The following is a 55398-nucleotide window of genomic DNA, read 5'->3' on the forward strand; positions in this document are numbered from 1 at the left end:
ATCCTGTCGCTGGCGCTGCTGAAATCCCCGGGCGAGATGGGGGCCGACATCGCCGTGGGCTCGACCCAGCGCTTCGGCGTGCCGATGGGCTATGGCGGCCCGCACGCCGCCTACATGGCCACCACCGACAAGCTGAAACGGGCGATGCCGGGCCGGATCATCGGCGTCAGCATCGACAGCCGCGGCAACAAGGCCTATCGCCTGGCGCTGCAGACCCGCGAGCAACACATCCGCCGCGAGAAGGCCAATTCGAACGTCTGCACCGCGCAGGCGCTGCTGGCGGTGATCGCCTCGATGTATGCCGTGTACCATGGCCCAGACGGGATCAAGGCCATCGCGCAGTCGGTGCACCGCAAGACCTCGCGCCTGGCGGCCGGGCTGGAAGAGCACGGCTTCAAGGTCGAGCCCGAGGTGTTCTTCGACACGATCACGGTCGAGGTCGGCCCGCTGCAGAAGACCGTCATGGAGGCGGCGGTGGCGCGCGGCGTCAACCTGCGCAAGGTGGGCGAGACCCGCGTCGGCATCAGCCTGGATGAACAGACCCGCGCCGAGACGATCGAGGCGGTCTGGGGCGCCTTTGGCATCGACAAGAAGGACGACAGCTCGAACAAGCAGTACCGCCTGCCGGACTATGCGCTGCGCGAGACGCCCTATCTGACCCATCCGATCTTCCACAAGAACCGGGCCGAGGCCGAGATGACCCGCTATATGCGCCGTCTGGCCGACCGCGACCTGGCGCTGGACCGGGCGATGATCCCGCTGGGCTCCTGCACCATGAAGCTGAACGCCACGATCGAGATGATCCCGGTCACCTGGCCCGAGTTCGGCAATCTGCACCCGTTCTGCCCCGAAGATCAGGCGCAGGGCTATCACGAGATGATTGCCGATCTGAACGACAAGCTGTGCCAGATCACCGGCTATGACGCGATCTCCCAGCAGCCCAACTCGGGCGCGCAGGGCGAATATGCAGGCCTGCTGACCATCCGTAACTATCACTTCGCCCGCAGCGAAGGGCACCGCAATGTCTGCCTGATCCCGACCTCGGCGCATGGCACCAACCCGGCCTCGGCGCAGATGGTCGGCTGGCAGGTGGTACCGGTGAAGGCGGACGCGAAGGGCAACATCGATCTGACCGACTTCCGCGAGAAGGCCGAGAAACACTCGGATAACCTGGCCGGCTGCATGATCACCTACCCCTCGACCCACGGCGTTTTCGAGGAAACCGTGCAGGAGGTCTGCCAGATCACCCATGACCACGGCGGGCAGGTCTATATCGACGGGGCCAACATGAACGCCATGGTGGGTCTGTCGCGCCCCGGCGACATCGGCGGCGATGTCAGCCACCTGAACCTGCACAAAACCTTCTGCATTCCGCATGGCGGCGGCGGCCCCGGCATGGGCCCGATCGGCGTCAAGGCGCATCTGGCCGAGCACCTGCCGGGCCACCCGGAATACGGCACCGCCGTGGGTCCGGTTTCGGCGGCGCCCTTCGGGTCTCCGTCGATCCTGCCGGTCAGCTGGGCCTATGTGCTGCTGATGGGCGGTGCGGGTCTGACCCAGGCGACCAAGGTGGCGATCCTGAACGCCAACTACATCGCCGCGCGTCTGCAGGAGGCCTATCCGATCCTCTACACATCCGAGTCGGGTCGTGTGGCGCATGAATGCATCCTCGACACCCGCCCGCTGGCCGAGGCAGGCAACATCACCGTCGACGACGTGGCCAAGCGGCTGATCGACAGCGGCTTCCACGCGCCGACCATGTCTTGGCCGGTGGCCGGCACGCTGATGGTCGAGCCGACGGAATCCGAGCCCAAGGACGAGCTGGACCGCTTCTGCGACGCCATGCTGTCGATCCGTGCCGAGGCGCAGGATGTCATCGATGGCAGGATCGACCCCGAGAACAACCCGCTGAAGAACGCCCCCCACACGGTGCGCGACCTGGTGGGCGAGTGGGACCGACCCTACACCCGCGAACAGGCCTGCTTCCCGCCGGGTTCCATGGGCGTCGACAAATACTGGTCGCCCGTCAACCGCGTCGACAACGCCTACGGAGATCGGAACCTCGTCTGCACATGCCCGCCCATGGACGCATACGAAGAAGCCGCAGAATAAAAACACCGAAACCCCCGCCCGATCCGGCGGGGGTTTTCTCAGGGCTTGAAGTCCGCGGGCACGCCAAAGGGCGGCGTCTCCACGCTCGTCCCGGTTAGGGCGTGCAGGAACGCCACCAACTGCGCGATTTCACCGTCGCTCAGGTCAACTGGCGTGATGTCGACCTTGGCGCGTTGGCGTGCCATCTCGAACTGGTCCTGCCAGACGATGAAATCGGCCTGTTCCAGCCACGGCACCCGGGGCAGCGCGGCCTGATCGGTTGTCCAGCGTGACAGGCTGGTTGCCGGGTTCAGGTGGTGACGGATGATCCCTTCGAGGTCGAGAAAGGCGCCGTTGTGGCCATAGGGTGCGGTCAGCGCCACGTTGCGCAGCATCGGCGTGCGGAACCGGTAGGCGTCCTCCAGCCGGTCACTTTCGCCCATGCGACCCACGTCGCGGGCATAGGCGTCCCATTGCCGGGTGCGGCCGGGGCCGAAAGGCGGCAGGGCCAGTGCGTGGAATTTCTGATCCGACAGCAGCGGCCCCGAATGGCAGGTGGCGCACCGCGCCTTGCTGTAGAACAGCCGCATCCCGGCCTTCTGATCGGGGGTCAGGGCGGTCTCGTCCCCAGCCAGGTACTGGTCGAACGGGCTGTCGGTGCTGCGCCATTCGATGGCCATGAAAGCGGCCAGGGCGTTGGCGACATGGGTGATGGTGATGTCCTCGGTGCTGTCCACGTCGTCAAAGGCGGCCACCATCGCGGGGCCGTATTTCGGGTCGGTCCGCACCCGCTTGGCCAGGATCGGCCAGCCCTTGTCGATCCGGTCATGCACGGCGCCGGTGACCTCGTTCTCGGCCACGTTCCCGGCCATTTCGAACTGAGCGGTCAGCGGAAACAGCGCCTGTGCGGCCAGCAGCGAGTTCAGCCCTTCGGGCAGCCATTCCTGCGCGGGCGAGTTGAACCCGTTGCCATAGACGTCCGACAGGCTGAGCCGCCCGTCATGGAACATCGTGTGGATGTCGCGCGCGCCCAGGTTCCACAGGCCCGGCGCGTTGCGCGGGATGCGCTTGCGGATGCGGTCCGCCCCGGTGCCGGGCGTGCGGTCGGGGCCTAGACCCTGGCCGCCCTCGCCGATGCCCAGCGACAGGCCGTCGGAGGTGCCGAAATCGGGGTGGTGGCAATGAGCGCAGCTGATGTTGCGGTTGCCCGACAGGATCGCGTCATAAAATAGCTGGTGACCGATCGCGGCCTGATCCCTATCAAAGAACAGAAAGGCGTCATCGGTCAGCGGCGCGGGCAGCTCCTGCGCCCAGGCCGCCCCGCAAAACAGGAGACCCGCCGCCCCATGCGCCAGCTTGTGCTTGCCCTTTGTCTTGCCGCCACGCCCGTCTGGGCCGAACTGGAACAGGCCCGCGATCTGATGGAGGCGGGCGAGTTTGCCGCCGCGCGCGAACAGCTTCTGCCCGCGGCCCGGTCGGGCAACGCCGAGGCCGAGGAGCTGATCGGCGTGATGTACGGCCTTGGCCTTGGGGTCGAGCAGGACTATGAGCGCGCGTTCGAATGGTATCTGCGCGCCTCGATGAAGGGGCATCCGGGCGCGCAATCGGGTGTCGGGTGGTATTACGAGCTGGGCCTGGGACTGCCCGCGCCCGACCTGGTTCGGGCCTACATGTGGTACACGCTCAGCGCCATCGGCGGCGACCCCGATGCGGCGATCAGCCTGGAAGAGGTGGTCAAGAAGATGACGCCCGAACAGATCGAAAAGGCCCATGTGTTGGTCAATGACTACAAGGGGTGGATGTACCCCTTTCGGTAAAGGCGGGCCGGGATGACGCGACACCCCGGCCCGAACCGTATCAGTTCAGGTCGGCGGCGCGTTCCGCGTTGATCTCGGCTTCGGCCTCGGCCACGGCCGCGGTCAGAGCGCCATAGATCTCGTCCCCGCGCGCGACGTTCTGCTGGAACCAGTCATAGACCGGGGTCGCGGCCTGCTTGAACGCTTCTTTTTCCTCGGGGGTCGGCACGTACAGGTCGCCGCCACCGGCCACGAAATCCTCGTAGGCCTGGATCGACTTGCGCTTGGGCGAGGCAAAGGTGGCCTGCTGCAGCGCATAGAACCCATCGACGACGACACGGCGCAGGTCTTCGGGCATTTCCTGGAACTTGGCGTTGTTCATCCACCAAAGCGCGCCCATATAGGCGTGCCCGTCCAGCGTTACATATTGCAGGCCGGCATCGGGGAATTTCATGCCCATGATGTCGGTGATGCCGTTTTTCGAGCCGTCAACCACGCCGGTCTGGAAACTGGTGAAGAGTTCCGGCCACGGGATCGGAGTGGGCGAGGCGCCCAGGGCCTTGACCAGTTCCTGCGGCAGGTCTGCGACCACGGTGCGGATCTTCAGCCCGTCCATGTCGGACGGCTGGGTCACGCGGCGCTTGGTGTTGGCGAAATTGCGCCAGCCGCCGGTGTTGCCAATGGTCATCAGGCGGATCGCGCCGCCCGAATCCTCCAGCGCCATTTCGCGCATCTTGCGGGTGAAATCACCCGACAGGACCCGCTCGGCGATGCGGTCGTCGGCCATCAGATAGGGCAGGTCCAGAACCTGCACATACGGAAAGATGCCCGAGGCCCCGCCCGAGGTCGAGATGTAGATGTCGATGGTGCCGTCGGCCACGCCCTGCAGGCATTCGGCCCCGTTCGAGCACAGCTGCGTGCCGATGAACAGCTCGACCTCGATCGCGCCATTCGAGGCGTTCTCGACGAAGTTCTTGAACACGACCAGGCCGTCATAGTCCTCGTCGTTTTCGTTCGAGTTGGCGGTGGCGCGCAGCGTATAGTCGGCCGCCGAGGCCGCCAGCGCCGAGGCCGCCACCAGCGACGTGGCCAGTGCTGCGGTTTTGAAGAATGTTCTGAGCATGCGTTTCCTCCCTGTGGTACTCAGTCTAGTTTGCAAACCCCGTCAGTCTCGGGATCGTCATGGATATTGCGGGGACATAGGTGATCAGGAAGATCACTGCGATTTCGACGGCCAGGAACGGCAGGATCGCCTTGGCGATGGTTTCCACCCGTTCGCGTGACACGGCGGCGGCCACGAACAGCACCAGCCCCATGGGCGGCGTGGCCAGGCCAACGGTCAGGTTGACGCTCATGATGATGGCGAAATGGATCGGGTCTACGCCCAGGCTGGTGAAGATCGGGCCCAGGATCGGCCCCAGGATGATGATCGCTGGGCCTGCATCCAGGAACATGCCCACGACGAACAGCAGCAGGTTGATCAGGAACAGCAGGATTAGAGGGTTTTCGGACAGTCCGAGAATCAGCGCGGCCAGTTGCTCGGGCGCATGGCTGAGGCTGACCACGGTCTTGAACGCCATCGCGGCCCCCACCAGCAGCAGCACCACGGCCGAGGTCATGCCCGCATTGCTGAGGACTTCGGGCACCTCTTTCAAGGTCAGCGTGCGCAGCACGAAAAACCCGATGATGAAGGCATAACCCACCGCAACGGCTGCGGCCTCGGTCGGGGTAAAGATGCCGCCCAGAATGCCGCCCAGGATGATTACCGGCGTCATCAGCGGGAAAAAGGCCTTGAGGCTGGCCTGACCGCGCTCGGGCCAGGTGTATTTGCGGCTGGCCACCGGGAAATCATACCGATTGGCCATGACCTTGATCATCAGCATCAGACCGATGCCCACCATGACACCCGGCACGATGCCCGCCAGGAACAGGGCCGCGACGCTTTCGCCCATGACATAGGCATAGATGATCATGATCCCCGAGGGCGGGATGATCGGCCCGATGACCGAGCTGGCGGCGGTGATCGCGGCGGCGAACTTGCGGGTATAGCCCTGCTTTTCCATCGCCGGGATCAGCATCGATCCCAGCGCCGAGGTATCGGCCACCGCCGAGCCCGACAGCCCCGCGAACAGGATCGAGCTAAGCACGTTCACATGCGCCAGCCCGCCGCGCAGGTGCCCCATCAGCGCCTGGCTGAACTCGACCAGACGGATGGTGATGCCGCCGCGGTTCATCAGCTCTCCGGCCAGCATGAAGAAGGGGATGGCCATCAGCGGAAAGCTGTCCATCCCGTTGTAGACATTGCGGTACAGCAGGGTGATGTCGTTGGTCTGGCCGTTCAGCCACAGCAGCAGGCCGGGTGCGGCCAGCAGCGCGAAAAAGACCGGCAGGCCGATCAGCAGAAACACCAGAAAGACGGGCAGGAACCAGACCAGCATCTATTCGGCCCCCACGGCGGCTTCGGGGATTTCGGGCAGCAGGTCACCGCCGCCCAGCATGGTGATGATCGACCGCAGGATCAGTTCGATGTTGACCGACAGCAGCAGGATCACGCCCACCAGCAGGGAGGCCATCATCCAGCTGCGCGGGATCCGGTACCATTCATCAAAGCCCAGCGAGGTGGGCAAATACAGCGCGGCGGTGGCGAAACGCCCGCCAAAACCGGTGACCTCGGACCAGCCGATGCGCACGGCGACCACCAGAACCGTCAGGCTGAGCAGCAGCAGAAACAGGTTCAGCAACTGGCCGGGTACGCGCGGCAGAAAGCGGACCAGCATGTCGATGGCCACGAACCCGCCGCGCCGGAATGCGGTGGGTGCCATCAGGCCCGTCATCCACAACATGCAGAACCGCGCGGCCTCGTCAGGCCAGGGCAGGGCGTTGCCCAGAACGTATCGGAAGAACACCTGAATCAGGATCGCGATCACCATGAAGGCGATCGCAACGACACCAACCGCGCGGCCCAGACGCAGCGCGGTTTCGTTCACGAATGCAATCGGCGCAAGCACCGACGTCAATCCGCCCATGCGGATCCTCCCTGTTCAGGCCGCGGGTTTGGCCCGCGACCGTGTCCCGCGCTTATTGGTGCGCGAATTGGCCGAGCTTGCCGGCGTAAAAGGTCAGCGCGTCTCCGTCCGCCATGCTGGCCCGCAAGACCTTGCCCACCACGATAACGTGATCGCCCGCATCGTGATACGCATGTTGTTCACATTCGAACCGCGCCAGGCATCCGCGCAGCAGCGGCGTTCCGTTTTCGCATCGGTCGTGGTCGATTTCGCGTAGGGCAAAGGCGTCTTTCGAGCAGCCAAAGCACAGCTCGGCTTGGTCGGCCGACAGAACATGAACACTGAAATGACGCGCCTTGTAAAAATAGGGGAACCGGCGCGAGTTCCGGTCGCCGGCCCACATCACCAAGGGCGGGTCCAGCGACAGCGAGGAAAAGCTGTTGGCCGTGATGCAGACCGGCCCGTCGGGGCTGTCGCACGTCACCACGGTAACGCCGGTGGCGAACCGGCCGAAAGCGTCCCGCAGGGTGCGGGTGTCGTCCTTGTGCGGAATGAAGGTGCGTGCCATGTCGTTCGAAAATGCGTTCATCATGGTACCTCATGCCCCAGCGCCGCCTCGTAGAGGCGGAACCAGACTTCACGATCCAGATTGACTTTGAGGGCGTCCGAAATGCGCTTGATGCGGTCCAGGCTATTGGTGCCCAGAACCGGCAGGATGCCGGCCGGATGGGCCAGCAGGAAGGCCACGGCCACCGCGGCCCGGTCGACGCCGAACTGCGCGCCGATCTCATCCGCGACCACGCCCACCGGAGGATTACCCGCCATCAGCGCTCCGCCGCCCAGCGGCGACCACGCCATCACCGGGTGGCCGTGCTGCTGGTGAAAGGCCAGATCGCCATTGGTGAACGGAGCGATCGCGCCCAGAGAAATCTCGATCTGGTTGGTCACCAGCGGGGTCTTCATGGCCGATTGCAGCAGTTGCCAGTCCCAGGGGCGGAAATTCGACACACCCACCGCGCGGACCTTGCCGCTGGCCACGACCTGGTCCAGCGCGGCGCCGGTTTCATGGTGGTCCATGAACGGGTCGGGGCGGTGGATCAGCAGCAGGTCGATATGGTCGATCGCCATTTCCCGCAGCGAGGTGTCGACCGATTTCAGGATGTGCGCGCGCGAGGTGTCATAGTATTTCACCTTGGCATCCGCATAGCGCCCGCAGGGGGCGACGATGTCGCATTTGGTGACGATCTCCATCCGGTCGCGCAGGCCGGGATTGGCGCGCAGGGCGTTGCCCAGAATCGCCTCGGCGCCATAGTCGCCATAGATGTCGGCCTGATCGAAGCTGGTGATGCCCTGATCCAGACAGGCGTGGATTTTGGCCGCCACATGCGCGGCCGAGGTGTCGCTGTCATCGCCCAGCCGCCACATGCCATAGACAAGGCGGCTCAGTTCCAGGGTGTCGGAAAGCTTGATACGTTGCATCAACGACGAACTCCGTTGCCCAGCGGCGTCGCCGGGGTGTCAGCAGGAACCCTTCCATAGGCTTCGGGAAGGGAACAGGTTTTCAGATGCGGCATCACGCGGGTGCCGAAATGGCGGGCCTCGTCCATATGCGGATAGCCCGAGAAGATGAAGGCGCGGATGCCCATCTTCTGATACTCTTCGATCTTCGACAGCACCTGGTCGGTCGACCCCACCAGCGCCGCGCCGCAGCCTGACCGTGCCCGGCCGACGCCCGTCCACAGGCCCGGCTCGACATAGCCGTATTTGTCGGCCAGCTCGCGGTTCCTGGCCTGATGCGAAACACCGAGCGAGGTGGCGTCCAGCGCCCGTTCGCGGATTGCGCGGCCGTATTCGTCATCCAGTTTCGACACGATATAGTCGGCATATTCCTTGGCCTCGGCCTCGGTGTCGCGCACGATCATGTGCACCCGCAGGCCATAGTCCAGCGTGCGTCCGTATTCGTCGGCCACCGCGTGTACGGCCTTCATCCGCTCGGCCAGCTGGTCTTTGGTTTCGGGCCACATCAGATAGACGTCGCAATGTTGCCCGCACAGCTTCAGTGCATCGGGCGAATAGCCCCCGAAATACAGCAGCGGCCCGCCGGTCTGATAGGGTTTGGCCGGATCGGTCGTCAGGCCCGAGAAATTGTAGACCTGACCCTGGTAATTGATCTCATCCTGCGTCCAGGCCTGTTTCAGAATCTCGACCACCTCGCGCGAGCGCTGGTAGCGATAGCTGCTTTCGGCCTTTTCCCCAGGAAAATCCGACGAGATGATGTTGACCGTCAGCCGCCCCTTCAGCATGTGATCCAGCGTCGCGATGGTGCGTGCCAGCATGATCGGCTGCATCTCGCCGCAGCGCACGGCGGCCAGCAGGTTGATCTTTTCTGTGATCGGCGCGCAGCCGGCCACGAAACTCAGCGTGTCCTGCCCCACCTGATACGAGGACGGGCACAGGATGTTGCGAAAGCCCTGCGCCTCGGCCTCTTTCACGATGCCCGAGCAATGTTCCCAGCTGGAGCGCAGATCGCTGTCGGGCACGCCGAGAAACTGATAATCGTCCGAGCACAGCGCCGCGAACCACGAAACCTCGGCCGCATCCAGATCGGGGGATGTGATGGGGACGATCGTCATCTGATTCTCTCTCTTGCCGGGCTCAACTTTTCTCTTGCGTAGCAATCACATTGATGTAGATCAATAGTGTATCAATTTTTTCTGCGACCAAGTGAAGCGCCCGCGTGCCCCCATCCACCAGAAACCCCAACGCCCTGCCGATCTATGTGCAGATCGCCGAGCTGCTGATCCGCGACATCGCCGCCGGCCGGCTGATCGACGGCGAGCGTCTGCCGCCCGAGCGGGACATGGCGGCGCAGTTGAACGTCTCGGTCGGGACACTGCGGAAATCGCTCGCCGAGCTGGAAAAAAAGGGGATGCTCGAGCGGATCCAGGGCTCGGGCAACTATGTGCGCGAGACCGGGACCCAGAACAGCGTCTATGCCATGTTCCGGCTGGAACTGCCCGAGGGCGGCGGCCTGCCGCGCGCCGACATCCTGTCGGTCGATCACCTGGACAAACCCGCCGACCTGCCCGATTTCGGCACCTCGCGGCGCGGGTCGCGCGTGCGGCGGATGCGCTATCTGAATGACACAATCATCGCGGTCGAGGAGATCTGGCTGGACGATTCAGCCGGTCTGATCGACCGGCGGCTGCTGTCGGACTCGCTCTATCGCTATTACCAGCAGCAGCTTGGGTTCTGGATCACCCGCGCCGTGGATCGGGTTTCGGTCGGCCGGCTGCCCGACTGGACCCCCGCGCACTTCACCCGGCCGGCGGGCGAGACCGTCGGTTACATCGAGCGGTTCAGCTGGTCGGAACGGCCTGAACCCGTAGAGTTTTCGAAAACCTGGTTCGACCCGGACCGGGCAACTTACGTCCAACGACTGAAATGACGAGGAAACGCGCATGACCCGGACCATCAATTACGGGCTGATCGGATGTGGCATGATGGGGCAGGAACACCAGCACAACATCGCCCTGCTGGAGGGCACGCAAGTGGCCGCCATTTTCGAGCCCGACCCCGAGATGGCGCGCGCCGCGCAGGCGATTGCGCCGGGGGCCAGAATGGTGGCTTCGGTGCAGGATCTGCTGGCGGTCGAGGAGTTGGACTGCCTGGTCATCGCCAGCCCCAACCATCTGCATGTGGATCAGATCGCCCAGATCGCCGAAACGCGTCCCTTGCCGCTGTTGGTGGAAAAGCCGCTGTTCACCAACCCCGGCGATGCGGCCCGTCTGGCCGAGATCGAGCGCAGCTATCCCTGTCCGATCTGGGTGGCGATGGAATATCGCTACATGCCGCCCATCGCCGCCCTGATCACCGAGGCGCAGGACACCAGCGGCGGGGTCAAGATGCTGAGCATCCGCGAACACCGCTTTCCGTTCCTGGAAAAGGTCGGCAACTGGAACCGGTTCAACCGCAACACGGGCGGCACCTTCGTCGAGAAATGCTGTCATTTCTTCGACCTGATGCGCCTGATCCTGCAATCCGATCCTGTACGCGTCAGCGCCAGCGGCGGGCAGGCCGTGAACCATCTGGACGAAACCTATGACGGCGAGACGCCCGACATCCTCGACCACGGCTATGTCATCGTCGATTTCGCCTCGGGCGCGCGGGCGATGCTGGAGCTGTGCATGTTCGCCGAAGGTGCGCAGTATCAGGAGGAAATCTCGGTCGTCGGCCCCAAGGCCAAGATCGAGGCGCTGGTCCCCGGGCCGGGCCGGTTCTGGCCCGAACATCTGGGCGCGCCGCCGGTGCCGCAGCTGATCGTCAGCCCGCGCGACCCCAAGGGCCCTGTCGCCCGCGACATTCCCGTCGACCCGCGCCTGCTGGCGGCGGGCGACCACAACGGCTCGACCTTCTATCAGCACCAGGGCTTTCTGGCGCTGGTGCGCGGTGAGCGCGACGCCCCGGATGTCAGCCTGACCGACGGCATGTGGGCAGTACGCATGGGTCTGGCGGCGCAGCAATCGCTGGCCACGGGCGAAACCGTCCGGCTGGATCGCTGAGGTCTTTCTGCGGGTGCAAAATGCGCCGATCGGAAACCTGTGTTCCGATTTGGCGTCACCGCCCGTGTCGTTTTTGATATTCAAAGCGTCTTTTCCGCTTGCCCGCCCAACCGCGGCCCCCTAGGTCTGGCCGCGGGACACCCCTCCCCAACGAGGGGCGTATATCTGGAAGGGTAACACCAATGACCATCGAACGACCGGCAGCGCGGCCGGCCAATCCGCGTTTTTCCTCGGGCCCCTGCGCCAAACCCCCTACATTCGAGCTGAACAAGCTGGCTGGTGCCGCGCTGGGCCGATCGCACCGCGCCGCCGTCGGCAAGGACAAGCTGAAGGCCGCCATCGAAGGCACGCGCGAGCTGCTGGGCATTCCGGCCGACTATCGCATCGGGATCGTTCCGGCCTCGGATACCGGCGCGGTGGAAATGGCGCTGTGGTCGCTTCTGGGCGAACGCAAGGTCGAGATGCTGGCCTGGGAAAGCTTTGGCGCGGGTTGGGTTACCGACGTGGTCAAACAGCTGAAGATCGACGCCGAGGTGAAAACCGCCGATTACGGGCAGATCGTCGATCTGGCGTCCATCGATTTCAACAATGACGTGGTCTTTACCTGGAACGGGACCACCTCGGGCGTGCGGGTTCCGAATGGCGACTGGATCGCCGATGACCGCGCCGGCCTGACCATCTGCGACGCCACCAGCGCCGCTTTCGCCATGGACCTGCCTTGGGACAAGCTGGATGTCACCACCTTCAGCTGGCAGAAGGTTCTGGGTGGCGAGGCGGCGCATGGCATGCTGATCCTCAGCCCCCGCGCGGTCGAGCGGTTGGAAAGCTATACCCCCGCGTGGCCGCTGCCGAAGATCTTCCGTCTGACCAAAGGCGGCAAGCTGATCGAGGGCATCTTCCAAGGTGCCACCATCAACACGCCGTCGATGCTGGCGGTCGAGGATTACCTGTTCGCGCTGGACTGGGCGCGCTCGGTCGGCGGGCTGCAGGGCCTGATCGCCCGCGCCGATGCCAATGCGCAGGCGATCTTTGACTTCTGCGACCAGAACGACTGGATCGACAACCTGGCCGAGGACCCGGCCACCCGGTCGAACACCAGCGTCTGCCTGAAATTCACCGATCCGCGCATTCGCGACGGCGCCAGCTTTGCCAAGGCGGTCGCCAAGCGGCTGGAGGCCGAGAACGTGGCACTGGACATCGGCGCGTATCGCGACGCGCCGGCCGGGCTGCGCATCTGGTGCGGCGGCACGGTCGAGACGTCCGACATCCAGGCGATGCTGCCCTGGCTGAAATGGGCGTTCGAGGCCGAGATCGCAGCTCAGGCCGAAGCCGCCTGACCCTTTTCCCCCGACAAGATCCGGGCCGCGACCGGCCCGGAATTATCATCCCATTCAAGGACCACGCACATGGCCCCCAAAGTACTCGTATCCGACAAGCTCAGCGAAACCGCGGTTCAGATCTTCCGCGACCGCGGCATCGACGTGGATTTCATGCCCGATGTGGGCAAGGACAAGGAAAAGCTGGCCGAGATCATCGGCAACTATGACGGCCTGGCCATCCGCTCGGCCACCAAGGTCACCGAGAAGATCCTGGAAAAGGCCGACAGGCTGAAGGTGATCGGCCGCGCCGGGATCGGCACTGACAACATCGACAAGGAAGCCGCCTCGAAAAAGGGCGTGATCGTGATGAACACGCCCTTCGGCAACATGATCACCACTGCCGAGCATGCCATCGCGATGATGTTCGCTGTGGCGCGCCAGATCCCCGAGGCCAACGCCAGCACCCATGCCGGCAAGTGGGAAAAGTCCAAGTTCATGGGGGTCGAGCTGACCAACAAGACGTTGGGCGTGATCGGTGCCGGCAATATCGGCGGCATCGTCTGCGACCGGGCGCACGGGTTGAAGATGAAGGTCATCGCCTATGACCCCTATCTGGGCCAGGAGAAGGCCGACAAGATGGGCGTGGAAAAGGTCGAGCTGGACGAGCTGCTGGCACGGGCCGATTTCATCACCCTGCACGTGCCGCTGACCGACCAGACCCGCAACATCCTCAGCCGCGAGAATCTGGCCAAGACCAAGAAGGGCGTGCGCATCATCAACTGCGCCCGCGGCGGTCTGGTCGACGAAGAGGCGCTGGCCGAACTGATCAAATCCGGCCATGTCGCCGGCGCGGGGTTCGACGTGTTCAGCGAAGAACCGGCCAAGGAGAACCCGCTGTTCGGCCTGCCCAACGTGGTCTGCACCCCGCATCTGGGCGCCGCGACCACAGAAGCGCAGGAAAACGTGGCGCTGCAGGTGGCCGAGCAGATCTCGAACTATCTGCTGACCGGGGCGGTCGAGAATGCACTGAACATGCCCAGCGTCACCGCCGAAGAGGCCAAGGTCATGGGACCGTGGATCAAGCTGGCCGGCCATCTGGGCAGCTTCATCGGCCAGATGACCGACGAGCCGATCAAGGCGATCAACATCCTGTATGACGGCGTGGCGGCGCAGATGAACCTGGCCGCGCTGAACTGCGCGGTGGTGGCGGGGATCATGAAACGCTCGAACCCTGAGGTGAATATGGTCTCGGCTCCGGTCGTGGCCAAAGAGCGCGGCGTCAAGATCTCGACCACCAACCAGGACAAGTCGGGCGCCTTCGAGGGCTATATCAAGGTGACCGTGGTGACCGACAAGCGCGAACGCTCGATCGGGGGCACCGTGTTCAGCGACGGCAAGCCGCGCTTCATCCAGATCAAGGGCATCAACATCGATGCCGAAGTCGGTGCGCACATGCTGTACACCACCAACGAGGACGTGCCGGGCATCATCGGCACCCTGGGCAAGACCATGGGCGAGCATGGCGTGAACATCGCCAACTTTACCCTGGGCCGCGCCCAGGCGGGGGGCGAGGCGATCGCGCTGCTGTATGTTGACGAGCCGGTTCCGGCAGAAGCCCGCGCCAAGCTGGCCGAAACCGGGCTGTTCACCCAGATCAAGCCGCTGGAGTTCGACGTGGTTTGATCCGGCAAGACCCGGATGAAAGCGATTGACGCCTGCACCCGCCCGGTGCAGGCGTTGTCGTTGCAAAGGCCCGCAAATCCAACCCCGCCTGGAACGGAGACATGGACATGACCGCGCCCACCTACGCCATCGGTGATCTGCACGGCCAGACGGCCGAGTTCGACCGCGCCCTGTCCCTGATCGAACAGGATGGCGGGCGCGATGCGCGGATCGTGTTTCTGGGCGACTACGTCGATCGCGGCCCCGACAGCAAGGGCCTGCTGGACCGGCTGATTGCCGGGCGCGACGCCGGGCGGAACTGGGTCACGCTGCTGGGCAACCATGACCGGATGTTCGCGTGGTTCCTGCAGGATGAGCCGCGCCATGATCCGCATCTTCTGGTCGGCTACCACTGGCTGCACGAGCGGCTGGGCGGCACCGAAACCCTGCGCAGCTATGGCGTCGAGTTCGAAGACCGCACCCGGCTGCAGGATGTGCATCGCGCGGCCGTTGCGGCAGTGCCGGTCGCGCACAGGGCTTTTCTGCGCGACCTGGTGCGGATGCATCAGACCCCCGAGATTGCCTTTGTCCACGCCGGCATCCGGCCGGGCGTGCCGCTGGGCGTGCAGGCCGAGGACGATCTGGTCTGGATCCGTCAGAGTTTTCACGCCTGCGAAACCCCGCACCCCAAGCTGATCGTGCATGGCCACACGGTGGTGGACCGCCCCACCCATTACGGGAACCGCATCAACCTGGACAGCGGCGCGGGCTATGGCCGCCAAACCGGGGTTGCCGTGTTCGAGGGGCGCGACTGCTGGCTGCTGACCGAAGCCGGACGCGTGCCGCTGCGCCCCTGATCAGCCGCCCGCGAACATGTTCTTGTAGGCCTCGCGGAGGGCGTTTTTCTGCACCTTGCCCATCGTATTGCGCGGCAGTTCGTCCAGCAGGATCAGCCTGCGGGGATGTTTGAAACGGGCAAGGCTTTGGCTCACCGCCTCCATGATCGCATCCAGATCCGGTGCCGCGCCGGCCTCGGGCACAAGGATGCCCAGCACGGTCTCCCCGAAATCCGGGTGCGGTACGCCGATCACCGCGCTTTCCAGCACGCCGGGCTGGTCATCCAGAACCAGCTCGACTTCCTTGGGATAGATGTTGTAGCCGCCCGAGATGATCAGGTCTTTGCCGCGCCCAACGATATGCACATAGCCGTCCGCGTCGATGCGGCCCAGATCACCGGTGATGAAGAACCCGTCCTCGCGCAGTTCGGCGGCGGTTTTCTCGGGCATCTGCCAATAACCCTTGAACACGTTCGGGCCGCGCACCTCGATCATGCCGATCTCGCCCTGCGGCAGCGGATCGCCCGTTTCGGGGTCGGTGATCTTCAACTCGACCCCCGGCAACGGAAAGCCCACGGTTCCGGCCCGACGCTCGCCGTCATAGGGGTTCGAGGTGTTCATGTTGGTCTCGGTCATGCCATAGCGTTCAAGGATGCGGTGACTGGTGCGTTGCTCGAACCGCGTGTGGGTTTCGGCCAGCAGCGGCGCCGAGCCGGAAATGAACAGCCGCATGTGCCGGGTCAGATCTCCGGTGAACCGGTCGTCGTCCAGAAGCCGGGTGTAGAAGGTCGGCACCCCCATCATCGAGGTGGCCTTGGGCATCAGGCGCAGGATGTCGTCCAGATCGAAGCCCGGTAGAAAGATCATCGATCCACCGGCCGACAGCATGACATTGGTGGCCACAAACAGGCCATGGGTGTGAAAGATCGGCAGCGCGTGCAGCAACACGTCATCCGCGGTGAAGCACCACTCCTGCACCAAAGTTTCGGCGTTCGACAGCAGGTTCGCCTGCGTCAGCATGGCCCCTTTCGACCGCCCGGTGGTGCCCGAAGTGTAAAGGAAAGCTGCGAGGTCATCCTCGGTCCTGTGCGCGGGTTCGAAGGCTGGCAACATCCCAAGCGCGCGCCGCATCAGGCTGCCGGAACCGTCCGCGTTCAGAGTTTCGAGCATCGCATTCTGCGCTTGGGCAATCGGCTCGATATCGGCCTGTGATTTGGCATCCGCGACAACCATCCGAGCACCGCTGTTTTCGATGAAGTACCGCAGCTCGTCTGTCGTATAGGCGGTATTCAGCGGCAGAAAGATCAGCCCGGCCTGAACGCAGGCTGCATAAAGCGCCAGCGCCTCGGGCGATTTCGCGACCTGCACCGCAACGCGGTCATCCGGTTCCAGTCCGCAGGCCGTCAAAGCGTTGGCGATCCGGGCCGCCATGTCCAGGAAATCGGCATGTGAGAGAACGCGTCCGTCCGGCAGATGCAGGAACGGCGTTGTCTTACCCGCGTGAATGCCAAAAAGTCGATCGTATAGCGGGTTGCTCATCCCGTTCTCCGTGTTGCCGTTGCTCGGTCAAGGCGAACCTGTACCGGAATCGGGCCGCGGTAAAGGCCCGGACAGCCTCAGAACCGGGTGGTCATCCGGTAACCGGCCGCGAAATACATCTTGGCGAAGGTAACTGGGCTGCCTTGCAACCAGGTGATACGTTCCGCGGTAAAGACCGGCTCGCCAACCGTTACGTCCAGAAATCCGGCCAGTTCGGCATCGGCGCGGCTTGCCAGAAAAGACAGCTCGACATTGGTGAAGGGGACCGTCTGAATCAGCCATTCATTTGGTCCCAGCGTCGAGAAATCAGCCTGTTCGACAGCCGGGACGCTGGCCGTAACGATCCAGCGATCTTCGAACTGAAACGGGGTGTTGTCCGAAAAATGCATGCAGCGCACATGCATCACCCGCCGATCCGAACCCAGCGCCAGCCGCGCGGCCAGCCATTCGGGCGCCTGTTCGGCTTGGGCCGAGACAAGTGCATAGCGGTAGGTGCCGCCCAGAGCCTCGACCTCTTCCCGGACCAGCGGGATGGTGAACCGGGCCTGTCTCTGCGGCGCGCTCAGCACCCGGGTACCGGCCTTGCGGCGACGTTCCAGGAAACCTTCCTCGGCCAGTTCGCGCAGTGCCCGATTGACCGTTGTACGCGTGCAGGAAAACTCAACCGCAAGGTCCTGCTCGTTGGGCAGCAACATGTCCGGCAGCCACTGGCCCGAGCGGATGCGGTCAAGCACAGTCTGCTTGATTTCCTTGTAGCCGGTCGTGTCAGCGGTCTGGGTCATCTTGATCTCAACTCAGTTCTTTGTCGGGTCAGACGTCGGTCAACAGGTCTGCAATCGCGGCTTTGTAGTCTCTGATTATCGTGTCGCGCGCAATATGCCTGCCATCCCGCACCATATGACGGCCTGCCGACCACAGATCCGTTACCAGACCATCGGGTGCGGCAAAGCACAAGCCGTCCAGAAGTTGATGATCCGCCAACGCGCAAAGCGTCGGGTGCGACCGGTCAACTGCCACCAGGTCGGCCAGTTTGCCGACCGCGATCTCTCCGGCATTGCGGCCCAGAGCCTGCGCCCCGCCTTGTGCCGCGCCGGTGTACAACGCATGTCCCACGGAACCGTTGGCTGCCGCCAGAACCGCGCGGGATCGGTCGCGAAGGCGCTGGGAATATTCCAGGCTGCGCAACTCTTCTGGCAGAGAAATCCGCACGTTGGAGTCTGATCCGACACCGTACCGTCCTCCAGCGTCATGGTAGGGCACTCCGTTGAAGATCCCGTCGCCCAGATTGGCTTCTGTGATTGGACACAGGCCGGCCACGGCCCCCGAACGCGCCAGAGCGCGTGTTTCGGCGTCGTTCATCTGGGTGGCATGGATCAGACACCAGCGTGAGTCGACCTGGGCATTGTCCAGAAGCCAGGCGACCGGGCGTTGGCCCAAAGCGGATTGCACGTCCTCGACCTCTTTCACCTGTTCGGCGATATGGATGTGAACCGGACCCTCCGGAACCTGCGCCAGCAGCAGGGCCAAGTCTGTGGGAGAGGTGGCGCGCAACGAGTGCGGCGCGATGCCGACCACCGTGTCCGCGGCAAGATCTGCGGCAGCCGATCGGCACTCGTGATACAAGTCCATGAACCGGTCCACGTCATTGCCGAACCGCAGCTGGCCGCCAGACAGGGGCTCTTGCCGGACGCCGCCGTAGGAATAGAGAACCGGCAAATGGGTCAGACCGATTCCCGTCCGCAAAGCTGCTGAGAAGATCCGCTGGCTCAGCTCGGAAAGCTGGTCGTAGGGCGCGCCGCCGGGCTGGTGATGCACATAGTGGAATTCCCCGACTGCGGCATATCCGGCCTCCTGCATCTCAAGGAACACCAGCGCGGCGATGGCCTCCATCTGCTCGGGCGTCAACCTGTCCAGAAAGCGGTACATCAGATTTCGCCAGGACCAGAAGCTTTCCCGCCCGGCTGCGCGAAACTCGGTCATACCTGCCATAGCGCGCTGAAACGCGTGGCTGTGCAGGTTCGACAAGGCTGGCAGCAGGACATCAACGCAGGTGTCGGCCGACTGCGGACGCGCACCGGTCTCCAATCCGGTGATGACGCCATTCGCAGTTTCGACCCGCAGGTCTGAAACCCAGTCAGAGCCTAACAAGGCGGTTTTGGCGTGGATCTGCATCGGCGTCTCTTTTTGTGTAGACTTTAATTTTTTACACGTATACGAAAAATTGAAACCCGAGGGGAGTCCAAAAGAATCGCGATGACCAGAAATTCGGTGATTTGTTGTCGGCGGATCGCAACCATGGCGGATGGGGTTGCGTCCTATGGCTTGGTCGAAGACGCGGCGATTGCTGTTTCGTCGGGCCGGATCCAATGGATCGGACCGCACCGAGATCTGCCGCCGGATCACACCGACTGGCCGATCGTCGATTTTGCGGATCGGTTGATCACTCCGGGCCTGATCGATCCGCACACGCATGCGATTTTCGGGGGTAACCGGGCGGTTGAGTTCGAAATGCGGCTGAACGGGGCAACCTACGCGGAGATCGCGCGCGCCGGAGGGGGCATTCTGTCGACAGTCACCGCCACACGCGCCGCCAGTATGCAGGACCTGATCCAAGAGGCACTGCCTCGCATAGATGCGTTGTTGGCCGAGGGTGTGACCTGCATTGAAATCAAGTCCGGCTATGGACTGGATCAGGACACCGAGCTGCGCATGTTGCGCGCGGCCCGGGAAATTGCAAAGCAGCGCCCGCTGCGGGTTCGGACCAGCTTTCTGGGCGCTCATGCAGTGCCGCCCGAATTTACGGGGCGCGCAGACGCCTATATCGACACGGTCTGCATCCCGACCCTGCGTGCGGCCAATGCCGAGGGGCTGGTCGACGCGGTCGACGGGTTCTGCGAGGGCATCGCCTTTGACACCGTGCAGATCGCCCGGGTGTTCGACGCCGCGCGTGATTTGGGGCTGCCGGTCAAGCTGCATGCCGAGCAATTGTCGAACCTCCGCGGGACCCGGCTAGCGGCCTCCTACGGCGCCCTGTCAGCCGATCACGTCGAATATGTGGACGCCGCCGGAGTGGCGGCGATGGCCGAGGCCGGAACGACTGCCGTTCTGCTGCCCGGGGCATTCTACACGTTGCGGGAAACGCAGGCCCCGCCGATCGACCTGTTCCGCAAGGCCGGGGTGCCGATGGCCCTGGCCACCGATTGCAACCCGGGGTCCTCGCCGCTGACGTCGCTGATGCTGACGATGAACATGGGTTGCACCCTGTTTCGAATGACCCCGGCCGAGGCACTAGCCGGGGTCACCCGCAATGCCGCCCGCGCGCTTGGGCTGAGTGATGCCGGCACGATAGCGCCGGGGCAGCGGGCGGATCTGGCCGTGTGGGACGTCTCTCACCCGGCCGAGCTGGCCTATCGGATCGGGTTCAACCCGCTGCACGCGCGCATTTTCGGAGGGGAGGCATGAGCGCTTTGACCTTGGTTCCGGGGCTGGTCTCGCTGGCCCAACTGGCGGAGATCTACTGGAACGAAACGCCGGTGGTTCTGGATCAGGGCTGTCGCTCGGCTTTCGAGGCCGCCGCCGCCCGCATCGCCGAGGCCGCCGCCGGTGACCAGCCCGTCTATGGCGTGAATACCGGTTTCGGCAAGCTGGCCAGCCTAAAGATCGCGGCCAAGGACACCTCGGCGCTGCAGCGCAACCTGATCCTCAGCCATTGCTGCGGGGTCGGCCCGGCGGTGCCGCGGCGGTTGGCGCGCCTGATGATGGCGCTCAAGCTGTTGTCCTTCGGGCGCGGCGCATCTGGGGTGCGGTGGGTGCTGGTGGACCTGCTGCAGCAGATGCTGGCCCGTGGCGTGACACCGGTGATCCCGGCGCAGGGCTCGGTGGGGGCCTCGGGTGATCTGGCGCCGCTGGCCCACATGACGGCGGTGATCATCGGCGAAGGCGAAGCCGAGCTGAACGGTACGGTCATGCCAGGCGCACAAGCCTTGAAGAAGGCCGGATTAGAGCCTGTTCAGCTGGGGCCGAAAGAGGGGCTGGCCTTCATCAACGGCACCCAGTTTTCGACGGCCTACGCCTTGGCGGGCCTGTTCGAGGGCTGGCGCGCGGCGCAGAATGCGCTCGTCGTTTCGGCCGTATCGACCGATGCCATCATGGGCTCCACCGCGCCGCTGCAACCCGAGATCCATGCCCTGCGCGGTCATCGCGGCCAGATCGAGGCCGCCAGCGCCATGCGGGCCGTGTTGCAGGGGTCGGAAATACGCGAAAGCCATCGCGAGGGCGACAGCCGCGTGCAGGATCCGTATTGCATTCGCTGCCAGCCGCAGGTCACCGGTGCCGCGATGGACGTGATCCGGCAGGCTGCCGCCACCCTGCAGACCGAGGCCAACGCGGCCACCGACAACCCGCTGGTGCTGTCCGATCCCGACATGATCGTTTCGGGCGGCAATTTTCACGCCGAACCGGTGGGATTTGCCGCCGACATGATCGCGCTGGCCCTGTCCGAGATCGGGGCCATCGCGCAACGCCGGATCGCGCTGATGGTGGATCCGACGCTCAGCTTCGATCTGCCGCCATTCCTGACCCCCGACCCGGGCTTGAATTCCGGCTTCATGATCGCCGAGGTCACGACCGCCGCGCTGATGAGCGAGAACAAGCATCTGGCCAACCCCTGCGTCACCGACAGCACGCCCACCTCGGCCAACCAGGAAGATCACGTCTCGATGGCCGCCCATGGGGCGCGGCGTTTGACGCGCATGGTAGAAAACCTGAACCACATTCTTGGGATCGAACTGCTCTGCGCCGCCCAGGGCGTCGAGTTCCGCGCCCCGCTGGTGACCAGCGCGCCCTTGCAGCGGGTGATTGCGCGGCTGCGCGCCGACATCCCGCCCTTGGCCGAGGACCGGTACCTGGCCCCGGAACTGGAGCAGGCCAAGGATCTTGTGGCCAGCGGCGCGATCCTCGAGGCGCTGGGCGTACCGCTGCCGGAGGTTACGGCATGAGTGTGGTCGAGGTGCAGCGGGGGCAGGGCCCGATCGTGCTGGGCCAACCGCATGGCGGAACCTTCGTGCCCGAGGAGATCCATGCGCGCCTGAACCAGACCGGCCGGGCGTTGGCCGACACGGATTGGCACATAAACAGGCTCTATGAAGGGATTTTGGGCGATGCGACGGTGGTTCAGTCCCGCGTGCACCGCTATGTGATCGACGCCAATCGTGACCCCGCAGGTCAGTCGCTCTATCCGGGGCAGAACACGACGACCCTGGTGCCGCTGACCGATTTCGACGGGCAACCCATCTGGCTGGAAGGGCAGGAGCCGTCGAAGGATGAAATCGAGGAGAGGCGCAAAAAGTTCCACGCCCCCTATCACGCCGCGTTGCAGGAAGAATTGGAGCGGGTGCGGGCCAGGTATGGCGTGGCGATCCTGTTCGACTGCCACTCGATCCGATCGCGGATCCCCTTCCTGTTCGACGGAGAGTTGCCGGTGTTCAACACGGGCACCAATAACGGCACCACCTGCGCACCCGAGGTCGCGCAGGCGGTGGATGCCGTGGCCCGGGCGTCGGGCTGTACCGCTGTGCTGAACGGCCGGTTCAAGGGCGGCTGGACCACCCGGCACTATGGCCGCCCAGCCAAGGGCATACATGCGATCCAGATGGAGATCGCGCAACGCGCCTATATGGACGAGATCCCGCCCTGGACCTGGCGCGCCGACCGGGCCGAACGTCTGCGCCCGTACTTGCAAGAGATGCTTGACCGCCTGCGTGCCCTGGCCCTGTCGGGCGCGCTGGCCGAAGAAGGAGCCCAGAAATGAGTGACCCGCGCAAGAACACCCGTGACGTCTTTCCGCCGACCGGTCCCGAGTTGAATGCCAAAAGCTGGCTGACCGAGGCCCCGTTGCGGATGCTGATGAACAACCTGCACCCCGACGTGGCCGAAAACCCGCACGAATTGGTGGTCTATGGCGGCATCGGTCGCGCGGCGCGAACGTGGAAGGACTTCGACACTATTGTGGCCAGTTTGAAGGATCTCGAGTCCGACGAGACCCTGATCGTGCAGTCCGGCAAGCCGGTGGCGATCATCCGCACGCACAAGGACGCGCCGCGGGTGCTGATCGCCAATTCCAACCTCGTGCCGCATTGGGCGACCTGGGACCATTTCAACGAATTGGATAAGAAGGGCCTGATGATGTACGGCCAGATGACGGCCGGGTCGTGGATCTATATCGGCACGCAGGGCATCGTTCAGGGCACCTATGAAACCTTTGCCGAGGCCGGGCGCCAGCACTATGGCGGCGACCTGACCGGGCGATGGATCCTGACCGGTGGGCTGGGCGGCATGGGCGGAGCACAGCCCCTGGCGGCAGTCTTCGCCGGGGCCTGCTGTCTGGCGGTGGAATGCAATCCTGACAGCATCGATTTTCGCCTGCGCACCAAATACCTGGATGAAAAGGCCGAAACGCTGGACGAGGCGCTCGCCATGATCGACCGCTGGACCAAGGCGGGCGAGGCGAAGTCCGTGGGTCTGCTGGGCAATGCGGCCGAGATCTTTCCCGAGATCTACCGCCGCATGGCCGCCGGTGGGATGCGCCCCGACATCGTAACCGACCAGACCAGCGCCCATGATCCGATCAACGGGTATCTGCCCTTGGGCTGGACCTTGGCGCAATGGCGCGAAAAGCGGGAAACAGACCCTAAAGCAGTGGAAAAGGCCGCACGCGCCTCGATGAAGCAGCATGTCGCGGCGATGGTCGATTTCTGGAACGTGGGCGTGCCGACGCTGGACTATGGCAACAACATACGGCAGGTGGCGCAGGACGAGGGGCTTGAGAACGCCTTTGCCTTTCCCGGCTTCGTCCCGGCCTATATCCGCCCGCTGTTCTGCCGAGGCATCGGCCCGTTCCGCTGGTGCGCGCTGTCGGGCGACCCCGAAGATATCTACAAGACCGACGCCAAGATGAAGGAGTTGTTCCCCGAGAACGAGCATCTTCATCGCTGGCTGGACATGGCCCGTGACCGGATCGCGTTTCAGGGCCTGCCCGCGCGGATCTGCTGGATCGGGCTGGGCGACCGGCACCGCGCGGGTCTGGCCTTCAACGAGATGGTCGCGAACGGAGAACTGAGCGCACCGGTCGTCATCGGACGGGATCATCTGGACAGCGGCTCGGTCGCCAGCCCCAACCGCGAGACCGAGGCGATGCTGGACGGGTCCGACGCCGTGTCGGACTGGCCGCTGCTGAACGCGTTGATCAATACCGCCAGCGGCGCGACCTGGGTGTCGCTGCATCACGGCGGCGGGGTCGGCATGGGCTTCAGCCAGCACGCGGGCGTGGTGATCTGCGCCGACGGCACCGAGGACGCCGCGCGGCGGCTGGAGCGGGTGTTATGGAACGACCCGGCCTCGGGCGTGTGGCGTCATGCGGATGCGGGGTATGACATCGCCAAGGACTGCGCCCGCGAACACGGGCTGCGCCTGCCGGGCATTCTGGGCTAGCGGCGCGGAATTGGCCTCTGGCGGAAATGCTGCACCTGCGATATGCGCAGGGCAGGCTGCCGGAGGATCAAGATGTACGTTGCCACCCTGTTGACCAACCCCAAGACGCCATCGCTGGACGGGGCGCTGATCGACTCGCTGCGCAATGCCTGGGGCGGGGGCGACATCCAGTGGCTGAGCCCCGACGAGGCGGCCGAATTTGCCCTGCCGGCGGTTCCGGCCAACCGTTGGGATGTCTGGGCCGACCTGCAGAAATTGGGCGTCGATCTGGTGGTGCAGCCGGCCGAGGGCCGCCGCAAGAAGATGCTGCTGGCCGATATGGACAGCACGATGATCCAGCAGGAATGCATCGACGAACTGGCCGACGAGGCCGGGGTAGGCGAGCGGGTCAAGGACATCACCGCCCGCGCCATGAATGGCGAGCTGGATTTCGAAGGCGCGCTGACCGAGCGGGTGGGCCTGCTGAAGGGGCTGGACGTGTCGGTGATCGACCGGGTGCTGAACCAGCGCATCACCCTGATGCCGGGCGGCCGCGAACTGGTGGCGACGATGCGGGCCAATGGTGGCTATGCCGCGCTGGTCTCGGGCGGGTTCACGGCGTTCACGGCCCGCGTGGCCGAGCTGCTGGGTTTTGACGAGAACCGTGCCAACACGCTACTGGCGGAGGATGGCAAGCTGACCGGTGACGTGCAGCGCCCGATCCTGGGCCGTCAGGCCAAGGTCGAGGCGCTGGAACAGATCTCGGCCCGGCTGGGTATTTCCGAGGCCGAAGTGATCGCCGTGGGCGACGGGGCGAATGACCTGGGCATGCTGGAGCGCGCCGGAACAGGCGTGGCCCTGCACGCCAAGCCCTCGGTCGCCGCGCAATGCGACGTGCGCATCAACCATGGCGACCTGACCGCGCTGCTGTACCTGCAGGGATATGCCCGATCGGACTTTGCGCGGGGCTGATCCGACGGTTTCGGGTTCCCATTGTTTAACATTCGTGTTAATCAATAGCTATGAACACGCTGCTCGATGCCTTTTCGGCCCTGTCCGACCCGACCCGATTCACGATCGTTGAACAACTGATGGATCACGGCGAACTGCCTGCCGGAGACCTAGCCCAGGGCAAGGGCATGTCCGGCGCGGCCATTTCCCGGCACCTGAAGGTTCTGCGGCAGGCCGGGCTGGTGAATCAGCGCGTCAACGGCACCCAGCGCATCTATTCGATCCGCCCCGAGGGGCTGCGCGCGATTGCCGAATGGACCATCTCGAAACGACAGTTCTGGGAGGCCAGCCTGGACCGCCTGGGCGACATTCTGCAGGAGGACTCCTCATGGCCGACCTGAAGCTGGTGCGCGACTTTCCGGTCAGCGCCGAAACCCTGTTCGCCTGGATCAGCGACGGAACCAGATTGTTGCAGTGGTGGGGGCCCGAAGGGGTCGAGGTGCCGGAGCACGATCTGGATTTCTCGCGCCTTGGGCCGTGGTATTCGGTTATGGTTAATGGTGACGGGCAGCGGTTCAAGGTGTCCGGGCATGTGACCCATGTGGACCCGCCGAACTCGGTCGGGTTCACCTGGGGCTGGCATGACGACCAGGACCAGCGCGGCGCCGAGAGCCATGTGAAGCTGGCGGTCGAGCCGACCGACACCGGAGCGCGCCTGATCCTGGATCACCGCGATCTGGGCGATGACGACGTCTCGGCCAATCATGAAAGCGGCTGGACCTCGTCGCTGCGCAAGCTGGAAGCCCGGCTTGCCAACCCCGTCTGACCAAAAGGGAGACCAGAAAATGCCTCAGTACCTGTTTGTCTATCACGGCGGCACCACGCCGACCGACCCGGCCGAGATCGAAGCCACCATGGCCGCCTGGGGCGCGTGGTTCCAGAACATGGGGCCGGCGCTGGAAATCCCCGGCAACCCGGTGGGCCAGTCCCATACCGTCAGCGCCGATGGCGTGGCCGGCAATGGCGGGCCGAACCCGGCCTCGGGCTTTACCGTCGTCAAGGCCGACAGCATCGAAGCCGCCACCGACATGGCCAAGGGCTGCCCCATGGTGGTCAACGGCTCGGGCTCGGTCGAGGTGGCCGAGATCCACGAGATCGAGATGTGACCCTCAGCCGGGGAAACCCGGCGCGGGGCGGATCACGCCGCATTCCAGCCCGCGGCGGCTGTATTGCGTGGCGTTCATGAATTTGCGCGTGGCCGGGTGATCGGCCTCGAGCACGCCGAGGCTGACGAGAATGGCGGCGATGGCACACTCGCTGGCGCGGGTGGCGCCATCGGTGATCTTCAGCGCCACACCCATCTTCTTTTCCGGGATGATCGCGACGAACACGGCCTCGGCCCCGGTCTTGATCGCGGCACGGCCGTTCATCGCCCGCATCAGTTCGGTGCAGGCGCGGGTTTCGCCCGCCACCAGCTCGGGGTGGGAGACCATCGCCCGGGTCAATTGCAGGGCCGCGTCGCTGGCCCGGTCCGACCGGTCGCCGGCCGAGGCAAACCACGCCATCGACCGCGCCAGCCCCACCAGCGAAGTGGCGAAATTGGGCGCCGAGCAACCGTCGATTCCGTAACAGGGGCTGTCCTCGCCCGTGGTCTCTTCGAAGGCCGACAGGCAGGCCTGCTGCACGAGGTGGTCGATTTCGATATATTCGGGGCCTGCGCCCATGTGCCGGGCCAGGGTCAGGAACCCGCAATGTTTGCCCGAACAGTTGTTGTGGATCTGGCAGGGGGTGTCGTCGGCCAGGATCAGGCCGTCGCGCGCGGCCATGTCGGCCGGCTCCTGCGGGCCGCAGCGCAAATCGGGTTCGGACAGGCCCAGATGATCCAGCCAGGCGGTCACGCGCTCGGTATGGATCGCCGCGCCGTTGTGCGAGGCGCAGGCCAGCGCCAGATGCTCGGAGCCCAGCCCGTATTTGGCCGCCGCGCCCGAGGTGATCAGCGGCAGCGCCTGGATCATCTTGGCTGACGACCGCGGATAGATCTCCGCGTTCGGATCGCCCCAGCTGCGCACGATCTGGCCGCTGTCGTCGCAGATCACCGCATGGCCCAGATGAAGGCTCTCCAACAGCGGTCCGCGCCACAGTTCGGTCATCGGTACTGGCTGCGTCATGTCGTCCCTCCGGAATGTGCGCAAAATTCTGCCAATCGCCCTTTCGCCTGTGGCGAAACCTGCGTTAGTGTGTGTATGTCGGCAATCATCCGGATGCGCAACTGCAACAGACGGACCGTCAGGGTTCGCGGCCTTCCGGGATGGAGTTGAGGTGTGGGTCGAGCCAGGAGGCTGAACGAATGAAAACAATGCTCGCCCGCGTATGCGCGGGCCTTTGTGTGGCAGGGATGGCCACGACAGCGATCGCCCAGCAGGCGACCAGTACGAACCGTGTGTCCGCTCAGACTGATTGGAGCGTGTTCGTCGAAGACGATCCGACCGAGTGCTGGAGCGTATCCGCCCCCAAGGAGACCGTGAATACCCGCGGTGGCCGTGTGGTATCGGTGCGTCGCAGCGACATTTTGCTGTTCGTGTTCTATCGCCCCAACGCCGAGGTCAAAGGTCAGGTGACATTCACCGGAGGCTACCCATTCGCCCCCGGGTCCACGGTGAATCTGGAAATCGACGGGTCCGAGTTCGAACTGTTCACCGAGGGCGAGTGGGCGTGGCCCGCCAGCGCCGCGGATGATGCCAAGATCGTCACGGCGATGAAGCGCGGGACCGAGGCCGTGTTGACCGCACGGTCCGAACGCGGGACCCAGACCAAGGACACGTTCTCGTTGCTGGGCTTTACCGCAGCCATCGAAGACGCCGAGAAGCGCTGCACCAAGTAACTGCCCAACCAGTCCAGATCTCAAGCCCCGCCAAAATGGCGGGGTTTTGCGTTTTTGTGCCATCCGTTTACGCAACGTCGGCACCAAAACTTGATCCGCATCAAGGCTGACGGACTCAATTTCTGAACCAATCTGTTCAGACAACGAAGAAGGAGTCCAGACATGTCGACCAAACCCCTTATTGCGGTTCTGATTGTTGCAGCGGCAACTCTGAGCGCGTGCGAGAAATCCACCGAAACCTATCCGGTCACGGGCGAGCAATGCGGCCCGAATGATCCGGTCAAGACACTGGATGCCGAGGACTGCTACATCCCGCCAGCCGGGGTGTGATCGCCCGCTGCACCTAAATCGTGCCCAAGCCTGACCGCTGTGCTAAGCTCTGTCTGAAACCGTGGGTAGACAGGCGAGGAGACGGACATGCGTTGGGTTTGGGCAGCAATTCTTCTTCCGGTATCGGCATTTGCAGACCCGGCGCTTGAATGTGCCGATGCCGGATCTCAGGTCGAGATCGGGACATGCGTCGGTCGGGCCGAAACCAATGTCGAGGCCGCTTTGGTCGAGGCCTTTGGGTTCGCGGTCGATGCGGCGAAGGAACTGGACGAAGTGACGGGTCGGGCTGTTGCTTTGCCGGCGCTTGAAACTTCTCAAGAGGCCTGGAAGACCTACCGCGATGCGCAGTGCGAAGCAGTTGGCGCGTCTTTTGGTGGTGGATCCGGAACGGGCATTGCGATCACCTCGTGCCGGGTCGAGTTGGGGCGGGCCCGTGTCACCGAGCTGTTGCGGCTCCTCGACTGACATTCGGACAGGTTCGCACGAATCCTTTTGATCTTTGGCAGCGTTCCTATATAGAGGCGCATCCCAAGCCAGAACGCCCGAGAACCGCCATGTCCGCCAAAGCGCCGATCACCCAGGATGTCATGACCATTCCCCGCAAATTGCCCGAGGGAAAGATCAACCTTGTGGGCCTCACCCGCGACCGGCTGCGCGAGGTTTTGATCGAACATGGCACGCCTGAAAAGCAGGCCAAGATGCGGGTGAACCAGATCTGGCAGTGGATCTATCAATGGGGCGTGCGCGACTTCGACCAGATGACCAATCTGGCCAAGGCCTATCGCGCGCAGCTGGCCGAGAATTTCGTGATCGAAATCCCCGAGGTCGTCACCCGACAGATCTCGTCCGACGGCACCCGCAAATACCTGGTGCGCATCGCCGGCGGGCACGAGGTCGAGGTCGTCTACATCCCCGAAGAGGATCGCGGCACGCTGTGCATCTCGTCGCAGGTGGGCTGCACGCTGACCTGTTCGTTCTGCCACACCGGAACGCAGAAGCTGGTGCGCAACCTGACCGCGGCCGAGATCATCGGTCAGGTGATGATGGCGCGCGACGATCTGGACGAATGGCCCACTCCGGGCGCGCCCAAGAACGAGACGCGCCTGCTGTCCAACATCGTGCTGATGGGCATGGGCGAGCCGCTCTATAATTTCGAGAACGTCCGCGATGCGATGAAGATCGCGATGGATCCCGAGGGCATTTCCCTGTCGCGTCGGCGCATCACCCTGTCGACCTCGGGTGTGGTGCCCGAAATCGCCCGCACGGCGGAAGAGATCGGCTGCCTGCTGGCGATCTCGTTCCACGCCACCACGGACGAGGTGCGCGATGTTCTGGTCCCGATCAACAAGCGCTGGAACATCGAGGAACTGCTGCAGGCGCTGGCCAGCTATCCCAACGCGTCGAATTCCGAGCGGATCACCTTTGAATACGTGATGCTGGACGGCGTGAACGACAGCGACGAGGACGCCCATCGCCTGATCGACCACATCAAGCGCCATAACATTCCGGCCAAGATCAACCTGATCCCGTTCAACGAGTGGCCCGGCGCGCCCTACAAGCGCAGCTCGAACAACCGGATCCGGGCCTTCGCAAACATCATCTATCAGGCCGGCTATGCCTCGCCCATCCGCAAGACGCGGGGCGAGGACATCATGGCCGCCTGCGGTCAGTTGAAATCGGCCACCGAGCGCGCGCGCAAGTCGCGCCGCCAGATCGAGGCCGAGGCCGGGCTGAAAGGTTGATCCGATGCCCGCGGGTTCGCGGGCAAATGGTCTGTAATTCTACGGCTGAATTTGGTAGTCTTGAGCCATGAGAGGTGCGCGGTTGCGCGCACGTAAAATCTGCGCACAAGACGGTGAGTTGGACAGTCCGGTTCTGGTGCGTTTCGTCCAGTCCGCTCATATTTGTCGGGGAAATCTGCGGAATTCAGGCAAGCCTTGAACAGGGTGGGCCAATACATGAACGCACTGACGAACCTGTCCACGATCTGCATGACCGCCGTATTGGTGGCATCGGGCGCCGCCATTGCATGGGCGCAATCCAACGAGACCGAGGCGCATCTGGCGATCGAGAACCCGGCGGACCTGAGCAAAGAGGACGCGCAGCAGCACTATCGCGCCCTCAGGAAACAGATGGATCGCGGCTATGCCACCGCGCATCTGGATCAACTGATGAACTATCAGAACTGGCCGTTGTTCAACGACGCGCCGTACCTGTCGGCCACGCATGGGCAGCGCTACGTCAACAGCTATGCCAACCGGATGGCCCACAATTACGGCACCTTGCAACCGGGGGAAAAGCTGCCCGTGGGCTCGGTTCTGGCCAAGGACAGCATGACCGTCACGGATGAGGGCCGGGTGCATCCCGGCGCCCTGTTCGTGATGGAGAAACTGCCCGAAGGCACCAGCCCCGACACCGCCGACTGGCGCTATGTCATGGTGATGCCCGACGGGTCTCTGTTCGGTGACACGATGGGGGATCGCGCGGGGGCGGTTGCCTATTGCCATGACTGCCACGAAGCGGTGGCTGACCGCGACTATACGTTCTTCGTGCCCGAGGATTACCGCGTCGGCAACTGATCGCGGGCCGCGTCGCCGGGCAGTTTCAGGGCGGCGGCCTCGCGCCGGCTGAGCTGCTCTCCCTGCTTGCGTTTTGACAGAACCTCGCGCGCCAGGGCGTATTTGTCATCCTGCCAGAAGATCAGGCAGCCGTTGCACCCCTTGCCGCAACAGCCCTCGGTGCCCACGCGGTTGGTCTTGAACCGGCGCTCGGTGCCGTCCTGACCGATCTTCTCCACCAGCTCGTCCCGGCGGCGGGCATAGGCGGCTGGATTGTCGCGCCCCGAGGTTTCCAAGCCCTGCACCAGCTTGTCAAAACGGATGCGGCTCCAATGTTCGTCGGTCAGGGCGCGCTCCTTGCGCAGGACCGAATATACCGGGAAACGGGCGCGCAGGTCGTCGGGGTCTTCGTGATCGAACAGGGCAAACGGCAGGCGGATCACGGTTTTCGTGCTGCCATGCACCACGTCCAGCCTGGCGCCGTCACTGGCGCGCTCGAATTCGTAGACGCGCAGCAGGACCGTCTCGCGCGAGATGGGCGAGACGAAATCCAGCACGTCGCCGGGTTCAAGCTTGTTCTTCACTTCGACCAGGAAGGCATCCTCGGTCACGTCGGTCACCAGCCCGGCATATTCCCATTGGGCGATGGTCGCGGTGTGTTCGTAATCATGGGCGTAATTGGTCAGCCGCCCTTCGTGAAAGGCCAGCGTGTAGCCGCGGTTTCCCACGGTCTCCAACTCGCGCATGTAAGGCTTCGGGTCCCAGTTCTCGGGGTCGGCATAGTAATCGTCGATGGCCATGCGATAGGCGCGCGCGACGATGGCGGCATAATATTCCGACTTGCCGCGCCCCTCGACCTTGAGGCTGTCGACGCCGATCTTCAGGTATTCGTCCAGCTTGGGCATGATGCACAGATCGCGCGAATTGAGGATGTACGAGCCGCGATCATCCTCTTCGATCGGCATCAGTTCACCCGGGCGGCAGCCTTCTTCCAGCAGGAATTCGAACAGGTCGGCGTTTTCCTCGGTGATCCGCAGTTCCTGATGGGTGCCGTTCTTCAGCCGCAGCTTCAGCGCATAGTTCCAGCGGCAGGAATTGGCGCAGTTGCCCTGGTTGGCGCCACGTTCCGCCATGAAATTCGACAGCAGGCAGCGGCCCGAATAGGTCATGCACATGGCGCCGTGCACGAAAGCCTCGAGCCGGATGTCGGGGCATTTCTCGCGGATTTCCACCAGTTCGGGGTAGGAAACCTCGCGCGCCAGAACCACCAGTTCCGCGCCCTGATCCTGCCAGAACTTCACCGACAGCCACGAACAGATATTGGCCTGGGTCGAGATATGCAGCGCCAGTTCGGGCGCGCGGTCGCGCACATACTGGAACACGCCGGGGTCGGCGATGATCAACCCGTCCGGCCGTACCTTGCGCACGGTGTCGATGTATTCGTCCAGCTTGGGGATGTCCTTGTTGTGCGAAAACAAGTTCAGCGTCAGATAGGCGCGGCGGCCATGCGCGTGGCAGAACTCGACCCCTTCAATCACCTCGTCCAGCGAAAACTCGGACTTGGTGCGCAGAGACATGTCGGGCGTGCCCAGATACACCGCATCCGCCCCGTACAGGATGGCCAGTTTCAGCTTGCGCAGATTGCCTGCAGGCATCAGCAATTCCGACTTGGTCCGTGTCATCGCATCACCCGGTTCCGACTCGATGGCGCCTTCTAAGGCAAAACCACCGAGTCCAGAAGGGCAAACCTGCCTTGCAGACAGGTCCTAGCCGCGGCGGAACCGCGCTGTTCCGATCCGTTCGACCAGCTGGCTGCGGACCGGGTCGGGTTGGGCGTCGATGGCGCGCAGCACCTCGCGCAGTTCTGCCCGCAGGCCGTGCATCTGGTCGATCAGCGACAGCACCATCGACAGGGCGTCGGGCTCCATCTCGTACTGGTCATCCAACTCGCAAGCCAGTTGCAGGCGCGCCATGTCCAGCCGCTCGTAGACCAGCCCCTGGTCGGACTGGCGTGGGATCACGATCCGGGCGGACAGGAACCGGGACAACCGCTCTGATGTCAGGTTCTGGACGGCTTCGATCAGTTCGGCTTCGGTCAGAGAACGGGTCATGCCGGCATTCCTTTCCGCGGGTCATAGCTGTGCGACTTGCGCCAGTTCTGCATGAACTGCTTCAGTTCGTCGTCGATCTTGTCGGGCAGCACTACGCTCAGCTCGATCAGCTGGTCGCCGCGTTTGTCCGAGCCGCGTTTCCTGACGCCTTTGCCGCGCAGGCGCAGGGTCTTGCCGCTGCTTGTGCCCTCGGGCACGGTCACGTTCACGCGGCCGTCGATCGTGGGCGCGGGGACCTTGCCGCCCAGAACGGCCTCGTCGATGGTGATCGGCAGGGTGATGCGGATGTCGTCGCCCTCGCGCTTGAACACCGGGTGTTCGGCCACGCGGATCGTGACCAGCGCGTCGCCCGGCGGCCCCTCGCCATAGCCCGGCGCGCCCTTGCCACGCAGGCGGATGGTCTGGCCGTCGGTGATGCCGGCGGGGATCTTCACCTCGATCCGGTCGCCACTGGGCAGGGTCAGCTTTTGCGTGGCGCCAAAGACGGCATCCAGGAAGCTGATCTGCAGGCTGTAGTTCACGTTGTGACCGGGCGCATGAAACTCGCGCGCACGCCCCCCGTTGAAGCCTCCGTTGCCACGGTTGCCGAAGAACTGGGCAAAGATGTCGGACATGTCGTCGTCCTCGACCCCGCCGCCCGCGCGATAAGGGTTGCCCGCGGTTTCCGCATATTCACGGTAATATTGCTGCTGCGGGCGCTCCTGGCCCGAGGCGTCGATCTCGCCCCGGTCGAATTTTGCCCGGGTTTCGGGATCCTTCAGCAGGTCATAGGCTGCGGCGGCGGCCTTGAACTTGGCCTCGGCCTTGGCGTCCCCGGGCTTGAGGTCCGGGTGGCAGGCCTTGGCGATGCGCCGGTAGGCTTTCTTGATTTCGGCGGCACTGGCGTCTTTCGAGACGCCCAACACCGAATATGGATTGTCGCTCATATATCGCTCGTTTCTGATGGGTTGCGCCAGTGGATGTTGTTGGCAGTTAACCTTTCAGATTGTGTCGTGTCATGGAATTTCAACAGGACCGAATACCGAGAAGATTGAATTTTCTCGAAAAATTCCGGCATCCTGATAATATCCGCATGTTTCGAACTGTTGCGGATGGAGTCAAACGCATGTCACGCAGAATCAAGTCGGCCCTGGCCCTGTTGGCGGGCAATGCCATCGGTCTGTTGTTGGCCAGCCTGTTGCTGACCGGCTTTTCGATCAAGCCGGTGTCCTTCATCGTGGTGGTGATCGTGTTCACCCTGGTTCAGGTCGTGGCCGAGCCATTGATCCTGAAGATCGGGGAAAAGAACGTGCCGGCGCTGAAGGGCGGCATCGCGCTGGTGGTCACCTTCGTGGGCCTGTTGATCACCGATCTGGTCGCCGCAGGGCTGACCGTGGGCGGTATCTCGAACCTGTTGGCGGCGACGCTTCTGGTGTGGCTGGGCGCCTTGATCGCCGGGGTTCTGCTGCCGATCTACGTCTTCACCGAACTGCGCGAGCCCAAGAAATAAGGCTCAGGCCAGCGCATTTAGGCTGTCGTTCAGAGCCTGCCACAGCTCGTCCACTGGTTCACACCCGACCGACAGGCGCACGAAACCGGGATCGACCTGATCCCCCCAGCGCGCGCGCCGCTCGGCCGAGCTGTGCACGCCACCGAAGGACGTGGCCGGGCGCAACAGCGGGCAGCCATTGATGAACCGTTCGGCCTGGTCTTCCGAGGCCAGCGTGATCGTCAGCAGAAAGCCGAACCGTGCGGTCTGTTTTCGGGCCAGATCGTGCGACGGGTCCGACGGCAGGCCTGGATAGCGGGTCTGCGTGACCGCCGGATGATCGGCCAGCCGTTCGGCCAGAACCTGCGCCGAGCTGCTCATGCGGTCGAACCGGACGTCCAGCGTCTCCAGCCCGCGATGCAGTAGCCAGGCCTCATGCGGGCCGGGGATCGCGCCCGAGACGCGACGCCATTCCTCGACCCGTTCCATGATCTGGGCATCGCGGCTGGCCACGTGGCCCATCAGCAGGTCGGAATGCCCGCCCATCGCCTTGGTGTCCGAGGCGACGACGATGTCGATGCCCAGGTCCAGCGGGCGCTGTCCCAGCGGGGTCAGCGTCGTGTTGTCGGCGATGGTGATGCCACCCGCGGCGCGGACGTCGCGGGCCACCTGCGCCAGGTCGATCATGTCGAGCCCGGGGTTGGAGGGGCTTTCGACGAAGACCACGTCGAACCCGTCGAACCCACCCTGCGCAAATGCGGTCGTTGGGCGCTCTTCGACCGACACGCCCAGCGGGGCGAGGAACCGGTCGGCCAGCAGGCGGGTGACATAATACCCGTCCGACGGGATCAGGATGCGCGACCCCGCGCGCACGGTCGCGAACAACGCCGCCGAAATTGCACCCATGCCGGACGGAAAAATCAGGCAGGGTGCGTCTTCGAGATGCGCCAGCACATGCTCGACCTGTGTCCAGGTCGGGTTGTCCACCCGGCCATAGGTCGGGTGACCGTCCGGCGCGCCGGGCAGGTGGAACATGCTGCTTTGGGTCAGCGGCAAGGCCACCGGTTCGCCTTTGCTCAGGGCATTGCCGCGCAGATGCAGCATCTCACCTGTCTTGGGGGTGCGCGCCATCGCTCAGCGCCCCGGAATGTCGTCGCGCGGCGGGGCGGGTTCCCAGCGCTCGATGATGTCGACCGCCTCCTGCGCGGTATCGACAAAGCGGAACAGGTCCAGATCCTCTTCGGAAATGGTCCCGGCATCGGCCAGCGCTTCCCAATTGATCACCCGCTCCCAGAACTCGCGCCCGAACAGCAGGAACGGCACGCGCTCCATCCGGCCGGTCTGGATCAGGGTGAGGGACTCAAACAACTCATCCATCGTGCCGAATCCGCCGGGGAAGATGGTGATCGCACGGGCGCGCATCAGGAAATGCATCTTGCGTATGGCGAAATAGTGGAAATTGAAGCTCAGCTCAGGGGTGACATAGGCATTGGGCGCCTGCTCGTGCGGCAGCACGATGTTCAGCCCGATCGAGCAGCCACCGGCATCCTTGGCGCCGCGATTTCCGGCCTCCATCACGCCGGGGCCACCGCCGGTGACGATGACGTTCTCGCGGCACCCGCTTTGCTTGGATTTCTCGGTCATCAGCCGGGCGAATTCGCGCGCCTCGTCATAGTATTGCGACAGACCGGCCAACGTGGCCGTCCGGGCGCTGTCCTTTTTGGCCGGTTCCGGGATTCGCGCGCCGCCGAACATCACGATGGTCGACGTGATCTGGCGTTCGGCCATGATCATTTCGGGCTTCAGCAGTTCCAGTTGCAGACGCACGGGCCGCAGTTCCTCGCGGCACAGGAAATCGTCATCGGCAAAGGCCAGCCGGTACGAGGGCGAGCGTGTCTGCGGCGTGTCGGGGACTTCGCTTGCGGTCGAGCGGTCGGTATGCGCATCGCGGAAAGGGCTGAGGCGGTCTTCTCTCATTGCTGGGGGTTCCCTGCTTGCGTGTTTTTCAAACAGCTATAGGGTTCGCGGGCAGAGTGCCAGTCACGGAAAGACGAGAATGGATTGGAAGACTGAAATTTCGGCCGCAGCCGAACGCATCAATGGCCACGCGCAGGTGACACCGGTCATGACAAGCGACGCGCTGGGACTGGCGCAGCCGGTCGAGATGAAGCTGGAGCATTTCCAGCACACCGGCAGTTTCAAGGCGCGCGGGGCGTTCAACACGTTGCTCAGCCTCGATGTGCCGGCGGCAGGGGTCGTGGCCGCCTCGGGCGGGAATCACGGTGCGGCTGCGGCCTATGCTGCGCGGGCGCTGGGCCATCCGGCCAAGATCTTCGTGCCCGAGATGGCCGGCCCCTCCAAAATTGCTCTGATCGAACGGATCGGCGCGGATCTGAGCGTGGTGCCGGGTGAATACGCAAACGCCCTGGCGATGGCGCGTGAACACGAAGATCGAACAGGTGCGATGCAGATCCATGCCTATGATGCGCCGGCCACCGTGGCCGGGCAAGGCACCTGTTTTGCCGAATGGGACAGCCAAGGCCTTCAAGCCGATACCGTATTGGTGGCGGTGGGCGGCGGCGGGCTGATCGCGGGGGCGCTGGCCTGGTTTCAGGGCGCGCGCAAGGTCGTTGCGGTCGAGCCGGAAACGTCATGTGCCTTGAACGCGGCGTTGCAGGCCGGAGCGCCCGTGGATGTGTCCGTTTCCGGCATAGCTGCCAACGCGCTGGGTGCGCGGCGGATCGGCGACATCTGTTTCGGGCTGGCGCAGCGGATGACGTCGGTGCTGGTCAGCGATGACGCGATCGCCGAGGCGCAACAGCGCCTGTGGCAGGCGCATCGCATTCTGGTCGAGCCGGCGGGCGCGACGGCCCTGGCGGCCTTGACCTCGGGCGTCTACACGCCGGAACCGGGCGAACGGGTCGCGGTTCTGGTCTGCGGGGGCAATATCGCACCTGACCCTCTGACCGCCTGAATTTGCGCCTTGAGGCCCGAGCCTTGGGATTATAGATAAAATCCCATGACCGCCACGATCGCAGATTCCATCTATGACCGGCTCAGCCAGCGCATCATCACGGGCGAGCTCCCCGCGGGTGAGAAACTGCGGCAGGACCATATCGCGCGGGCGTTCGACACCAGCCATGTCCCGGTGCGCGAGGCGCTGTTGCGGCTTCAGGCGCATGGCCTGGCCCACAGCGAACCACGGCGCGGCATGCGCGTCACCGCGTTGGACCCGGCCGAGGTGCGCGAGGTGATCGAGATGCGGGTGGCCCTGGAATCGCTGGCCCTGCAACATGCGATCCAGAATTTGACACCGGCGGATCTCAAGGCGGCCGACAAGACCCGCATCGCCTGCGACGAGGCGCAGGACATGCCCACATGGGAAACCCGGAACCGCGCCTTTCATCGGGCGATCCTGACACCCTGCGCGCGGCCGCGCCTGCTGCATACGATCGACGATCTGCATATCGCCAGCGCCCGCCATCTGTTCGCCCATTGGCGTCACCGCTGGGTCCAGCGGAAAGACACCGACCACGCCGCCATCGTGCAGGCGATGAAGCGCCGCGATACCGCCACGGCCACAGCGATTCTGGTGCGCCATATCCGCCGCGCCAGCTGAGACCGACGGGTTTTCGCGCCGGGTGGCCGCAAACGGCTCCGCCAACGTCGCATTGCGCATTGGCCCCGGCTTTCATATAGGCAACACCAACCAAACGAGAGTCAGCACGGAGTTACCCCATGTCCAACGCCCAACTGGAAACCGCCATCGAGGCCGCATGGGAGGCCCGCGACACGATCACGCCCGCCACCACCGGTGAACAGCGCGAAGCGATCGAGGACACGCTGAACGCGCTGGACAGCGGCACGCTGCGGGTCGCCGAGAAGCAGGCCGATGGCAGCTGGCATGTGAACCAGTGGGCCAAGAAGGCGGTTCTGCTGGGCTTTCGCATCAAGGACATGGAAATTCAGTCCGGCGGCCCGCAGGGCGGCGGCTGGTGGGACAAGGTCGACAGCAAATTCGCCGGCTGGGGTGAAAACCAGTGGCGCGCGGCCGGTTTCCGCGCGGTGCCCAACTGCGTGGTTCGCAAGTCGGCCTATATCGCGCCGGGCGTGGTGCTGATGCCGTCTTTCGTGAACCTCGGCGCCTATGTGGACGAAGGCACGATGGTCGATACCTGGGCCACCGTCGGGTCCTGCGCGCAGATCGGCAAGAACGTCCACCTGTCCGGCGGCGTCGGCATCGGCGGCGTGCTGGAACCCATGCAGGCCGGCCCGACCATCATCGAGGACAACTGCTTCATCGGCGCCCGCTCCGAGGTGGTCGAGGGCTGCATCATCCGCGAGGGCTCGGTTCTGGGCATGGGCGTCTATATCGGCCAGTCCACCAAGATCGTCGACCGCGAGTCGGGCGAGGTGTTCTATGGCGAGGTGCCGCCCTATTCGGTGGTGGTGTCCGGTTCGATGCCGTCAAAGAACGGGATCAACCTGTACTGTGCGGTGATCGTAAAGCGGGTGGATGAAAAGACCCGCTCGAAGACCGGGATCAACGAGCTGCTGCGCGATTGATCGCAGGCATTGTTCAAAGTTCCAAAGGTCGCGGCTCTGGTCCGCGGCCTTTTTTGTTCGGCAGGGTCGGACCTATCCCGTCTTGTAGTCGGCAAGATCCTCGGGCGCGTGCAGAAGGGTGCCTTCGTATTTCGGCAAGTCATCGCGCAGTTCCAGCCAGGGCAGCTTGCTTTGATAATTGACGTGAAAGGTTGGCGCAAAGTCCACAGGGTCTTCCAGTGAGGCCGCGTACAGGTGCATCCCGCCTTCATAGTGGTCGGCCTCGAACCCCATCGGAGAGCCACAGGTTGCGCAGAAATGTCGCTGGACGCCTTTCGAACTGGCGAAACTACGCGGTGTTGCGGCGGTCCATCGGAAATTGCGCAAGGGTACGCCCAACCACGCGACCACGGGCGCGGCGCAGTTGCGGCGGCAATCGTCACAATGGCAGTAGCAGCTCCAGGTCTCGGCGCCCTCAAACTCCCAGCGGGTTTCACCGCACAGGCAGCGGCCGCGTTTGGTCATGATGTCCTCCGTCGTTTTTCGCGACCAGTCTGACTGGACGGTGGGCCTGAGCGCGTCAAAAAACGACACGGCATCCGGGAACCGCGTCCAGCTGCCATGCTTGACCATCGACCGGCCCCCGGCTAAGGCCCACGGCATGGAAAAGCAAAAGAAACCCTCGCGCCAGCAGGTCTATACTCTGTTGGTCCAGATTGGCCGCAAGGATGGCGACGGCCTGCCCGAAGGCGCCACCGGCGCGGCGCTTATGTGCTATGCCAGCGGAGTGGACGAGGCCGAGGCCGTGCGCGAAACCGTGGCCATTCTGAAACAGGCCGATACGGCTCCACTGGACGTAACCGGCTATGGCACCCTGGCCGAGCGCGAGGCGCAGGGGCACGAGATCGACCCCGACGAACGCGCTCTGATGCAGAGGGCGCTTGAGGAAAACGCGGTTATTGTTGCGCAGATGACGCCCTTCTTCGGCGACAAGCCCGAAGGCGCCTAGCGGCGCGTGCCGAACCACTTGCGATAGATCTGGTCATAGGTGCCATCTTCCCGGAGGCCCAGAAGCGCCTGGTTCACATCCTCGACCAGAGGTGACCCGGTCGGGAAGACGATACCGTAATTCTCGCGCAGGAAGACGCCGCCGGTCATTGCCGCAATCTTGCGGCCTTCATGTGCGGCGAAATACGACAGGATCGGCGCGTCGAACACGACGGCATCCAGGTCCCCATCCTTGAACGCGGTCAACATGCTGTCCAGGTCTTCGTACCCGGTGAATTCGACCTCGCGCCGGTTCAGGAAACTGGCGGCGGTCGAACCCGAGATTGTCCCGACCTGTTTGCCGTACAGATCATTGACCGAGTTGATGTTGCTGGTGATCGCATCCACCGTCATGACCGAGGTGATCCTTGCGGTGAAAACCGACACGATGAACAGCGAGGATACGACCAGGATCACACCCAGAATTCGCCCGAATGGGGTCCGGGGCATCCGCTCTTCAAATCCGCCATTGACCACCAGGTTCAACGCCCACCAGAAGGATGGGAACCAGGCCTCGTTCAGGTCGCGGTCGAAATAGGGTTGGGATCGGCGTTCGAACCCCCACATCAGCATGCCGCCACCCAGCAGGATGGCAAAGGCCAGCCCGATGGCGATGAACAGCTCGCGTGACAGCAGCGCCTGCATCAAGGACGGGCTGCGCGCCGCGTCTGATGGTACCATGATCTGAAGGCCCGCTTCGAAAATCGGTTGGCTAAAATCCATCCGGGCTTCTCGGCCTGCGGTGATCGAAATATTCGCGATCGCCATGTCGGCTTCGCGGTTCTCGACCGCCGACAGCATGTCCCCGAACGCGTCGACTCGAACGACCGTGTATTCCCAGCCCAGTTCTTCAGCCAGCGCGGCCAGCAGGTCCATTGAGAAGCCGGTGCCCTCGCCCTCATCCACATACGAGAACGGAGGACGCTCCACCGTCGTGACCGTCAGAGTTTCGGCTTGGCTGTGTTGTGCAAAGACCGCGAAGGTCAGGCAGATCAATGCGAAAAGGGCGCGCGTCATGGCTGGTTCACCTGTTTCGCGGCGCTCTAGCGCAATTTGCCATGGCGCGGCAAGGTCGTCGCGAGGTCATCGACCGGGATTTCTTTTTTGCCGTTTTTTCGGGCTGGGCGACCGGAAAACCACCGATCGGGGTTGGCATTGCGGCCAATTCGTTGAATCTGTGCGTGAACCCACATCCTGCCGACCCTGCGAGGCCCCTGAATGACCGACTCTGTCCAGTTGACCGCAGACCTGATCCGTTGCCCCTCGGTCACACCCGAGGAAGGCGGGGCGCTGATTCTGCTGGAAGATATCCTGGCGCGGGCCGGTTTCACCTGCACGCGGGTGGATCGCGGCGGCGTCTGCAACCTGTTCGCCCGGTGGGGCGACAAGGGGCATGCGCGCAGTTTCGGGTTCAACGGCCATACCGACGTGGTGCCGGTGGGCGATGAGGCCGCATGGACCCGCCCGCCGTTCGGCGCGGAAATCCATGATGGCATTCTGTACGGTCGGGGCGCGACCGACATGAAATCGGGGGTGGCGGCCTTTGTCGCGGCGGCGGTGGATTTCGTGCGCGACACCTCGCCCGACGGGGCGATCATCCTGACTATCACGGGGGACGAAGAAGGCGATGCGGTGGACGGCACCACCGCGCTGCTGGACTACATGCAGGCGCAAGACGAGCGGATGTCGGTCTGTCTGGTGGGCGAGCCGACCTGCCCCAACGAGATGGGCGAGATGATGAAGATCGGCCGCCGCGGGTCGATGACCGCGTGGTTCGAGGTGACGGGCGTGCAGGGTCATTCGGCCTATCCGCATCGCGCCAGGAACCCGCTGCCGGCCTTGGCGCGGCTGATGGATCGGCTGGCCAGTCACGAACTGGATCGGGGGACGGACCATTTCGACGCTTCGACCCTGGCGGTGGTCACGATGGACACCGGCAACGCGGCCACCAACGTCATTCCCGCCCAGTGCCGTGGCGCGGTGAACATCCGGTTCAACGACCTGCATACAGGCGCCAGCCTCAGTGACTGGCTGAAGGCGCAGGCAGCCGACGTGGCGGCCGAGTTCGGCGTGCAGATCGACACGCGGATCAAGGTCTCGGGCGAAAGCTTTCTGACCCCTCCGGGGCCGCTGTCGGAACTGGTGGCCCGCGCGGTCGAGGCCGAGACCGGCCGCCGGCCCGAGCTGTCCACCACCGGGGGCACCTCGGACGCGCGGTTCATCAAGGATCATTGCCCCGTGGTCGAGTTCGGCCTGGTCGGACGCACCATGCACCAGGTGGACGAATCCGTCCCGGTCGAGCAGATCCGCCAGCTCAAGGCGATCTATGCCCGGATCCTGGCCGATTATTTCGCCTGAGCGATTGATGCGTCCGGCCACTTTTTGGTCATGACGCGGTCGTATCGGCGTGCTAGGCGGAAATCATGAAACGCATACCGACCAAGCAGGAGATCCTCGACTGGATCTCGGCGAACCCCACGCTCACCTCGAAACGCGACATTGCCAAGGCCTTTGGCATCAAGGGCGCGGACCGGATCGACCTGAAACGGATCCTCAAAGAGCTTGAGGTCGAGGGCCATCTGGAAAAGCGCAAGCGCAGCTATCGCGACCCGGACCGCCTGCCGCCGGTCAGCGTGCTGCAGGTCAAGGCGCCGAACGCCGACGGCGACCTGTTCGCGCGGCCGCTGGAATGGCATGGCGAAGGGGTCGAGCCGATCGTGCTGATCATTTCCCGCGCCAGCGACCCGGCGCTGGGCGAGGGTGACCGGATCTTGGCCCGGCTGACCCAGGTGCATGAAGAAGACCACAATTACGAGGCCCGCCTGATCCGCCGCATCGGCGCCAATCCGCGCCGGGTCGTGGGCATTTTCCGCAAGGGCGCCGAGGGCGGTCGAATCGTGCCCATCGACAAGGCCGGATCGACCGAATGGCTGGTTGCCGAAGGCGCGGCGCTGGGCGCCAAGGATGGCGAATTGGTCGAGGCCGAGCAGGCGGGGCCGAAAAACCGCATGGGGCAGCCGCGCGCGCGCATTGTGGAACGGCTGGGCGATCCGTCCGCGCCCAAGGCGGTGTCGCTGATCGCGATTCACCAGCACGGCATCCCGGATGATTTTCCCGATGACGTGATCGCCGAGGCCGACCGGGCCAAGCCCGTCGGGCTGAAAGGGCGCGAGGATCTGCGGGACATCCCTCTGCTGACGATCGACCCTTCGGACGCGCGCGACCATGACGACGCTTGCTATGCCCATGCCGATGATGATCCGAAAAACCCGGGCGGTCACGTGATTTGGGTCGCCATTGCCGATGTGGCGGCCTATGTGCGCCCCGGCAGTGCGCTGGACCGCGAGGCGCGCAGAAGGGGCAACTCGACCTATTTCCCCGACCGCGTCGTGCCGATGCTGCCCGACCGTCTGTCGGGCGATCTGTGTTCGCTGCACGAAGGCGTGCCGCGCGCCTGTATCGCGGTGCGGATGCGGATCGATGCAAACGGCAACAAGATCGACCACCGCTTTGTGCGCGGGCTGATGCGCTCGGCCGCGTCTCTGCATTATGCCGAGGTGCAGGCGGCCATCGACGGCACCCCCAATGACCGGACCGGCCCGCTGCTGGAGAGCGTTCTGAAGCCGCTCTATGCCGCCTATGGCGCGCTTAAGACGGCGCGCAACGAACGCCAGCCGCTGGACCTGGACCTGCCGGAACGCAAGATCGTGCTGAACGACAAGGGCGAGGTCGAAAGCGTGGCCTTCCGCGAGCGGCTGGACGCGCACCGGCTGATCGAGGAATTCATGATCCTGGCCAATGTGGCCGCGGCCGAGACGCTGATCGCCAAGCGCAGCCCTCTGTTGTTCCGGGTGCACGAGGAACCCGCGCCCGAAAAGCTGGAAAGCCTGCGTGAGACGGCACAGGCCGCCGGGCTGAATCTGGCCAAAGGGCAGGTGCTGCAGACCCGTCACCTGAACGCGCTGTTGAATGCCGCCGCCGGCACCGAGGATGCTGAGCTGATCAATCTCAGCACCTTGCGGTCGATGGCGCAGGCCTATTACAGCCCCGAGAACTTTGGCCATTTCGGGCTGGCGCTGCGCAACTATGCGCATTTCACCTCGCCCATCCGCCGCTACGCCGACCTGATCGTGCACCGGGCGCTGATCTCGGCCCATGGCTGGGGCAAGGACGGTCTGACCGCCGACGAGATCGAGCGGCTGGAGGAGATCGCCACCCACATCTCGGACACCGAGCGCCGCTCGATGATGGCCGAGCGCGACACGACCGACCGCTATCTGGCGGCCTATCTGAGCGAGCGCGTCGGCAACGAGTTCACCGGCCGCATCAGCGGCATCGCCCGGTTCGGGGCCTTCGTCAAACTGGACGAAACCGGGGCCGACGGGCTGGTGCCGGTGCGGTCGCTGGGGCGCGAGTTCTTCCACTTCGACGCCGAGGCCGGCACCCTGATGGGGGCCGATACCGGCCTGACCATCGCCATTGGCCAGCGTGTCACAGTGCGCCTGACCGAGGCCACACCGGTGACCGGCGGGCTGGAGTTGGAGCTGCTGTCGATCGAAGATCAGGCCATGCCGCGCGGCGGCGGACGTGGGCGGCCCGGCCGTCCGACACGGCGCAAGGCGGTCAGCACCAAGCGCAAGAAGGACAAGATCAAACGCAAGGTCGAGCGCAAACGCCGTCAGCGGTGATAGGTCAACGCCCGGGCGATCAGCCATCCATGCCTGACGGGGTCGATCTGTTCGATCCCGTCGAACAGGATGGCGCGATTGCCGTCAATCCTGTCAGCGTCGGGAAAGGCCGAGGTAAACTCACCGATAAGCCGGGTCTGGCAGTGGACAAACAGGGCAAACCGGGCGGAGGTGTGTCCACCCAGCCTGATGGTTGTCCCCTTGGGACTCAGATAGGCCGGTTGGCCCCATCGCAGAGCCTCGGTCACCAAAACCGCCGGTTGAAGTTCCTGCGCGGTGGCGAAGACCAGATCGCGCAGAGCCAGAGCGCCGCTTTTGGTGTCCGTGGCGAATGCCTCGTAGGCAGACGCCACCTTGGGGTCATCGAAAGGCCTCATGGCAGGGGGATCGCCTGTTCCATCCGGTCAACATAACTGTTCAGCAGCGTATCCTGTTTGATGCGCCGGGTCAGCCGGGTATTGGCCGGAGTGGCCCGCATCGCAGCCAGCATCGGGCCGACGCTGAGGTCGGCCGAAGTGGGGTGATCGCCCAAAAGATACGGGGCCTGCCACAGATAGGCTGAGATCGCCTCGAGGTCGCGTTCGACCCGTGCCATCCGTTCGGCCTCGGAGAAGCGTCCGATCCCTTGGGACCGAAGGCCTTTCAAGACCGATTTCCGGACCGAGTTCGAGATCGGGCGTCGGACGATTCGGGGAATCTCATAGAAGAAGGTGTCGCGCAGAACTGGCCAAACCTCGTCGTTGGCCCAGCGGTCAATGACGATCTGGAAGTACAGATGTTCCTCGGCCATACGGATCAACGCGCGGGACTGGCCCTTTTGCACATCGCTCAGGCCACGGTCGAATTCGGCGCCCTGCGCTTCCAACCAGTCGCGAATCTGGTCGCTGTCCGGCACGAGACGTTCGGGTGTGCGCAAAACCGGCAACTTGCTGTGCGGCATCTGTCGCGGATCGACCATGTCCGAACGGCGCCAGTGCAGCCCGGCCAGCTGCAGCATATAGGCGGTTTTGACGCAAAAGGGGCTGGCGCTGAAAAGTCCGAAAGCGGAAGGGTAGGTAAGAAGGGTCAACATAATAGGCTCCGAAATTGGGGTGCCGCCGGTCTATCGCGGGCTAATGACAGTTTCTGTCATTAGGTTTAGATTGAATGACATCATGTCCCGCACCGCCCGACTGTTCCAATTGATGCAGGCCTTGCGGTCTGGCCCGTCGCCCAAGACCTCGGCGCAGTTGGCGCAGGATCTGGGGGTTTCGGCACGCACCGTGCATCGCGACATCGACGCTCTGCGTGGTCTCGGTGCAGTCATTGATGGCGAGGCCGGGTTCGGGTTCACCCTGATCGAAGACGCGACACTGCCGCCGCTGGGATTCACCGATGACGAGTTGGAGGCGCTGGTTCTTGGCCTGCGCGAGGTGCAACTGATCGGAGACCCGGCTCTGTCGGACGCCGCCGGTGCGGCGCTGCGCAAACTGCAGGGCCGGCTGCCCCACCGCCAATCCCACCGCCTGAGCCACGCAGTGCTGACCGCCACCCGGTTCGACCGTCCTGCCGCACCCAGCATCGAAGTTGCCGACCTGCGGCAGGCGACGTGGGACGAGCGTGTGGTCGAGTTCGACTATACCGATGCGAAAGGTGACGACACCCAGCGCCGCGTGAGCCCACTGAGCATCGTGTACATGGATCATGCCAGCGTACTGCTCAGCTGGTGCCATCTGAGGCGGGATTTTCGCGTGTTTCGGTTGGACCGGATGCGCGCGATGTCCGTCACCCAGGACAGTTTCCGCCCCAACCGCGTGCCTTTACTGCGAGAGGCGCTGGCCAAGATCCGGGCCGAGCGCGAAGCAAAAGATCAAGAGAGCCAGTCCTGAGCGCTTTGTGATTTGCGCAATCTGGGGTACCCTGTCTGCGAGCAGTAATCAGGAAAACCTGAATCATGAAATATGTGTGTGGCTTTGTGGCCGCCGCATTTTGGGCATCCATCTTGCAGGCGGAGACTTCGAATACAACCAAACGACCACAGATCAGACCGGCGCTGGATTCGATCCAGTTGGCGTCGGCCGATCTGACGGTTTCGATCCGGCCGGTGCCAAGGCCGACCACCGGCATGCACCGGGTGGTCGTCGAAGGCAACACCAGCTTCGAGACTTGGTTGAACGCCTTCCGGCACCGGGCAGTTGCGGCAGGTATCCGGCCGCAGGTCCTGGACCGGTCATTGTCAGGCCTGACCTACGACAACGACGCCATCAAGCGCGATCGCAGTCAGGCCGAGTTCTCGAAACCGATCTGGGAGTATCTGGATTCGGCCGTGTCAGACCTGCGCATCGCGAATGGGCGCAAGGCGCTGGTGCGGTACAAGGATACGCTGGACCGGATCGAAGCCCGGTACGGGGTCGAAAAAGAGGTGGTGGTCGCGGTCTGGGGGCTGGAAACATCCTACGGCACGTATCGGGGCAGCAGCCAGACAATCCGGTCGCTTGCAACGCTTGCCCATGACGGGCGGCGCGCGCAGTTTTTTGAAACACAGTTGCTCGCGGCATTGCAAATCGTGCAGGCCGGCGACATCACCTCGGACCGAATGACGGGCAGTTGGGCGGGTGCCATGGGGCACACGCAATTCATGCCGACCTCATACCTCGAGCACGCGGTTGACTTCGACGGCGACGGACGCCGCGACATCTGGTCGGACGATCCTACGGATGCGCTTGCGTCTGCTGCCGCCTACCTTGCCAAGTTCGGGTGGACCAAAGGTCAGCCATGGGCGGTCGAGGTGCGTTTGCCCAAAGGGTTCGACTATGCCAGCGCCAGTCGGGACGTTAGTTTGCTGCCTTCGGAATGGGTCGCACGCGGCGTCCGCGCCGCGAACGGCGGTGGCATCGCAGATTTCGGGCCCGCCTCGATCCTGCTGCCGGCCGGCAGCGGTGGCGTGGCCCTGATGATCTTTGACAATTTCAGCGTGATCGAGCGTTACAACGGCGCCGATGCCTATGTGATCGGCATCGGCCACCTGTCAGACCGGCTGGCCGGGCAGGGTCCGTTCCGCGCAAGCTGGCCGCGCGGCGACCGGGTGCTGAGTTTTACCGAACGCAAGGAGTTGCAGCTGCGCCTGACCCTGGCCGGGTTCGACACGCAGGCCATCGACGGGCGGATCGGTCCGAACACCATCAATGCGCTGCGGGCCTACCAAATGGCGCGAGGTCTTTTGCCGGATGGGTATGCCACCGTGCAATTGCTGGAACGGATGCGCTGAACGAAAAAGGGCGGCCCTACCGGACCGCCCGTTTGCGATTTTTTCCTGAGATCAGGAGGCCGCTTTCATCAGGCCCTGGGCGATGATCTCAGCCTGCGCCTCGTCCAGCGACTTGTAAATGCGCACGAACATCTCGTCGATATCTGCCGGGGTCAGGATCAGCGGCGGCGAGATGATCATCCGGTCGCCCACATGGCGCATGATAAGGTTGTTGGCAAAGCAGCGATCGCGGCAGATGTACCCGACCGTGCCCGGATCGGAGGCGAACTTGGCCCGGCTGGCCTTGTCCGGCGTCAGCGCGATCGAGGCCATCATGCCCACAATCTTGGCTTCGCCCACCAGCGGGTGCTCGACCAGCGCCTCCCATTTCTGTTTCAGATAGGGGGCCGCGACATCGCGCACATGCTCGACGATCTTTTCTTCTTCCAGAATGCGCAGGTTTTCCAGCGCGACGGCCGCCGCGACGGGGTGGCCCGAATAGGTATAGCCGTGGTTGAACTCGGTCCCGCCGATCACCTCGGCAATCTCGTCATTGACGATCGAGCCGCCGATGGGCGCATAGCCCGAGCTGAGCCCTTTGGCGATGGTCATGATATGCGGGCGGATGTTCATGGTCTGCGAGCCGAACCAGTTGCCGGTTCGACCAAAGCCGCAGATCACCTCGTCGGCGATCAGCAGGATGTCGTACTTGTCGCAGATGCGCTGGATTTCCGGCCAGTAGGTGTCGGGCGCGACGATCACGCCGCCCGCACCCTGGACCGGCTCGGCGATGAAGGCGGCAACGCGGTCTTCGCCCAGTTCCAAGATCGCCTCTTCCAGCTCGCGTGCGCGGGCCAGACCGAACTCTTCGGGCGTCATGTCGCCGCCCTCGGCCCACCAGTTGGGCTGGTTGATGTGGTGGATGTTCGGGATCGGGATGCCGCCCTGCGCGTGCATGCCGGCCATGCCGCCCAGCGAAGCCGACCCGACGGTCGACCCGTGATAGGCGTTGTGGCGGCTGATGATGATGTTCTTGTTGGGGTGACCCTTTTCCGCCCAATAAGTGCGGACCAGACGGATGTTGGTGTCATTGGCCTCGGACCCGCCGGCGGCGAAGAAGACATGATTCAGGTCACCCGGTGCCAGTTCGGCCAGCTTGGCCGCCAGCGCGATCGCCGGGACATGGGTCGTTTTGAAGAAGGTGTTGTAGTAGGGCAGTTCGCGCATCTGGCGCGCCGCCACTTCGGCCAGTTCGTCGCGGCCATAGCCGACGTTCACGCACCACAGGCCGGCCATGGCATCCAGGATCTCTTCGCCCTCGCTGTCGGTCAGATAGACGCCCTTGGCTCGGGTGATGACGCGCGCGCCTTCCTTGCCCAGTGCGCCGTTGGCCGAAAACGGGTGAAGGTGATGCGCCGCATCCAGGGCCTGCAATTCGGCGGTCGGCATGTGGTTGGTGATGGTCGACATCGGTCTCTACTCCTGCAACAGCGGTTGCCGTCACAATATGATCAAATTTTTTTCTGTCAATCGAATCGCGCTGACCTATTCGGTCGCCAGCGCCTCGGCCATCAGTTCCATGCCCTGTTCGATATCCTGGGTCGTTGCTTTTGCGACTTTTTCAGCGTCGCTGGCGCGCAAGGCATCGATGATGTCCTTGTGCCGGTCTGGAAGGCTCTGGGTGCCGAAGCGCCCGCAGACGACGCGCAAGGACGGCCCGAATCGCAGCCACAGGCGCTCGGCCAAATCCTTTAGAATCGGCGCGCCGGCATGGTCATAGAGTTTTTCGTGGAATGCATGGTTCAGGCGAAGATAGCCGCCAACGTCCCCGTCGGCGATCGTGCGATCCAGCTGTTCGTCGATCTTTTCAAGCTGGTCGATATCCGCCGTGGTCATGTTGACTGCTGCGCGCCGGGAAAGCTCTGATTCTACGGCATTTCTGGCGAAAATCATCTGTTCGACATCTGTTGCGGTCAGAAGGGGAACGCTGACCCGCCGGTTGCCCTGAAAGATCAGCGCACCGTCCGAGATCAGGCGCCGGATGGCCTCGCGCACCGGGGTCATGCCCACGCCCAGCGAATCGGTCAAGCCCTGGATCGTGACCGGTTGCCCCGGCACCAGATCGCCGAACATGATCTGCGACTTCAGTGTCTGGTACACCTGTTCATGTGCTGGTCGTTTTTCGGTCTGGGTCACTGCAGCAGATGCCTTATTTTTGATCAAATCCAATTGGTTCACCCCGATCCCAATGCTCCCGGCTTGTCAGGTTTCTTGCCCCGTGAAACCATACGACGTATCGAGGGAAAACGCAAAACTTGATCAAATCCAAAAAAACGGGAAAATGCCCGTACACTTGCAGGGAGAAGAAAATGAAAATCAAAACGCTGACGATGACGGCAATTGTCGCATTGGGGACGTCGGCCGCTGTTGCGGAAGAGGTGCGCGTATACAACTGGTCGGACTACATCGACGAGGAGTTGCTGAGCAAATTCCAGGAAGAGACGGGTCTGACCCTGATCTACGACGTGTTCGACAGCAACGAGGTTCTGGAAACCAAGATGCTGGCCGGGGGATCCGGTTACGATGTGGTGGTGCCATCGGGCACCTTCCTTCAGCGCCAGATCCAGGCTGGAGCCTTCCAGAAACTGGAAATGTCCAAGCTGCCCAATGCAGTTAACCTCTGGGACGTGATCCAGGAACGCACGGCCGGCTATGACCCGGACAACGCCTATTCGATCAACTACATGTGGGGCACCACGGGGCTGGGCGTGAATGTCGACAAGGTCAAGGAAGTTCTGGGCGACGATGCGCCCTTGAACAGCATGGACCTGGTGCTGAAGCCCGAGAACATGGAAAAGCTGGCCTCATGCGGCGTCCATTTCCTGGACGCACCGTCCGAGATCATTCCCATGGTACTCCAGTACATTGGCGAAGATCCGGACAGCCATGACACCGACGTGATCGCCAAGACCGAAGAAGTGCTGATGGGCGTGCGTCCCTACATCCAGAAGTTCCACAGCTCGGAATACATCAATGCGCTGGCCAATGGCGACATCTGCGTGGCCGTGGGCTGGTCGGGCGACATTCTGCAGGCCCGCGATCGGGCGGATGAGGCCGACAACGGTGTGACCATCGAATACCATCCGTTTGCCGAAGGCTCGCTGATGTGGTTCGACCAGATGGCCATTCCGGTGGATGCACCCAACCCGGACGGCGCGCATAAATTCCTGAACTTCATCCTGGATGCCAACAACATGGCGGCGGCGTCGAACTACGTCTACTACGCCAACGGCAACAAGGCGTCGCAGGAGTTTCTGGAAGAAGACGTGATCGGCGATCCGGCGATCTACCCGGATGATGCCACGATGCAGAACCTCTACATCACCACGCCTTACCCGGCCAAAACGCAGCGGATCGTGACCCGCCTGTGGACCAAGATCAAATCGGGCACCTGATCCGAAATGATTGCGCAAGGCAGAATGGTTCTGCCTTGCGCACAACCTGTACAGGCTGACTTACGGGGGCCGATTTGAACTCTACCGTCTTTGCGCCGTGGGAAGATCCGCAGGCGAAACCCTTGATCCAGTTCAAAAATGTGACCAAGCGATTCGGGGACTTTACTGCCATCGACAATCTGTCGCTGGACATCTTCGAGCGGGAATTCTTCGCTTTGCTGGGGCCGTCGGGTTGCGGCAAGACGACGATGATGCGGATGCTGGCGGGGTTCGAGAAACCCACCGAAGGCCACATCATGCTGAGTGGTCAGGACATCGACCCGGTGCCGCCGAACAAGCGGGCGGTCAACATGATGTTCCAGTCCTATGCGCTGTTTCCCCATCTGAACGTCTGGGACAACATCGCCTTTGGCCTGCGCCGGGACAACATGCCCAAGCATGATCTGGAAGACCGGGTCGAGGAAATGCTGCGCCTGACCCGTCTCGAGAAATTTGCCCGCCGCAAACCGCACCAGATTTCCGGTGGTCAGCGTCAGCGCGTGGCGCTGGCCCGGTCGCTGGCCAAGGCGCCCAAACTGCTGCTGCTGGACGAACCTCTTGGTGCGCTGGACAAGAAGCTGCGTCAGGACACCCAGTTCGAGCTGATGGACATTCAGGAAAAAACCGGCACCACATTTGTGATCGTGACCCACGACCAGGAAGAGGCGATGACGGTCGCCAGCCGCGTTGCGGTGATGGATCAGGGTCAGTTGATGCAGGTCGCCACGCCGGACCGGATCTACGAAAACCCGAACTCGGTCTATGTCGCCGATTTCATTGGGGACGTGAACATTATCGAAGGTCGTGCAACCGCCGCCGGTGAGGGCTCGTACAGTATCGAATGGGCCGAGGGCCAGCCGCCACTGACGGCGACATCGGCGGCAAGCTTCGGAAACGGTCAGACCTGCCACCTGGCCATCCGGCCGGAAAAGGTAACGATCTCGGCCGAGCGTCCTGCCGATGCCGTCAACGCAGTGCAGGGCAAGGTGCATGACATTGCCTATTTGGGCAACCTGTCGACCTACCATGTCGAATTGCCAAACGGGACGATCATCAAGGCGCAAACGGCCAACACACGGCGGATTTCCCGCCGGTCCTTTACTTGGGAAGACCCTGTCTGGCTGTCCTGGACAGCCACGGCGGCGGTTCTGCTGGCAGACTGATGCGCCGCGCGGTCCTGATCGCCATTCCCTATGTCTGGCTGCTGGCCCTGTTCCTGGTGCCGTTCTTCATCGTGTTGAAGATCTCGCTGTCGGACATCGCGCTTGCGATCCCGCCCTACACCCCGACCCTTGATCTGTCGCAGGGCTGGGCCGGGATCAAGGAATTCTTCAGCCTACTGGATTTCGAGAATTTCGTCTGGCTGACCGAGGACGACCTGTACTGGAAAGCCTACTTGTCCAGCGTCAAGATCGCGCTGATCGCGACCGCGCTGACCCTGCTGGTGGGCTATCCCATCGCCTATGGCATGGCCCGCGCGCCCGAGGAATGGCGCCCGACGCTGATGATGCTGGTGATCCTGCCGTTCTGGACCTCGTTCCTGATCCGCGTCTATGCGTGGATGGGGATCCTGTCGAATGAAGGCTACCTGAACCAGTTCCTGCTGTGGACAGGCATCATCTCGACCCCGCTGACCATTCTGAATACGCAGACGGCCGTCTATATCGGTATCGTCTACACCTATCTGCCCTTCATGATCCTGCCGATCTATGCCGCGCTCGATCGGCTGGACGGCTCGCTGATCGAGGCGGCCGAGGATCTGGGCTGTTCGCGCACACAGGCCTTCTGGCTGGTGACCATCCCGCTGTCGCGCCCGGGCATCATTGCGGGATGCTTCCTGGTGATGATTCCGGTGATCGGTGAATTCGTGATCCCCTCGCTGCTGGGCGGGTCGGGCACACTGATGATCGGCAAGGTCTTGTGGGAGGAGTTCTTCTCGAACCGCGACTGGCCGGTGGCCAGCGCCGTGGCGGTGATCCTGCTGCTGATCCTGGTGATCCCGATCGTGCTGTTCCAGCGCAACCAGCAGAAACAGGCGGAGGCAGAGCAATGAACAGGCTGAGCTGGTTCAACACGGTCTCGCTGACGCTGGGCTTTGCGTTTCTGTACATCCCGATGGTGATCCTGATCATCTTCAGCTTCAATGAAAGCAAGCTGGTCACGGTCTGGGCCGGGTTCTCGACCAAATGGTATGGCGAACTGATGCAGAACCAGGCGTTTCTGGATGCGGCTTGGGTCACCGTTCGCGTTGCCGTGTTCTCGTCCACGCTGGCGACCATTCTGGGCACCATGGCCGCCTATGTCATGGTGCGGGGCGGGCGGTTCTTTGGCCGTACGCTGTTCTCCGGGATGATCTATGCGCCGCTGGTGATGCCCGAGGTGATCACCGGCCTGTCGCTGCTACTGCTGTTCATCGGCATCGGGCTGGACCGAGGCATCCTGACCATCGTGCTGGCGCATACGACCTTTTCGATGTGCTACGTCTCGGTCGTGGTGTCCTCGCGGCTGGTGACGTTCGATCAGTCGCTGGAAGAGGCGGCGCTGGATCTGGGCTGCTCGCCGGCGCAGGCCTTCAGGTTGGTGACGCTCCCCATCATCGCGCCGGCGGTGATCTCGGGGTGGCTGCTGGCCTTCACCCTGTCGCTGGATGACCTGGTGATCGCGTCCTTTACGTCCGGCCCCTCGGCCACGACCCTGCCGATCAAGATCTTCTCGGCGGTGCGTCTGGGGGTCAGCCCGGAAATCAACGCGCTGTCGACCATCATGATCGCCGTGGTCACCGTGGGCGTGATCACCGCTTCGCTGGTGTCGAAACGCGCGATGGTCCGGCAGCGGCAAGAGGAACAAGCCGCCGCGCGCACCGAATGAGGCGGATCTTTCCGGCCTATACCTATGGCCCCGGCCCCCGTGAGGGGTGTTGGTGGGATGAAACCACTACGGCGCCTGACTGGCCCGTTCATTCGGGTGATTTGTCGACCGACGTTGCGATTGTCGGCGGCGGGTTCACCGGATTGTCTGCTGCCCTGCACCTCGCCGAACGCGGTGTGTCTGTCGCAGTGTTCGAGGCCGAAACTCCGGGCTGGGGCGCTTCGGGGCGCAATGGTGGGTTTTGCTGCCAAGGAGGGTCCAAGCTTGGTTCGGCGACACTTGCGCGGCGCTATGGGATTTCGGCGGCACAGGATTACGCGCAGGCCGAAACCGACGCGGTCGCCTTGGTTGCGGATCTTTTGCAGCGCTTTCGGATCGACGCAGACGTTCACTCCGAAGGAGAGACGCAGCTTGCGCACAGCCCGCGCGCGATGGAGCGGCTGCGGCGTCGCGCGGAAAGCGGTGGGGTTCTGCATGAGCCGTCGGATTTGGAACGCCTCGGTATGGGGGGCCGTTTCTTTGGCGGATATACCGACCCGGTCGGCTTTGGGCTGAACCCGCAGAAATACCTGTTCGGGTTGGCCCGGGCCGCGCAGGCGCAAGGTGCCGCAGTATTCTCGAAAAGCCCGGTTCAGGACATCAGAAAAGCCGGGTCCGGGTACGGGATGACCACCCCCACGGGCCGTGTTCAGGCCAAGACGGTGTTGATCTGCACCAACGGTTATTCCAGCGACGATCTGCCCGACTGGTTGGCCGCCCGTTACATGCCTGCACAGTCTACGGTCATGGTGACACGTCCGCTGACCGAAGCTGAATTGCAGGCACAGGGGTGGACATCGCGCCAGATGGCGTACGACACGCGCAACCTTCTGCACTATTTCCGCCTGATGCCGGACAACCGGTTCCTGTTCGGAATGCGCGGAGGCCTCATGTCCTCGCCGCGCGCTGAGGCTG

Annotated in this window: 56 protein-coding genes (2 of these 56 cut by a window edge); 34 read left to right on the plus strand and 22 right to left on the minus strand. The window is 63.6% G+C overall.

Features of this window, described 5'->3' with window-relative positions:
- Positions 1-2112, plus strand: partial view of an aminomethyl-transferring glycine dehydrogenase gene (gene gcvP / locus ACR0LD_RS12520; RefSeq protein WP_480637222.1) — the 3' portion only. Its footprint begins 744 nt before the window's first position; only the last 2112 of its 2856 coding nucleotides appear in the window; its start codon lies beyond the left edge, outside the window; the stop codon is at positions 2110-2112.
- A 38-nt stretch (positions 2113-2150) separates the two neighbouring features.
- On the opposite strand, the gene ACR0LD_RS12525 is transcribed toward gcvP, so the two are convergent.
- Positions 2151-3392 (minus strand): cytochrome-c peroxidase, encoded by a 1242-nt coding sequence (locus tag ACR0LD_RS12525; protein ID WP_170391443.1) that lies wholly within the window; start codon positions 3390-3392, stop codon positions 2151-2153.
- A 45-nt stretch (positions 3393-3437) separates the two neighbouring features.
- On the opposite strand from ACR0LD_RS12525, the gene ACR0LD_RS12530 reads away from it, so the two are divergent.
- Positions 3438-3908, plus strand: coding sequence for a tetratricopeptide repeat protein (locus tag ACR0LD_RS12530; protein ID WP_005980315.1), 471 nt, complete (start codon positions 3438-3440; stop codon positions 3906-3908).
- 40 nt (positions 3909-3948) lie between these two features.
- Here ACR0LD_RS12530 and ACR0LD_RS12535 read toward each other — a convergent pair whose 3' ends face one another.
- From ACR0LD_RS12535 to ACR0LD_RS12560, 6 genes are read right to left on the minus strand one after another with little or no spacing between them, the layout of a single operon-like run.
- The gene (locus tag ACR0LD_RS12535) at positions 3949-5010 is read right to left on the minus strand and encodes a TRAP transporter substrate-binding protein (RefSeq protein ID WP_170341179.1); all 1062 of its coding nucleotides are present in this window, start codon (positions 5008-5010) and stop codon (positions 3949-3951) included.
- A 25-nt stretch (positions 5011-5035) separates the two neighbouring features.
- Positions 5036-6325, minus strand: a complete 1290-nt coding sequence (locus ACR0LD_RS12540; RefSeq protein ID WP_093964183.1) for a TRAP transporter large permease — start codon at positions 6323-6325, stop codon at positions 5036-5038.
- Complete coding sequence (locus ACR0LD_RS12545) at positions 6326-6913, minus strand: TRAP transporter small permease (protein ID WP_005980318.1); 588 nt, start codon at positions 6911-6913, stop codon at positions 6326-6328. It abuts the gene before it with no gap.
- Positions 6914-6965: 52 nt separating this feature from the next.
- Positions 6966-7484, minus strand: coding sequence for a flavin reductase family protein (locus tag ACR0LD_RS12550; protein WP_170341184.1), 519 nt, complete (start codon positions 7482-7484; stop codon positions 6966-6968).
- Positions 7481-8371, minus strand: coding sequence for an aldo/keto reductase (locus ACR0LD_RS12555; protein WP_480637226.1), 891 nt, complete (start codon positions 8369-8371; stop codon positions 7481-7483). The genes ACR0LD_RS12550 and ACR0LD_RS12555 overlap by 4 nt, the downstream gene beginning before the upstream one ends.
- Positions 8371-9525 (minus strand): LLM class flavin-dependent oxidoreductase, encoded by a 1155-nt coding sequence (locus tag ACR0LD_RS12560; protein ID WP_480637228.1) that lies wholly within the window; start codon positions 9523-9525, stop codon positions 8371-8373. Before ACR0LD_RS12560 ends, ACR0LD_RS12555 begins: the two co-directional genes overlap by 1 nt.
- Before the next feature lie 104 nt (positions 9526-9629).
- Here ACR0LD_RS12560 and ACR0LD_RS12565 point away from each other — a divergent pair, with 104 nt between their 5' ends.
- The 5 genes from ACR0LD_RS12565 to ACR0LD_RS12585 all read left to right on the plus strand — a co-directional run bounded on the left by ACR0LD_RS12565 (position 9630) and on the right by ACR0LD_RS12585 (position 15292).
- Positions 9630-10340, plus strand: coding sequence for a GntR family transcriptional regulator (locus tag ACR0LD_RS12565; RefSeq protein ID WP_170391216.1), 711 nt, complete (start codon positions 9630-9632; stop codon positions 10338-10340).
- A gap of 13 nt (positions 10341-10353) precedes the next feature.
- Complete coding sequence (locus ACR0LD_RS12570) at positions 10354-11454, plus strand: Gfo/Idh/MocA family protein (RefSeq protein ID WP_480637230.1); 1101 nt, start codon at positions 10354-10356, stop codon at positions 11452-11454.
- Positions 11455-11636: 182 nt separating this feature from the next.
- A complete protein-coding gene (locus tag ACR0LD_RS12575; RefSeq protein ID WP_170364801.1) occupies positions 11637-12791 on the plus strand; it encodes a phosphoserine transaminase in 1155 nt (384 codons plus the stop codon).
- 69 nt (positions 12792-12860) lie between these two features.
- A complete protein-coding gene (gene serA / locus ACR0LD_RS12580) occupies positions 12861-14456 on the plus strand; it encodes a phosphoglycerate dehydrogenase (protein WP_480637232.1) in 1596 nt (531 codons plus the stop codon).
- Between the two features lie 107 nt (positions 14457-14563).
- A complete protein-coding gene (locus ACR0LD_RS12585; RefSeq protein WP_480637233.1) occupies positions 14564-15292 on the plus strand; it encodes a metallophosphoesterase in 729 nt (242 codons plus the stop codon).
- On the opposite strand, the gene ACR0LD_RS12590 is transcribed toward ACR0LD_RS12585, so the two are convergent.
- The 3 genes from ACR0LD_RS12590 to ACR0LD_RS12600 form a co-directional block, all read right to left on the minus strand.
- Entirely contained in the window at positions 15293-16810 is a 1518-nt protein-coding gene (locus tag ACR0LD_RS12590) for a malonate--CoA ligase (protein ID WP_480637235.1), read from the minus strand.
- Between the two features lie 77 nt (positions 16811-16887).
- Positions 16888-17592, minus strand: a complete 705-nt coding sequence (locus ACR0LD_RS12595; protein ID WP_170529664.1) for a GntR family transcriptional regulator — start codon at positions 17590-17592, stop codon at positions 16888-16890.
- A gap of 28 nt (positions 17593-17620) precedes the next feature.
- Positions 17621-18982, minus strand: a complete 1362-nt coding sequence (locus tag ACR0LD_RS12600) for a formimidoylglutamate deiminase (protein ID WP_480637238.1) — start codon at positions 18980-18982, stop codon at positions 17621-17623.
- 81 nt (positions 18983-19063) lie between these two features.
- On the opposite strand from ACR0LD_RS12600, the gene hutI reads away from it, so the two are divergent.
- From hutI to ACR0LD_RS12640, 8 genes are all read left to right on the plus strand, one after another.
- On the plus strand, positions 19064-20272 hold the full coding sequence (gene hutI / locus ACR0LD_RS12605) for an imidazolonepropionase (RefSeq protein WP_480637240.1): 1209 nt from the start codon (positions 19064-19066) through the stop codon (positions 20270-20272).
- Positions 20269-21807: a histidine ammonia-lyase gene (gene hutH, locus ACR0LD_RS12610; protein WP_480637242.1), complete on the plus strand. Its 1539-nt coding sequence runs from the start codon at positions 20269-20271 to the stop codon at positions 21805-21807. Before hutI ends, hutH begins: the two co-directional genes overlap by 4 nt.
- Positions 21804-22619: an N-formylglutamate deformylase gene (hutG, locus tag ACR0LD_RS12615; RefSeq protein ID WP_480637244.1), complete on the plus strand. Its 816-nt coding sequence runs from the start codon at positions 21804-21806 to the stop codon at positions 22617-22619. Before hutH ends, hutG begins: the two co-directional genes overlap by 4 nt.
- Entirely contained in the window at positions 22616-24298 is a 1683-nt protein-coding gene (gene hutU / locus ACR0LD_RS12620; protein ID WP_480637246.1) for a urocanate hydratase, read from the plus strand. Before hutG ends, hutU begins: the two co-directional genes overlap by 4 nt.
- A gap of 72 nt (positions 24299-24370) precedes the next feature.
- On the plus strand, positions 24371-25249 hold the full coding sequence (gene serB, locus ACR0LD_RS12625) for a phosphoserine phosphatase SerB (protein WP_170370156.1): 879 nt from the start codon (positions 24371-24373) through the stop codon (positions 25247-25249).
- A gap of 50 nt (positions 25250-25299) precedes the next feature.
- Complete coding sequence (locus ACR0LD_RS12630; RefSeq protein WP_170364822.1) at positions 25300-25629, plus strand: ArsR/SmtB family transcription factor; 330 nt, start codon at positions 25300-25302, stop codon at positions 25627-25629.
- Entirely contained in the window at positions 25617-26054 is a 438-nt protein-coding gene (locus ACR0LD_RS12635) for an SRPBCC family protein (RefSeq protein WP_170433916.1), read from the plus strand. Before ACR0LD_RS12630 ends, ACR0LD_RS12635 begins: the two co-directional genes overlap by 13 nt.
- A gap of 19 nt (positions 26055-26073) precedes the next feature.
- On the plus strand, positions 26074-26394 hold the full coding sequence (locus ACR0LD_RS12640) for a YciI family protein (RefSeq protein ID WP_170341211.1): 321 nt from the start codon (positions 26074-26076) through the stop codon (positions 26392-26394).
- A gap of 3 nt (positions 26395-26397) precedes the next feature.
- On the opposite strand, the gene ACR0LD_RS12645 is transcribed toward ACR0LD_RS12640, so the two are convergent.
- Complete coding sequence (locus ACR0LD_RS12645) at positions 26398-27396, minus strand: asparaginase (protein ID WP_480637249.1); 999 nt, start codon at positions 27394-27396, stop codon at positions 26398-26400.
- 179 nt (positions 27397-27575) lie between these two features.
- Between ACR0LD_RS12645 and ACR0LD_RS12650 the strand changes: the two genes are divergently transcribed.
- From ACR0LD_RS12650 to ACR0LD_RS12670, 5 genes are all read left to right on the plus strand, one after another.
- Positions 27576-28109 carry an invasion associated locus B family protein gene (locus ACR0LD_RS12650; protein WP_170342134.1) on the plus strand — a complete coding sequence of 178 codons (534 nt, stop codon included), beginning with the start codon at positions 27576-27578 and terminating at the stop codon, positions 28107-28109.
- Positions 28110-28271: 162 nt separating this feature from the next.
- A complete protein-coding gene (locus tag ACR0LD_RS12655) occupies positions 28272-28439 on the plus strand; it encodes a hypothetical protein (protein WP_170342136.1) in 168 nt (55 codons plus the stop codon).
- An 87-nt stretch (positions 28440-28526) separates the two neighbouring features.
- Entirely contained in the window at positions 28527-28904 is a 378-nt protein-coding gene (locus tag ACR0LD_RS12660) for a lysozyme inhibitor LprI family protein (RefSeq protein ID WP_480637251.1), read from the plus strand.
- An 89-nt stretch (positions 28905-28993) separates the two neighbouring features.
- The gene (gene rlmN / locus ACR0LD_RS12665; RefSeq protein WP_480637253.1) at positions 28994-30181 is read left to right on the plus strand and encodes a dual-specificity RNA methyltransferase RlmN; all 1188 of its coding nucleotides are present in this window, start codon (positions 28994-28996) and stop codon (positions 30179-30181) included.
- Positions 30182-30397: 216 nt separating this feature from the next.
- Complete coding sequence (locus ACR0LD_RS12670; protein ID WP_170370147.1) at positions 30398-31018, plus strand: cytochrome P460 family protein; 621 nt, start codon at positions 30398-30400, stop codon at positions 31016-31018.
- On the opposite strand, the gene ACR0LD_RS12675 is transcribed toward ACR0LD_RS12670, so the two are convergent.
- From ACR0LD_RS12675 to ACR0LD_RS12685, 3 genes are all read right to left on the minus strand, one after another.
- Complete coding sequence (locus ACR0LD_RS12675; RefSeq protein WP_170433922.1) at positions 31000-32679, minus strand: U32 family peptidase; 1680 nt, start codon at positions 32677-32679, stop codon at positions 31000-31002. The genes ACR0LD_RS12670 and ACR0LD_RS12675 overlap by 19 nt on opposite strands.
- Before the next feature lie 84 nt (positions 32680-32763).
- The gene (locus ACR0LD_RS12680; RefSeq protein WP_170341224.1) at positions 32764-33108 is read right to left on the minus strand and encodes a hypothetical protein; all 345 of its coding nucleotides are present in this window, start codon (positions 33106-33108) and stop codon (positions 32764-32766) included.
- A complete protein-coding gene (locus ACR0LD_RS12685) occupies positions 33105-34034 on the minus strand; it encodes a DnaJ C-terminal domain-containing protein (RefSeq protein ID WP_480637255.1) in 930 nt (309 codons plus the stop codon). The genes ACR0LD_RS12680 and ACR0LD_RS12685 overlap by 4 nt, the downstream gene beginning before the upstream one ends.
- 179 nt (positions 34035-34213) lie before the next feature.
- Here ACR0LD_RS12685 and ACR0LD_RS12690 point away from each other — a divergent pair, with 179 nt between their 5' ends.
- Positions 34214-34597, plus strand: coding sequence for a hypothetical protein (locus ACR0LD_RS12690; protein WP_093964407.1), 384 nt, complete (start codon positions 34214-34216; stop codon positions 34595-34597).
- 3 nt (positions 34598-34600) lie between these two features.
- On the opposite strand, the gene ACR0LD_RS12695 is transcribed toward ACR0LD_RS12690, so the two are convergent.
- Together ACR0LD_RS12695 and ACR0LD_RS12700 are read right to left on the minus strand one after the other, a co-directional pair.
- Positions 34601-35707 (minus strand): cystathionine gamma-lyase, encoded by a 1107-nt coding sequence (locus tag ACR0LD_RS12695; RefSeq protein WP_480637257.1) that lies wholly within the window; start codon positions 35705-35707, stop codon positions 34601-34603.
- Between the two features lie 3 nt (positions 35708-35710).
- A complete protein-coding gene (locus tag ACR0LD_RS12700; RefSeq protein ID WP_093964208.1) occupies positions 35711-36553 on the minus strand; it encodes an LOG family protein in 843 nt (280 codons plus the stop codon).
- 79 nt (positions 36554-36632) lie between these two features.
- Between ACR0LD_RS12700 and ACR0LD_RS12705 the strand changes: the two genes are divergently transcribed.
- The 3 genes from ACR0LD_RS12705 (at position 36633) to dapD (ending at position 39142) form a co-directional block, all read left to right on the plus strand.
- A complete protein-coding gene (locus ACR0LD_RS12705) occupies positions 36633-37550 on the plus strand; it encodes a threonine/serine dehydratase (protein WP_170364204.1) in 918 nt (305 codons plus the stop codon).
- A gap of 45 nt (positions 37551-37595) precedes the next feature.
- Positions 37596-38195 carry a GntR family transcriptional regulator gene (locus ACR0LD_RS12710; RefSeq protein WP_170459874.1) on the plus strand — a complete coding sequence of 200 codons (600 nt, stop codon included), beginning with the start codon at positions 37596-37598 and terminating at the stop codon, positions 38193-38195.
- Positions 38196-38314: 119 nt separating this feature from the next.
- On the plus strand, positions 38315-39142 hold the full coding sequence (dapD, locus tag ACR0LD_RS12715; RefSeq protein ID WP_149775516.1) for a 2,3,4,5-tetrahydropyridine-2,6-dicarboxylate N-succinyltransferase: 828 nt from the start codon (positions 38315-38317) through the stop codon (positions 39140-39142).
- Positions 39143-39214: 72 nt separating this feature from the next.
- On the opposite strand, the gene ACR0LD_RS12720 is transcribed toward dapD, so the two are convergent.
- On the minus strand, positions 39215-39646 hold the full coding sequence (locus tag ACR0LD_RS12720; RefSeq protein WP_480637260.1) for a GFA family protein: 432 nt from the start codon (positions 39644-39646) through the stop codon (positions 39215-39217).
- 136 nt (positions 39647-39782) lie between these two features.
- Between ACR0LD_RS12720 and ACR0LD_RS12725 the strand changes: the two genes are divergently transcribed.
- The gene (locus tag ACR0LD_RS12725; protein ID WP_093964213.1) at positions 39783-40130 is read left to right on the plus strand and encodes a hypothetical protein; all 348 of its coding nucleotides are present in this window, start codon (positions 39783-39785) and stop codon (positions 40128-40130) included.
- Here the strand turns inward: ACR0LD_RS12725 and ACR0LD_RS12730 are convergent.
- On the minus strand, positions 40127-41185 hold the full coding sequence (locus ACR0LD_RS12730) for a transporter substrate-binding domain-containing protein (RefSeq protein WP_170406216.1): 1059 nt from the start codon (positions 41183-41185) through the stop codon (positions 40127-40129). The two genes, ACR0LD_RS12725 and ACR0LD_RS12730, sit on opposite strands and share 4 nt — an antisense overlap.
- Positions 41186-41386: 201 nt before the next feature.
- Here ACR0LD_RS12730 and dapE point away from each other — a divergent pair, with 201 nt between their 5' ends.
- Both dapE and rnr read left to right on the plus strand, forming a co-directional pair.
- On the plus strand, positions 41387-42526 hold the full coding sequence (gene dapE / locus ACR0LD_RS12735; protein ID WP_170360733.1) for a succinyl-diaminopimelate desuccinylase: 1140 nt from the start codon (positions 41387-41389) through the stop codon (positions 42524-42526).
- 65 nt (positions 42527-42591) lie between these two features.
- Entirely contained in the window at positions 42592-44856 is a 2265-nt protein-coding gene (gene rnr / locus ACR0LD_RS12740) for a ribonuclease R (protein WP_480637263.1), read from the plus strand.
- On the opposite strand, the gene ACR0LD_RS12745 is transcribed toward rnr, so the two are convergent.
- Positions 44847-45233 carry a DUF1801 domain-containing protein gene (locus ACR0LD_RS12745; RefSeq protein ID WP_170364849.1) on the minus strand — a complete coding sequence of 129 codons (387 nt, stop codon included), beginning with the start codon at positions 45231-45233 and terminating at the stop codon, positions 44847-44849. The two genes, rnr and ACR0LD_RS12745, sit on opposite strands and share 10 nt — an antisense overlap.
- Positions 45230-45928 (minus strand): glutathione S-transferase family protein, encoded by a 699-nt coding sequence (locus ACR0LD_RS12750; protein ID WP_480637265.1) that lies wholly within the window; start codon positions 45926-45928, stop codon positions 45230-45232. The genes ACR0LD_RS12745 and ACR0LD_RS12750 overlap by 4 nt, the downstream gene beginning before the upstream one ends.
- A gap of 82 nt (positions 45929-46010) precedes the next feature.
- Between ACR0LD_RS12750 and ACR0LD_RS12755 the strand changes: the two genes are divergently transcribed.
- Together ACR0LD_RS12755 and ACR0LD_RS12760 are read left to right on the plus strand one after the other, a co-directional pair.
- Positions 46011-46724: a helix-turn-helix transcriptional regulator gene (locus ACR0LD_RS12755; protein ID WP_170360739.1), complete on the plus strand. Its 714-nt coding sequence runs from the start codon at positions 46011-46013 to the stop codon at positions 46722-46724.
- A 65-nt stretch (positions 46725-46789) separates the two neighbouring features.
- Entirely contained in the window at positions 46790-48103 is a 1314-nt protein-coding gene (locus tag ACR0LD_RS12760) for a lytic murein transglycosylase (protein ID WP_480637267.1), read from the plus strand.
- A 51-nt stretch (positions 48104-48154) separates the two neighbouring features.
- Here the strand turns inward: ACR0LD_RS12760 and ACR0LD_RS12765 are convergent, their stop codons facing one another.
- Complete coding sequence (locus ACR0LD_RS12765; protein WP_170433940.1) at positions 48155-49552, minus strand: aspartate aminotransferase family protein; 1398 nt, start codon at positions 49550-49552, stop codon at positions 48155-48157.
- A 75-nt stretch (positions 49553-49627) separates the two neighbouring features.
- Complete coding sequence (locus ACR0LD_RS12770; protein ID WP_093964408.1) at positions 49628-50311, minus strand: GntR family transcriptional regulator; 684 nt, start codon at positions 50309-50311, stop codon at positions 49628-49630.
- A 140-nt stretch (positions 50312-50451) separates the two neighbouring features.
- On the opposite strand from ACR0LD_RS12770, the gene ACR0LD_RS12775 reads away from it, so the two are divergent.
- The 5 genes from ACR0LD_RS12775 to ACR0LD_RS12795 form a co-directional block, all read left to right on the plus strand.
- Complete coding sequence (locus ACR0LD_RS12775) at positions 50452-51537, plus strand: polyamine ABC transporter substrate-binding protein (protein ID WP_480637270.1); 1086 nt, start codon at positions 50452-50454, stop codon at positions 51535-51537.
- A gap of 74 nt (positions 51538-51611) precedes the next feature.
- Positions 51612-52739: an ABC transporter ATP-binding protein gene (locus ACR0LD_RS12780; RefSeq protein ID WP_480637272.1), complete on the plus strand. Its 1128-nt coding sequence runs from the start codon at positions 51612-51614 to the stop codon at positions 52737-52739.
- A complete protein-coding gene (locus ACR0LD_RS12785) occupies positions 52739-53629 on the plus strand; it encodes an ABC transporter permease subunit (protein ID WP_170342177.1) in 891 nt (296 codons plus the stop codon). The genes ACR0LD_RS12780 and ACR0LD_RS12785 overlap by 1 nt, the downstream gene beginning before the upstream one ends.
- Positions 53626-54444, plus strand: coding sequence for an ABC transporter permease (locus tag ACR0LD_RS12790; protein ID WP_170360749.1), 819 nt, complete (start codon positions 53626-53628; stop codon positions 54442-54444). Before ACR0LD_RS12785 ends, ACR0LD_RS12790 begins: the two co-directional genes overlap by 4 nt.
- A protein-coding gene (locus tag ACR0LD_RS12795) for an NAD(P)/FAD-dependent oxidoreductase (RefSeq protein ID WP_170433944.1) crosses the window boundary here: on the plus strand, positions 54441-55398 show its 5' portion. Its footprint extends 344 nt past the window's final position; 958 of the gene's 1302 nt are visible here — the first part of the coding sequence; its start codon is at positions 54441-54443; its stop codon lies beyond the right edge, outside the window. Before ACR0LD_RS12790 ends, ACR0LD_RS12795 begins: the two co-directional genes overlap by 4 nt.

This window comes from Ruegeria sp. BF8 (genome assembly GCF_056538625.1).

Bases quoted from the DNA above. Each gene is read 5' to 3' on its own strand.
- ACR0LD_RS12760 (WP_480637267.1), top strand. From the start codon at position 46,790: ATGAAATATGTGTGTGGCTTTGTGGCCGCCGCATTTTGGGCATCCATC.
- dapE (WP_170360733.1), top strand. From the start codon at position 41,387: ATGACCGACTCTGTCCAGTTGACCGCAGACCTGATCCGTTGCCCCTCG.
- hutI (WP_480637240.1), top strand. From the start codon at position 19,064: ATGACCAGAAATTCGGTGATTTGTTGTCGGCGGATCGCAACCATGGCG.
- ACR0LD_RS12655 (WP_170342136.1), top strand. From the start codon at position 28,272: ATGTCGACCAAACCCCTTATTGCGGTTCTGATTGTTGCAGCGGCAACT.
- ACR0LD_RS12640 (WP_170341211.1), top strand. From the start codon at position 26,074: ATGCCTCAGTACCTGTTTGTCTATCACGGCGGCACCACGCCGACCGAC.
- hutU (WP_480637246.1), top strand. From the start codon at position 22,616: ATGAGTGACCCGCGCAAGAACACCCGTGACGTCTTTCCGCCGACCGGT.
- rnr (WP_480637263.1), top strand. From the start codon at position 42,592: ATGAAACGCATACCGACCAAGCAGGAGATCCTCGACTGGATCTCGGCG.
- serB (WP_170370156.1), top strand. From the start codon at position 24,371: ATGTACGTTGCCACCCTGTTGACCAACCCCAAGACGCCATCGCTGGAC.
- ACR0LD_RS12555 (WP_480637226.1), bottom strand. From the start codon at position 8,371: ATGCAACGTATCAAGCTTTCCGACACCCTGGAACTGAGCCGCCTTGTC.
- ACR0LD_RS12705 (WP_170364204.1), top strand. From the start codon at position 36,633: ATGGATTGGAAGACTGAAATTTCGGCCGCAGCCGAACGCATCAATGGC.
- ACR0LD_RS12675 (WP_170433922.1), bottom strand. From the start codon at position 32,679: ATGACACGGACCAAGTCGGAATTGCTGATGCCTGCAGGCAATCTGCGC.
- dapD (WP_149775516.1), top strand. From the start codon at position 38,315: ATGTCCAACGCCCAACTGGAAACCGCCATCGAGGCCGCATGGGAGGCC.
- ACR0LD_RS12550 (WP_170341184.1), bottom strand. From the start codon at position 7,484: ATGATGAACGCATTTTCGAACGACATGGCACGCACCTTCATTCCGCAC.
- ACR0LD_RS12790 (WP_170360749.1), top strand. From the start codon at position 53,626: ATGAACAGGCTGAGCTGGTTCAACACGGTCTCGCTGACGCTGGGCTTT.
- ACR0LD_RS12570 (WP_480637230.1), top strand. From the start codon at position 10,354: ATGACCCGGACCATCAATTACGGGCTGATCGGATGTGGCATGATGGGG.
- ACR0LD_RS12600 (WP_480637238.1), bottom strand. From the start codon at position 18,982: ATGCAGATCCACGCCAAAACCGCCTTGTTAGGCTCTGACTGGGTTTCA.
- ACR0LD_RS12775 (WP_480637270.1), top strand. From the start codon at position 50,452: ATGAAAATCAAAACGCTGACGATGACGGCAATTGTCGCATTGGGGACG.
- ACR0LD_RS12650 (WP_170342134.1), top strand. From the start codon at position 27,576: ATGAAAACAATGCTCGCCCGCGTATGCGCGGGCCTTTGTGTGGCAGGG.
- ACR0LD_RS12660 (WP_480637251.1), top strand. From the start codon at position 28,527: ATGCGTTGGGTTTGGGCAGCAATTCTTCTTCCGGTATCGGCATTTGCA.
- hutH (WP_480637242.1), top strand. From the start codon at position 20,269: ATGAGCGCTTTGACCTTGGTTCCGGGGCTGGTCTCGCTGGCCCAACTG.
- ACR0LD_RS12730 (WP_170406216.1), bottom strand. From the start codon at position 41,185: ATGACGCGCGCCCTTTTCGCATTGATCTGCCTGACCTTCGCGGTCTTT.
- ACR0LD_RS12560 (WP_480637228.1), bottom strand. From the start codon at position 9,525: ATGACGATCGTCCCCATCACATCCCCCGATCTGGATGCGGCCGAGGTT.
- ACR0LD_RS12535 (WP_170341179.1), bottom strand. From the start codon at position 5,010: ATGCTCAGAACATTCTTCAAAACCGCAGCACTGGCCACGTCGCTGGTG.
- ACR0LD_RS12745 (WP_170364849.1), bottom strand. From the start codon at position 45,233: ATGAGGCCTTTCGATGACCCCAAGGTGGCGTCTGCCTACGAGGCATTC.
- ACR0LD_RS12720 (WP_480637260.1), bottom strand. From the start codon at position 39,646: ATGACCAAACGCGGCCGCTGCCTGTGCGGTGAAACCCGCTGGGAGTTT.
- ACR0LD_RS12585 (WP_480637233.1), top strand. From the start codon at position 14,564: ATGACCGCGCCCACCTACGCCATCGGTGATCTGCACGGCCAGACGGCC.
- ACR0LD_RS12630 (WP_170364822.1), top strand. From the start codon at position 25,300: ATGAACACGCTGCTCGATGCCTTTTCGGCCCTGTCCGACCCGACCCGA.
- ACR0LD_RS12785 (WP_170342177.1), top strand. From the start codon at position 52,739: ATGCGCCGCGCGGTCCTGATCGCCATTCCCTATGTCTGGCTGCTGGCC.
- ACR0LD_RS12545 (WP_005980318.1), bottom strand. From the start codon at position 6,913: ATGGGCGGATTGACGTCGGTGCTTGCGCCGATTGCATTCGTGAACGAA.
- ACR0LD_RS12645 (WP_480637249.1), bottom strand. From the start codon at position 27,396: ATGACGCAGCCAGTACCGATGACCGAACTGTGGCGCGGACCGCTGTTG.
- ACR0LD_RS12695 (WP_480637257.1), bottom strand. From the start codon at position 35,707: ATGGCGCGCACCCCCAAGACAGGTGAGATGCTGCATCTGCGCGGCAAT.
- rlmN (WP_480637253.1), top strand. From the start codon at position 28,994: ATGTCCGCCAAAGCGCCGATCACCCAGGATGTCATGACCATTCCCCGC.
- ACR0LD_RS12595 (WP_170529664.1), bottom strand. From the start codon at position 17,592: ATGACCCAGACCGCTGACACGACCGGCTACAAGGAAATCAAGCAGACT.
- ACR0LD_RS12685 (WP_480637255.1), bottom strand. From the start codon at position 34,034: ATGAGCGACAATCCATATTCGGTGTTGGGCGTCTCGAAAGACGCCAGT.
- ACR0LD_RS12590 (WP_480637235.1), bottom strand. From the start codon at position 16,810: ATGAGCAACCCGCTATACGATCGACTTTTTGGCATTCACGCGGGTAAG.
- ACR0LD_RS12710 (WP_170459874.1), top strand. From the start codon at position 37,596: ATGACCGCCACGATCGCAGATTCCATCTATGACCGGCTCAGCCAGCGC.
- serA (WP_480637232.1), top strand. From the start codon at position 12,861: ATGGCCCCCAAAGTACTCGTATCCGACAAGCTCAGCGAAACCGCGGTT.
- ACR0LD_RS12540 (WP_093964183.1), bottom strand. From the start codon at position 6,325: ATGCTGGTCTGGTTCCTGCCCGTCTTTCTGGTGTTTCTGCTGATCGGC.
- ACR0LD_RS12635 (WP_170433916.1), top strand. From the start codon at position 25,617: ATGGCCGACCTGAAGCTGGTGCGCGACTTTCCGGTCAGCGCCGAAACC.
- ACR0LD_RS12700 (WP_093964208.1), bottom strand. From the start codon at position 36,553: ATGAGAGAAGACCGCCTCAGCCCTTTCCGCGATGCGCATACCGACCGC.
- ACR0LD_RS12765 (WP_170433940.1), bottom strand. From the start codon at position 49,552: ATGTCGACCATCACCAACCACATGCCGACCGCCGAATTGCAGGCCCTG.
- ACR0LD_RS12755 (WP_170360739.1), top strand. From the start codon at position 46,011: ATGTCCCGCACCGCCCGACTGTTCCAATTGATGCAGGCCTTGCGGTCT.
- hutG (WP_480637244.1), top strand. From the start codon at position 21,804: ATGAGTGTGGTCGAGGTGCAGCGGGGGCAGGGCCCGATCGTGCTGGGC.
- ACR0LD_RS12725 (WP_093964213.1), top strand. From the start codon at position 39,783: ATGGAAAAGCAAAAGAAACCCTCGCGCCAGCAGGTCTATACTCTGTTG.
- ACR0LD_RS12670 (WP_170370147.1), top strand. From the start codon at position 30,398: ATGAACGCACTGACGAACCTGTCCACGATCTGCATGACCGCCGTATTG.
- ACR0LD_RS12575 (WP_170364801.1), top strand. From the start codon at position 11,637: ATGACCATCGAACGACCGGCAGCGCGGCCGGCCAATCCGCGTTTTTCC.
- ACR0LD_RS12690 (WP_093964407.1), top strand. From the start codon at position 34,214: ATGTCACGCAGAATCAAGTCGGCCCTGGCCCTGTTGGCGGGCAATGCC.
- ACR0LD_RS12750 (WP_480637265.1), bottom strand. From the start codon at position 45,928: ATGTTGACCCTTCTTACCTACCCTTCCGCTTTCGGACTTTTCAGCGCC.
- ACR0LD_RS12530 (WP_005980315.1), top strand. From the start codon at position 3,438: ATGCGCCAGCTTGTGCTTGCCCTTTGTCTTGCCGCCACGCCCGTCTGG.
- ACR0LD_RS12680 (WP_170341224.1), bottom strand. From the start codon at position 33,108: ATGACCCGTTCTCTGACCGAAGCCGAACTGATCGAAGCCGTCCAGAAC.